Source organism: Neobacillus pocheonensis (assembly GCF_050477905.1).
Taxonomy (GTDB): Bacteria; Bacillota; Bacilli; order Bacillales; family Cytobacillaceae; genus Neobacillus; species Neobacillus pocheonensis_A.
This window is the reverse complement of the sequence record NZ_JBCNAD010000032.1, coordinates 1-57,671: the sequence shown is the minus strand read 5'-3', so window position 1 is coordinate 57,671 and position 57,671 is coordinate 1. Positions and strand designations below refer to the sequence as shown.

The following is a 57,671-nucleotide window of genomic DNA, read 5'->3' as shown; positions in this document are numbered from 1 at the left end:
TATATATTTACACAGAACTAAACTAAAAACAAGTATTATATTAAAAAGTTATGGGAGAAAATAATATGATCTATTTTGATTTTGCTGCCACAACACCCTTAGATTCTGAAGCGGCTGAGGTTTACCTGAAGGTAGCTACGGAATTCTTTGGCAATTCTAGTAGCCTTCATGATATTGGCGGTCAATCCGCTGCTTTACTAGAAAATTGCCGCGAAGAATTAGCGAGCCTTTTAGGTGTTGATAAAAAAGGGCTGTTCTTTACTAGCGGGGGTTCCGAGGGAAATTTTTTAGCGATTGAGGCTTTACTATCTGCTCCAGTAAAAATAGGCAAACATATTATTTCGGGAATGGCGGAGCATTCGTCTATCCATGGTGCTCTCAATAGATTGGAATTGGCGGGCTATGAAATTACGCTTCTTCCCTTAGATGCATCAGGGCGAATGGATGTTGAGGCGCTTATGAATGCAATTAAATCAGAAACCATTTTAGTTGCGATTCAGCATGTGAATTCAGAAATCGGAACGATTCAGCCAATCGAGGCAATTGCGGAAATTTGCAAGGCCAATCAGATTCATTTCCATAGCGATATTGTCCAGTCATTTGGAAAAATAGATTTGAAAAATATTGCACCACTTGTTAGCAGCTTTTCTTTTTCTGGGCATAAAATTTATGGTCCAAAAGGGATTGGTGGTGTTTATATTAATCCGCTGATTAATTGGAATCCATTTTTTCCAGGCGGTTCACATGAAGGCGGATTTCGCCCAGGCACGGTGGACGTTCCAGCCATCGCTGCAATGACAGTTGCTGCACAAAAAATAATCCGGGACATTCCAGAGAATCAGCATAAATTTTCTTTATTGCGACAAGCTTTTTTGGAGACACTCACTCCTATAAAAGATAGAGTAATAGTTTATGAAGGGGAAGAGTCCCATACACAATTACCGAATATTATTGGGCTCAGAATCGCAGGGATCGAGGGACAATGGACAATGCTTGAATGCAATCGCTTAGGATTCGCCATTTCAACCGGAAGCGCCTGCCAAGTTGGTATGCAATCCCCTGCAAAAGTTGCACAAGCGTTGGGATTAAGTAATCAAGAGGCAAAAGAGTTTAACCGCATTTCGTTTGGCACTTCTTCAACGATTGAGGAAGTGGTGAAACTTGGTGAGAGCATTGTGAAAATCGCACAGGAATTTTCTCCCGCATAAACGGGCAGGAAGACCCCCACTGATTGAAGTTTCATTTTATAAAAATAAATAAGTTTATGCTAGAATAAGAAAACAGATGATGCACGGGAGGAATTTTATGGCTGAGCAAAAAAAAATATTAGGAGAGGAAAGGAGGTCTTTGATTCTACAGCTGCTTAAAGACAGCCCTGAACCGCTGACAGGCAGTGAGCTGGCCTCAAGAACGAATGTTAGCAGGCAAGTGATTGTTGGGGATATAACCCTGCTTAAAGCGAAAAATGAACCCATTCTTGCCACTAGCCAAGGCTATGTTTATTTAAAGCAAAATGCTGACACTAGGATTTATGAAAGAACGATTGCTAGCAGGCATTTGCCTAAGGACACAGAAAAAGAACTAAATTTGTTAGTGGACCACGGGGTTTTGGTGAAGGATGTAAAGATTGAGCACGCCGTATACGGTGATTTAACGGCATCAATCATGGTCTCGAACCGACAGGAAGTGAAACAGTTTTTAAACCATCTTAAAACAACTAATGCCGCTTTATTGTCTGAGCTGACAGATGGCATCCATCTTCATACTATTTCTGCTTCAAGTGAAAAAATACTTGATAAAGCGGTTTATGCCCTTAGGACTGAAGGGTTTTTGATGGAATAGAAAAAGACCTGGGCCCCACCCAGGTCTTTTTCTATTTTAGTTCTACTAATGTAGAAGGATAAGTGCCGAGCAGTGTGACTCCGCATCCGAGTGCTTCCAATTCAGCGATTGCTCCTGGAATTAATACTTCATCAAGCTTCATTTCTAAATCGATAATGAAAAAATAATTGCCAATTCCTGTTTTCATTGGTCTTGATTCAATTTTGGAAAGGTTTATTTTTCGCCAAGCAAACGCTGAAAGGACTTGGTGAAGTGCACCGGCACGATCAGACGGCAGGGTGACCATCAGAGTTGTCTTGTAATGGGTTGACCCGCTTATTGCATGAAAATCTAATTCGTTTTCTGATAAAACCACAAAGCGGGTGTGGTTATAGTCAAAATCGTGAATGTTCCTGCGAACAATCGTTAACCCATATTCTTTTGCCGCCAATTCATTGGCAATGGCGGCCGTATTATGTTCAGGCTCATCCATAATCAGCTTCGCCGCTGCTGCTGTGGACGACACATATTCAAATGGCACGTCTTTAAATTGACTATGTAAAAATTTATGACACTGGGCAATGGCATGAGAATGGCTATATATTTTCGAGATACTCTCCCAGTTCTCCGCATTCTTTGGATGGACCATTAAATGCTGTTTTATCGGGAGGGTAATTTCCCCAATGATTGGGATTTGAGCAACCTGTGTTAAATAATCCAAGGTAATATTGACCGAGCCCTCAAGCGCATTTTCAATTGGAGCCACTGCCAGGTCCACTTTTTTATCCAATACGGCATCCATACATTCGGGTATTGTCCGGTAAGGCTCAAGCCCAAAACCCGGGAAAACCTTAGTTACTGCGAGTTCCGTAAAGGTCGCCTTAGGGCCTAAATAACCAACTTTCATTATATTCCACTCCCTTATTTATTAAAAAGAAGGCTGAGAACAGCTCCTCAGCGGACAAACGTCCACTAGGCACCTGTTCCCAGCACTTCTACTTTCTCTACAAATTCGAGTTTTCTAAGTTCAGTTAGTAATTCATCAATTTCATTTGTCATATTTGCCGTGTTTAACGAAAGTGTTACGTTAGCCCTGCCTTGAAGGGGAATCGTCTGATGTATGGTTAGGACATTGCAGCCTGATGCGGCAACAACACTTAATAATTTTGATAGCGTGCCTGAGCGGTCCTCTAAATGAAAAAATAGGGAGACTAAACGTTCCTTCTTAATGGTTGAGAAGGGAAACACGGTATCTCTGTATTTATAAAAGGCACTCCTGCTTAAATCTACCTGCTGAACTGCATCCGCTATTGATTCCGCCTTGCCTCTATCCAGCATGTCCTTAACTTCAATTGTCTTCTTCATTGCTTCTGGCAACACATCTTCACGGATTAAATAAAATTTTCGATCAATATTATCCCTTTTCATTTCAATACCTCTTTACCTGGAACCCTATTCAATAAACTCAAATTCGAAATCCAATAACTTAACGAGATCCCCATCTTTTGCTCCACGCTGTCTTAAAGCTTCATCTACCCCGAGACCACGAAGCTGACGTGAGAAACGGCGGACAGATTCTTCGGTTTGGAAGTTTGTCATCTTAAATAACTTTTCAATTTTTTCTCCTGAAACAACAAATGAGCCATCTGATTCTCTTGAAATGTGAAAAGCATCCGGATCCTTCTCATGCTTGTAAAGGACGCGATGGACGCCAGTATCCTCTTCTTCATGCTCAAGCGGGAATTCAGGCGTTTCCTCAATTTTATCAGCAACGGCATACAATAACTCGCGCAGTCCTTTTCTTGTAACTGCCGAAATAGGAAAAATTAAATAATCGTCTTCGAGCTGCTCTTTAAATTTCTGCAGATTTTCCTCCGCACCAGGCATATCCATTTTATTGGCCACAATAATTTGTGGACGCTCCGTTAAACGCAGGTTATATTCTTTTAATTCTTTATTAATTGTCAAATAATCCTCATATGGGTCTCTACCTTCAGTTGCAGCCATATCGATAACATGGACAATAACCCTCGTCCGTTCAATATGACGCAAAAATTGATGACCCAGCCCAACTCCTGAATGGGCCCCTTCAATCAATCCAGGTAGATCGGCCATAACAAAGCTTCGGCCATCCTCTGTTTCCACCATACCCAGATTTGGAACAATCGTCGTAAAATGGTATTCGGCAATTTTTGGCTTCGCTGAAGAGACAACAGACAATAGCGTGGATTTCCCTACACTTGGGAAGCCAACAAGACCGACATCAGCAAGCAGCTTAAGCTCTAGGATAACATCGCGCTCTTGGCCCGGCTCGCCGTTTTCTGCTAGCTCTGGTGCAGGATTAGCCGGAGTGGCAAAACGGGAATTTCCCCGTCCGCCGCGACCGCCTTTTGCGATCACAGCCCGTTGTCCATGCTCGACTAAATCCGCTATGACCTCTTTCGTTTCAGCATCAGTGACAACCGTTCCGGGCGGAACCTTAACGATCATATCCTTGGAATTGCGGCCGTGCTGATTCTTCGACATACCATGCTCGCCACGCTCTGCCTTAAAATGACGCTGATAACGAAAATCCATTAGTGTTCGCAAGCCCTCTTCGACTTGGAAAATCACATTTGCTCCTTTTCCTCCGTCACCGCCTGCGGGACCACCTTTAGGAACATATTTTTCACGGCGAAACGCGACCATTCCGTTACCGCCGTCTCCACCTTTTACATAAATCTTGACTTGATCGACAAACATTTTATTCCTCCTGTCGCACATTTAAATCAACTGATGATTGCGACGAGAATCGCTGTTTTCATACCTTCTATTGTTTCGGCATAAAAATTTCCAGTGCGAGTTCGCTTTCCGTGAATTCCTTGACCTCGACATCCAACGATTTGGACCGATCTGCAAGGAATTTTTCAATCAGTTCACTTTTTATTATTATCCCGCTAAAATCAAAAAAGAAACGAATTCCCTCTGATTGCGGCTCAATTGTAATCGATAAATGGTTTTCTTGAAATGCCTCGATTGCCTTATTTAAACATAAAAAAAAGGATTTTGTCCAATTTGTCAGGACTGAATCGTTCATTCTCAATGGTTCGGCATCCTCAAGCACCTCATATTCAAGCCTAAAAGAGGGATTCTCCCAATTAGAGGTAAATAAGAGCGAGGCAAATAAAGGCATTTGTAAATTGGACAACTTTGTCTCATGCTGGGCTTCAATCACAATTTCATCAATGACCTCTTTGGCCCGGTCAATGCGATTTAAATCGATGTTTCCCTTAATTAACTGCAGCTTATTCAGCCAGTCATGTCGCGAGTGCCTCAGCACCTCCACGATACCCCATTCTTTCTCCATACCTACACTCCTAAACTAAGTGTCGGAACACACTATTTGTTGATAGTATATCAAAAAAGTAACCATGAGTAAGCTTTTTTATACGAAAGGTTTCCTAAAGAGGAAAAATTAAGAAGCTGACTGCGGGGAAATGCCTTTATAGTGCTATTTATTTGTGCAAAAAGAAAACTCTAACCGGCAAGGTTAGAGTTTCCAATAATGCTTACGCTTCTTGAGCTACTGGATAAACGCTCACTTGTTTACGGTCACGACCTAAACGTTCGAACTTAACAACGCCGTCGATTTTCGCAAAAAGAGTGTCGTCACCACCACGGCCTACGTTTTCACCTGGGTAAATCTTTGTACCGCGTTGACGGTAAAGGATTGAACCACCAGTTACGAATTGACCATCTGCACGCTTAGCACCAAGGCGCTTTGCGATAGAGTCACGTCCGTTCTTTGTAGAACCTACTCCCTTTTTAGATGCAAACAACTGAAGATCTAATTTTAATAACATTTATTCCACCTCCTGCTTTTTGAAGGTAATTTTTATGTGCTCTCCGTACGTTTCTTCAATCGATCTCAATGAAACAATCATTCCTTCAAGTAGAAGTTGAACTTTCTCTTGTGTATCCTCCGGAAGATCTTCAGGAAGCACACAGCGGAGAAGTCCGTCTGCTCGATGTTCCAGATCGGGAGTAACTCCGGTTAGTTCGTGCACTGCGTTAATGGCACCAACTGAAACGGCAGATACGCCTGCACAGACGATATCTTTTCCCCGGTCCGCGAACAAAGCATGACCACTTATTTCAAAGGATTGAATTTTTCCGGACTTAGTACGAGAAATCGTAATTCCAATCATCTATTTGTTCAACACCTTACGCGTTGATTTTTTCGATGACTACTTTAGTGTAAGGTTGACGATGACCTTGCTTCTTACGGTTGTTTTTCTTCGCTTTGTACTTGAAAACGATGATCTTTTTCGCACGGCCTTCTTTTTCAACTTTAGCTGTAACAGTAGCGCCTGCAACAACAGGGCTTCCAACTTTTACAGTTTCACCGCCAACGAAAAGAACCTTGTCAAAAGTAACTGTTTCACCAGCTTCAACACCTAATTTTTCAATGTAGATAGCTTGGCCTTCTTCGACTTTAAGTTGTTTACCGCCAGTTTCGATAATTGCGTACATGAACTGCACCTCCTTATAAACTCAGACTCGCCATCAACAGGCGTCTTGCGAATCTCGCAAAATCTTACTACCTGTTCTGTGCGGTTGTAGCACGGGTGCTACAAACATAACATTAAGATACTAACATAATTTGAGCTATAGTGTCAATAGCAATCGACAGCTTTTTGGGCTATCTCATTCTTAGTCCCGAACTGTTTTAACACATAATAATGTTGAGCGGAGTGTTTGATTGAAAAATAAACGGCGAAATGAAGCGATTCTTCTAATATGGCAAGATGTGGCTGTATTTCATCTTTAACTTCTAGTGTCGTTTCCACTAAAACCGCTTCAAATTCAGTATGGCGATGCTCGATTAACTCGCGTTCAAGCCTAAAAGCAACCGTTTCTGCACTAAGGATTTTTCCTGTCCCCTCGCAAACTGGGCAATTCACTTGTAATGCTTCCGAAATTGTTACTTTGGTTTTCTTCCTTGTTAGTTGAAGGATGCCAAGCGGGGTAAATCCAATTACTTTCGTTCGTTTTTCATCGTTCATTAATTTGGATTCGATAAGGTCGAGAATGGAATGCTTGTCCTTCTCGCGCTTCATATCAATAAAATCAACAAGAATAATACCGCCAATATCGCGGAGTCGCAACTGCCTTGCAATCTCCATTGCAGCAAGCTGATTTGTTTTTAAAACGGTATCCTGATAATCTGCCTTTCCAGAAAATTTACCAGTATTAACATCAATAATGGTAAGAGCTTCGGTTTCATCGAAAATTAGATAAGACCCATTATCGAGCCAAACAATCCGTTTCAGGGCTTTATCGATTTCATGCTCCACTTTATTGACTGAAAAAATATTCTCTTTGCCGTTATAGTAGGTTAAATTTATTTGAACATTTTTGGATTCCAATTGCTTTTTTATAGAAAGGTCGTCCACGATCACTTCGCCAGATGACATTTTAGCCGTTTGTTCCTCAATCATTTCAATAAAGGTATCCTTTTGAAAGATAATCCCTGGCTTTTTGATGGAGACTGCTTTTTGGAGCAACTCTTGATATTGAATTCGTAACTGGCCTAGCTCCTCAAAAATTTCCTCTTCTTTGCTATGGAGGCTAGAAGTTCGAAAGATTATTCCCTCTTCCTCTGTTTTCAAGCGGCTGCCAAGACGGCGTAGATTTGCCTGTTGCCGTTCATCGGCGATTTTTTTAGATACCGCAGTGTAGCGGCCATTTGGCATGTAAATAAGATTACTTCCTTGTATTTCAATGATCCCCGTTACTCTCGGCCCTTTCGTTCCGGTGGCGTCTTTATCCACTTGAACGAGCAGTTTTTCCCCTTGATGAAGCAACGAAGTAATACTTGCTTGTTTTTCGTTTGATAAAACATAGGATGGCAGCACGTCTCGATGCAAATAGGCCTTTTTTTCTTCCCCAATATCAATAAAAGCCGCATTCATTCCAGGCAGCACTTTCGTTACGGTCCCAAAATAAATATTACCGACCAGAGATTGGTGCTCTGGTCGGTCGATGACAATCTTTTCAACTCGTCCGTCTCGCAAAAAAGCAAAGCGCTTTTCACGCGATGAATAATTAACAATTAACGTTTCCAACATTAAGTCCTCACCTTATTCAAGATGTCTCTATTATACCCAATCAATAAGAAAAGAGAAGGTCGCTGATTTTATCAGTTAATCGTTTTTCGGTAAAATAAGCATGCAGGAGTTCATTTTCGTCTAATCTGCCTTTTTCTCTGCCAGCCTCTTCCACAATGATTGGATGCTTGCAGCCGCGCTGAAATTTTTCTAATACGTGGATCAGTAACTCCTGTTCATCAGCCTGGATGGGCTTTAAATTGTGGAGGTCTGATTTTTTTCCGTAATAGCGCTCTAATAAAAACCGCATGAAAATAAAGCGACGCTGCTTCCATTCGTGGTAAAGTGAGAAAAATAGGAAAGCGATAACGATCCAAACATTGAGATGAGTTGGGGCCGTAAACAAGATCAATACCGAAAAAAGAAGTAGGCTGGCGAACGAGAGCAATAGGGTAATCCGATGGGCATTTGGAAATGAGCTTTTTAATGATAGCAGCATGAAAACCAGCTTGCCGCCATCAAGCGGCCAAACTGGGAATAGATTAAACACGAGAATCATTAAATTATAACTTAAAAAGAGATTATAAAAATCTTCAGAAATGAGGTTAAGTGATAATAGTCCATAGGCTAAAGCTACCATCCAAATATGTTGAACTGGACCAGCTATGACAACGATGGCTTCTTCCTTTAATGGCCGGTTACCATGCTCATCCATCTCAGCGACCCCGCCAAATGGCAGCAAGGTAATTTTCTTGATTCTCCATGAAAAAAAAGAAGCTGCAGCAGCATGCCCCATTTCATGAATAAAAATAATTCCAAGCAGTAAGCAGACTTCGAGGAAATGTGCTGTAGCAATCGAGAGTGCAATCACAATCCACAACAATGGATGGATATGAACATGACGAAGTAAATATATCGCTTTATTCAATTCGAATCACCTGTATTGGGTCGATGAAATCATCGCCTTTTTTTATTGCAAAATAATATTTACCTTTTGTTTTGTCTTCTCCTGAAGAAGTGGAAACAGAACCAACCACTGTTCTTTTTTCGATAAAATCATATAAGTTAACCTTTATACTGTCTAAATTTCCGTACCAGGTTTCAGATCCATCAGAATGTTGAATGATGACAGTATTCCCTAAATCTTCTTTGACCCCTGCGAAGACGACATTGCCGTCATTAATTGCTTGGACAGGGGCTCCTTTTTGCGTCTCAATCATGATTCCCTGGCCATTTTTTTTGAAATTTTCAAGAAGTCTCCCGGAAACTTCAACGGCAGAATTTTTATCCACGACCTCTTTTTCTCCCGTTTTATCCTTCTCTGTAAAAGGAAGCAGTGCAAGCGGCTTTCCAAACTTATCTTCATACCATTTTGAAACAGTCGCAAACTTAAAGTCCTTGTCCATTGTTTTGACAATCGCATCCCGCGCCGGATCCAGTGAAGCAGTCTGATTCCGAAACAAAATAGCTACGACCAAAAATAGAAGAATCGAAGACAAAATTTTAAAAAAGAAGATTTCCTTTTTAAATAATGGGTGCCCGCCTTCTCCATCCGATCCCCCAGAGGAACTAAAATAATCTAATCCATATTTCTCATCATCACCAGGCCAATCAATCTGCCGTCCAGGGCTTTTTGACTGAGACCCTTGTTCTTTTTTTCTTTTGGCAATTCGCTGCCGTATTTCATCCGCTGAAGAGCGCGCCATATCCATCAACCCTTTTCCCACAGTTTGTACAAGTTTATGAGGAGAATTTAAAGAGTATGACTTCAAAATAAATAAGCCTGTCCACAATTTTTGTAGACAGGCTTACTTATTTATCGTACACCAAAGAATTTTTTAAGTTTTGTAAATACGCCTTTATTCGCCTCTTCCAGCGGTTGAAGCGGAATTGATTCCCCAAGGATTCTTCTTGCAATGTTTCGGTAGGCAATGGAAGCCTTGCTGTTTGGATTTAGGGCAATCGGTTCGCCATGGTTAGAGGCTTTAATTACTTCTTCGTCATCCGCAACAATCCCTATTAGTTCAATCGATAAATGCTGTGTAATTTCATCAATATCGAGCATGTCGCCGCTTTTCATCATATGATTGCGAATCCGGTTGACGACTAATCTTGGCGATTCCATACTCTTTTCTTTTTCAAGCAAGCCAATAATACGATCGGCGTCGCGAACGGCTGAAACTTCAGGATTCGTGACGACGATCGCTTTATCTGCACCGGCAATTGCGTTTTTATACCCTTGTTCAATTCCTGCAGGACAATCGATAATAATATAATCATATTCCTGCTTTAATTCCGTAATCAGTTCTTTCATTTGCTCCGGCGTAACGGCAGATTTATCGACCGTTTGCGCGGCGGGCAATAAATACAATAAGCCATCAAATCGTTTGTCCTTAACCAATGCTTGATGGATTTTACATCTTTTTTCTACTACATCCACCAAGTCATAGATAATTCGGTTTTCAAGTCCCATTACGACATCTAAGTTTCGAAGACCGATGTCTGTATCCACTAAGCATACTTTTTTTCCTTGAAGGGCCAGTGCTGTACCAATGTTCGCAGTAGTAGTTGTTTTGCCTACGCCGCCCTTACCGGATGTAATTACTATTGCCTCTCCCACCTTAATGTCCCCCTTCTAATCTAGTTAAATTAGGCCTTAAATGGATTAAAGCTTGCAGTCTATCAATTATGATTTCGCGGTTTTCATCTATGTAAGCACATTCCATTTCCCGCTTCTCCAAGTCTTGAACAGATTCTGGAGTTCTTTCTATACAATCGCTAATTCGCAGTTGCGAAGGTTTCATGCTTGACGCCGCAATGACAGCTTGATCATTTCCATGATAGCCGGCATGTGCTACTCCTTTTAGTGTACCCATAATAAAAATATTTCCGCCTGCAATTACCGTTCCACCAGGATTTACATCACCAATTAGCAGTAAATCACCAGGAACCTCTAACACTTGACCGGAACGAATGATGCGGGATACGGTCACGACCTCTGTTTCCGCCTTCATTCGATTGGCCTCATCTTTTGTGATTACATTCGCTTCAATATCATCAACAACTAAATTCTTTTTTTGCCGTATTAAGTCTTTTAACTCTTCCTGTTGGACCTCTGTTAAATATCGATTGCCTACTTCCACTTTAACAGTAATTAAATGCCGCTCATCTTGGGTCCTAGCGTTGGCAGAAAGCTTTTGGTCTAATTCTTTTTTTAGCTCCTCATAGGAACAGCTATCATCAAGATGAAGGACAAGTCCATCCTTCGTACCTTTTATTGTAACATTTTGCCGATTTTTCATGGAGAATTTTTCACCTCATAATAAAAAAACAATTCCGGAGCGGGAAATAATAGACGGTCAAATAAGGAATAATACCTACTCCGAATCACATGTACAAACTATCTTAATAAAAATTCGACACGAACCGTCCATTCTCCTCTTTTTTAAAAAGCTAAGTTTAAAGAACGTTGTTGATTTTCTAAGCTCGTTGATTGGAGCGGAAGGTGCGAAGACTCCTGCGGGAGTACGGGGTAGGGGAGACCCCGCAGGAGCGAAGCCACGAGGAGGCTCCCCAGCACGCCCGCGAACCGCTCGCACCTGGAGCGGAAATCAACAGACTAGTTTAACCAAGCTTTTTAAAAAAATTATTCATCCCTAAGGGCTTCGGCATATTTTTCAAATCGTCTTTTTAAGGGATAGCCAAATATCAAAACAAATATCGCATTTAATAATAAGGTTGGATAAAAACGTAAATTTAGAAAGCCCATAAAATCAAGACTTGTCACATGAATGAGGAAGTTCATTTCATACACACCAATCTCCAATAACGCCACTCCGAAAAGTGAAACGAGAAAGGCAATAATGATATTGGTCTGCATGATATGCATGATTTTCGATACTAGATAACAGATAAACGGAAAAAGAAAAAGATATATCCCGATAATCTCTACATAGACAATATCAAAGATCAGACCAAAAATGGCCGCATAGATTATACCTTGTTTTTTACCTATAAAAATAGTCAAAAAAACAAGTGCTACAAATAAAAAATGGGGAACGATAATCCGGTTCCCTCCGAAAAGATCACCTGGAAAAAATTGAACAAAAAGACTTTCTGCTAGAAAAAGGAACAAAAACAAAAGAGGAAGAAGGAATTTTTTCATAGATCCTTCTCCTTCCCATTTTCCATATCTGATACTGTCGGCTGCGTCATTAGTCGTTTAATGACAATGACATTTTCAATATCATAAAAGTCTGCACCTGGTTTTACTAAAGCCGTTTGATTTAACCCGTACTGATCAGGTTTAACCTCAACCACTTTCCCAACCACTAACCCTTCAGGAAAGACACCGCCCTTACCTGATGTAATCACATTTTGGTCTTTTTCAACTTTTACCCCTGAAGGAATGCTTTTGACTAAAAGTAATTTCTTTTTATCATCAAACCCCTGAACAAATCCGTAAATACTTGTTCCACCTTGGATGGTAACGGAAATCCGGTTCTTTGGATCCATTGCACTCAATAGCTGTACAGTCGAACTGAATTGGTTTACTGTCTTTACCTTACCAATCAACCCATTAGCTGTAACGACAGCCATATTTTTCTTAATTCCGTTGAGATTGCCTTTATCAATTATAATCATTTCATGCCAACGATCAGGATTTCTGCCAATTACAGTAGCAGGCATTGGTTTAAAATCTCTCAAGGTCTTTTTTTCTCCGAGAATGTCACGCAATTCCTTATTGTCTTTTTTCAGCCCTTGGTTTTCTGCTTCAAGGCTGACAAGCTCTTCAATCCGCGATTTAAGTTCTTTATTCTCTTCATATGTATTTTGCAAATCCTGGAGATTTTCAAAAAAGCCTGCAACGAAATTGGCAGGCTTTGAAACCAGGGATTGAACCCAGCCGGTTGTGTCTTTCACAAATTGCTCCGGCCAGGATAATTTATCTCTCTCCCTTAAAGAAAACCCAATCAATGCCACGAGAACAATGATGCTGACAAGCAAAATGATCAGTCGTTTATTCAAAAAGAACTGTGGCATGATTATTCACCTCTATTTTTTGTCTAGCTCCAGCGCCTAGGGGCTCGGGGTCATAAGCCCCTGGGCAAGGCGCTTCCGCTTTTCTTATTATCTAGACTCTTTAGCTTTATTTTTAAACAAGTGGATATGGTCTAATGCTTTTCCGGTTCCAATTGCTACGCAATCGAGTGGATTTTCAGCAATTAGGACAGGCATTTTTGTTTCTTCGCTGATCACTCGGTCCAAATTGCGAAGCAGTGCACCACCGCCTGTTAAGACGATTCCCCGGTCCATAATATCTGCAGCAAGCTCCGGTGGTGTTTTTTCAAGTGTGTTCTTTACCGCTTCTACAATTGCATATACCGTATCATTTAAAGCAACTGATATTTCTTTTGCAGTAATTTCGATTGTTTTTGGCAGACCAGTCAATAAATCACGGCCGCGAATTTCCATATTGTCAATGCCTTCAGGAATACCGGCCGAGCCAATTTCCATTTTGATCGTTTCTGCAGTCCGTTCACCAATCATTAAATTATAATTTTTGCGGATATAAGAAATAATTGAGTCGTCCATCTCATCACCAGCAATTCGGATGGATTGACTAGTTACGATACCACCTAAAGAAATAATCGCGACTTCTGTTGTTCCCCCGCCGATATCGACGACCATGCTGCCGGTTGGCTCCCAAACAGGAAGGTTCGCACCGATGGCGGCAGCAAACGGTTCTTCAATTGTGTATGCATCCTTTGCACCAGCTTGTCTAGTAGCATCGATAACCGCTCTTTCTTCAACTGCGGTGATTCCAGAAGGCACACATACCATGACATATGGCTTACCTGAAAAAACACTTTTACTTTTTTGGGCTTGGCGGATATGATACTTCATCATCGTTGCCGTTGTTTCAAAGTCGGCAATAACGCCATCCTTCATCGGCCTTGTGGCGACGACATTCCCCGGTGTCCGTCCAATCATATTTTTAGCGTCATTTCCAACCGCTACAATACTTTTTGTATCTGTTTGTAAGGCCACTACCGATGGCTCTCTTAACACGATTCCTTTTCCCTTTACATATACGAGGGTATTAGCAGTCCCTAAGTCTATTCCTAAATCTCTTGTTCCAATTCCAAACATAATTATGTAGCTCCCTTTCTGATACGAAATGCAAAATTTCCCTAGGCAGGTAATCACCTTTTATATCATGTCTATTTTCATACTTTTTTTGTATAGCTAGTTCTAAAGCAGTCCTAAAAAATCATAACCAATATTATAGCGTAACGTCAAATAAAAACCTAGTGTTATAAATATCCTTTTTCTTTCAAGCTGACAAACTTATTTTCACCAATGATTAAGTGGTCGAGCACGTCAATGCCAATAATTTTCCCGCACTCCACCAGCCTCTTCGTGACCTCGATATCCTCACGGCTCGGAGTCGGATCGCCACTCGGATGATTATGAAGTGCTATCACGGAGGCTGCCGACCGCTTTAGGGCCTCACGGAAGACTTCCCTTGGATGTACTATGGAGGCATTCAAACTGCCAATAAAAACAGTTTGTTTATGGATGACCTGGTTTTTCGTGTTTAAATAAAGGCAGACAAAATGCTCCTGCGATAAAAAACGCATATCATTCATGACATATTTCGCTCCGTCCTCTGGCGAGCGAATGACATAGCGGTCATTATAAGATAAGTTTGAAATTCTTCGGCCAATTTCAACGGCTGCCAAAATTTGAATTGCCTTGGCCGTACCAATCCCCTTTATTTCGGTTATTTCTTCTAAGGTTGCTGATTTTAAAAGTCTTAAACCTTCAAAATGGGTTAGCAGCCGATTGGATAATTGGAGCACCGATTCATCTTTTGTCCCGGTTCTAAGCATAATCGCAATCAGTTCATGATTCGATAAGCTTTGTGGACCATGATTGATAAAACGCTCTCTCGGTCTTTCATCTTGAGGGAAATCACGAATCATTAATGTATTTGTGGACAATTTTTTTCCTCCCTTATCGTCGGGAGTTAATGAAATATCAATACGGCAACTCGTAGCCTAACCGTTTTAATTCTCGTACCGTTTTTGCAACAGGCAGACCGACAACCGCGAAATAGTCTCCATGTATTTTTTTGACAAGCATACTTCCAAGTTGCTGAATTCCATATGCCCCTGCTTTATCAAGAGGTTCACCACTTTTCACGTATGCACGTATCTCTTCGTCCGTTAACTCCCAAAACCATACTTCTGTTTTTTCATAAAAACGGGTCGAACTTTTAGGAGACATAATCGAAACACCAGTAAACACATCATGCTGCTTTCCTGAAAGAGTCTTTAACATACTAAAGGCTTCTGCTTCATCAGCTGGCTTTCCTAAGATTCGATTATCCGCGACCACAACCGTGTCAGAGCCAATCACAAAAGCATCAGGGTTTTCTTTAAAAATTGCCTGCGCTTTGCGCTCGGCTAACTCCATTACGACTTCCTCTGGAGAAAGATTTGGGTTAAAGCTTTCATCAACTTCACTGCTAGAGATCGCGAATGATAAACGGAGAGTTTCTAGAAGTTCTTTTCGCCGTGGAGAAGAAGAGGCTAAAATGAGGTTTTGCATTCAATCACCTTACCTTTATGCATTTGTATAGGGAGATACAATTCAATCCTATCAGAAATTGTCGGTGCAAACAATTTTTATATGATTAAAGTTTGATGAAATTTGTAAAATTATGCAGGATTTATCTTTTTATGGAAGGGAATAAAAAGAGAAAAAAGCCTGTCTCTGTTGGACAAGCTTACTATAGTTCTTATTTCCCGGAAAATATCGAGCATTGTCGATATAGGCTACATGGAATAGTATTGCGACAGGAAGGTTAATAGATGCTGCTGTGCCTCGGTTAAACTTTTTGTATCCTTTGTCTTTTTAAATGCTTTTACTTTTTCATTCGCAGCAGTTAATTCTTCCTTAAGATTTTTTATCTTTTCGTTTTTTATTCCGCTAATCTTTAAATGCTCATCTACTGCTGCTAATGCTTTCGTTAATTCTTCTGGAATTGCTTTGGTTGTAATAGCGGTGGATGTGGCATTTGAAAGTGTTTGATAAATGGTAGGAATGACCTCAACGAAGGTTTTTTCTTTATCGTTAACATCGGAAACTTTCTTTTCATCAAGTAAAAGCGGTTTAGCAAATACTTCTTCTACTCCATTTTCTTTATACTGGTTTCCTAAAGCTTTGGCCGTTCCGATAGAATCCGCTACTCCAAGAAATAAATAGAACTTACCACTGATTTCAACCGTTTGAGCAGGTACACCCTTCGATTCTATATCTTTTGCAATTTCCTGCGTTCCGTCTTTAGAAGTAAATACTCCCCCTTGCACGATATAGGCTGTTAATTGATTAATTGCTGCGGACGCTGTTTTCCCTTCCGTTGCTTTCGTTTCAGTTTTTGTTTCATTAACAACTGTTGGTTCCGTTGTTACCTTATTATTTTGCTCTGTGATGACAAGTTTCAGCATAAAGAAACCAATCGTGGTACCAATGAGAATGGCGAAAAATGCAGAGACCAAAATAGAACTTACTGATCTTCCATTTATCTTTTTTGAGTTACTAGAAAAAGAAGTTATTTTCTTATGACTAATAGTTTTCGGGTTTGTGTTGTTTGTAAATTTGAATTCATCAATATCATTTTCGGAGGATTCCGGGATAATCCAGTCGAAGCTCTCATCGGCAGATTCCTGAGCTGCGGCTGTTTCCAAAAATCCATCCGGTTCTGTGTGATTGGTATTTATTTTTATTACTTTGGGAGTTGGCTCGATGATGGGTTCTATATCTTTTTTCGGGGGTTCTTCCTGATAGGACTGGCTTTCTCCATTTAATTTAATCGTGATCGTATTGCCTTTTTTAGGCTTGTCCACACTTCGTTCTCCTCTCTCTTCCGACAGATAATTATTTCCATCCTAACATAGAGGAAAAAAAAAATAACAAGACTTTTGTCGTCTTGTTATCGTAGACTTTCGCCAAATTATTTGTTTGTTCGCTAAATTGTTAATTATGGCTGAGTAGTTGCTGTTGCAGGAAATTGGCTTAGTGGAGTATCTTTTCCTGCGGGTGCTGGCGCATCAATTTTAGGCAGCTGCGCTGCTAGGTCAGTTAAAGTTGGCATGTAGAAGGCCGAGACAGTTAGCGTATAAGTTAATGGCTTGCTCTCTTGGTCTAGACTAGTGACCTCTTCTCCGCCTGAATAATTGATTGCTTCAACCGCTACTATTCGTTTTAATGACTCAAGCGTAGCAATAAACTTTTCAAAATCCGTATAGGTTTGTGATTCAACCGACAACTGTACAGTCAGCTTTTTTAAACCCTCAGGGGTTGCAGGAACTGTCTGTTGTTGAGCAGTGGCTTGATTGGCTGTACCCTGATTTGTACCAGTTTGATTTTGTGTACCTTGATTCGCTGTACTTTGATTTTGTGCAGTGCCTTGAGCCGTGCCTGAATTATCTGCAGTATTTTGACTAGCGGCAGGAGTAACATCAGCATCCTTTGAAAAACTCATGGATTTAATTTGACTATTTGCAACTGTTTCAGCCTTTTCTAAATCCAATAGAAATTGTTCTTGAAGTGGTGATACTGGGACTTCCTTTTGCAATTCGCTCGTATCCTCAGGATCTGACTTTTGGGATTCTAAATTTTTCTTACTACTTATTTCTAATAGTTTTTTTTCTGTATTTAGTTCTTGCTGCTTAAGTGCTAAATCTGATTTCAAAGGTGAAAGCGAAATGAACTGGGCATAGACGAAAACTAGAACGACTAATAGCGAACCAGCCCCAACGATGATCTTATCTATTTTTGAAAGGCGAGACTTCATGAGTCAGTCCCCCCTTCCCCACTCTTTTTGCTAAGATCTGTTTTTATAACTTCAGTATTAAACTTGATTTCAAATTGTCCAAGATACCTAGGAAGAATATTTTTATCAGGCTTTGTTGTCGTAGCAGCAGCACCTGTATTATTTGCGGTATTGGTATTTGTTGTTGCATTAGTTGGGCTAGTCTGACCTGCAGCAACTGTACCTTGGGTACTCGTGGTTGCAGTATTTGTACTAGTTGTAGTTTGATTGGCAGCATTTGCCGTTGTACTAGTACTTTGACCATTTGTATTACTCGTAGATGTTTGTGCAGTTGTCGCTGTCGTTTCCTTAGTCTCGACAGCAGTTAGTGATGATAAGCTGACATCTGAAATCCACTTAGACTCTTTTAAGTTCTCCAGGAAATAGGCTGCCTCCCTAGCGCTGTCAAATTGAACACTGATGGTAACAGTTCCCGCCTCTGTATAGGCAAAGGACTGGATAAACCCACGGTCAGGCAGCAGCGAGGTAAGATGTCTCATAACCGGAATGGTTTGAATCGGGTAGTTTTTCACCCATTCCACTGCCGATTTTAATACTCCAGCAGAAGTAGCCACCTCAGTTTGATTGGCGTTTTCTTGTTGTTTAGCAGCAATCTTCTTTGTTACAGTGATTTGACTATCAACAGCCTCTACATCACTTTTTACAGATTTAATTTGCCAAAAGTAAATGCCGCAAATTAAGACCAATGCTGCAACAATCGATGTTAGATAGATAATATTGAATTTTTTGGGCTCTTTTTGAGGAAGCAGGTTAATTTCTACTAGCATCATTGCACCTCTTTTAAAGCAAGGCCTAAAGGCAGTAATAAATTAGTTGGTACACTAACCGGTTTACTCTTTGCTTCCTTTTCGAAAGTAATTAATTCAACAGGAATTTCAAATCTTTCTTTCATTTCATCAAATATGGCCATAAGCATTGGATGGTCGCCATTTAATAAAAACTTTGTGACATCCTGCTTTTCACTATTAAGTGAGTAACGGTAAAAATCTAATAGCTTATTAATTTCTTTAAAAATATCTTCAAACTGTAACACCAATTCTTCCGGTTCCCCAGTATATTTGCATACCATTAGTTCTAAAACATCGCGAGTAATTTCCCATTTATCGAAATCAAACGGTAATGCGAAATGACGCATGACTAACGGCACCGTTTCATCAAAGATGCATAAATTGACGCTGGTCAAATCAAACTGGACTGTGAATAGGACCTCATTCTCGCTTGCTTGATCTAGATGATGATATAAACGATAGAGCGATAGCGGCGAAATATCCGCTGCAACAGGATTTAACTTAAGACTTGTGAGTAAATCGACATACTCCATCACACTCTGCTCCGGTGCTGCAAATAACAGTAAATCCTTTGTCTTGCCGTTATCCGGCAGCGTGTAATAGTCGAATACTGGTTCCTCGAAAGGTAAATGTATACTAGAACCTAGTTCTAAATAAAGATACCCCTTTATCTCATCTTCTTGCACATCTGCAGGAATAGAGACTTTCCGAATAATAACAAGTGGATCTGGAACAATAAAACGAAGCGATCGTCGGCGAATTTTCCATTCATCAACGCATTCTTCGAGAATGCTTGAGAGTGAATCAATATCGACGATTTTTCCATCTGTAATTATTCCAGGAGGCAAAAAGCGCTCATTCCACCTTTGCGGTGTAGGGGGATTCGCTTGTTTCAATTCCAAAAAGCGAATAGCGTGGTCATTTATTACCAGGTTGATTATTCGATTTTTAGTTGAAAAGAGGGAAAATGCCATATGATAACCCCTTTTAAAAATCCTTATGAAAGAATTTGAATGTATAAATTAATCAGATCTGAACCCCAAAAATAAGCTGTCAAAGTGCCAGCTGCAATAAATGGTCCAAATGGAATAGGTTCGCGTTTTTTTACGACTTTAAATAGTTGAGCTAATCCGCCAATCACAGCACCGTAGAGAGTTGAAAGGAAAAATGATAATAGTACCAATTTAAACCCTAATACTAGGCCTAACAGTGCATATAGTTTGACATCGCCAAAGCCCATACCGCCTTTGCTGACGATCATAATGATAAACAGTAGTAAAAACCCAGTGACAGCACCAAGAGCGCTATCCCACCATGGGTCCAAAGGCATGATAATTCGTTCCAATAAAAAAATCCCTGCAAACCAAATTAAAATTTTATCAGGGATGATCATATAATGAATATCGGAAACAATGATAATCATAAACATTGAAATTAACGTTAAGGCAACGAATAATTCTCCAGACCATCCAACCAAGTATGGTGTCGCTGCAAACAAGATTCCTGTCAGCAGTTCAAAAAATGGATAGATAGGCGAAATCCGCGACTGACAGCCGCGGCATTTCCCCTTTTGAAGCATATAAGATAAAACCGGAATAAGTTCTAATGGTGTAAGTTGATGCCCACAGGTTGGACATGCTGATCTTGGTTTTACGATTGATTTCTTTAATGGAACTCTTAGGCCGACTACGTTGAAGAAGGAGCCTAAAGATACTCCATATACAAATAATAAAATGAATATCATTTTTAATTAGCAGCTAGTAAATCTGCCTCAGATTTATAATCTGATGTTTTTGTACCACCTAGTGCAGTCACCGCATTATGTTTACTTATTGAATATGAATACTTTGCTCCTGTTGTTGTGGTTGGCGCTGTATATGTTACTTTAACTATAAAACCATTATCTTTAACACGATCCAGGTAATCTTTCAAAGCAAATGGTTTTGCTTCAGTCCCATCTGCAGCAGCAATTCCATTAAAAGTTAAATATGTTTCCGCTGTTTTAGGTTGGCTGTCTGCAACATACATTTTTGCGGCATCAATAATAAGTATCGCATCTTGTACGTTTGATTTATTGTCAGATTTGTTGATAACATTAGATATTGCAGGAATCGCAATCGCTGCAATAATCCCCAAAATAACAATAACTGCTAGTAATTCAATTAGGGTAAAACCTTTTTGTTCCTTCATTTTTAATTTTAAAGCTTGTACCATTTTGCACTCCTTCTGGTTCTATGAACCTAGTATTATTTCTCTATGAGTATACAATAAATGACAGAATTAGAAAAGATGTTTTTTATCATTTTCTGTCTCAAATTTTTATTTTTTGTAATATTCTGAAAGTACTTATAGCATTTGGTCGAACATTGAAAACATTGGCATCATTATTGAAAGGACAATAACTCCGACGATTCCGGCCAAAAAAACAATCATTATTGGCTCAATTAATGATTTAAGCCTGTCTGTTCCTGCTTCGACTTCTTTTTCATAGAATTCCGCAATTTTTGATAACATTGCGTCTAAAGCACCAGTATTTTCACCAATTGAAATCATTTGCGTGACAAGTGGCGGAAATGCCCAGTGATTAATCATGGGTTCGGTCATTGAACGACCTTTTTCAAGTGAACCACGAGATTCACGAATGACCCTAGAAATCACTTCATTTTCAACGACCTTTTCAACAATCCCCATTGACTGGAGAATGGGAACAGAACTTGAAAATAAAGTGCTGAGCGTTCTCATCATTCGTGCTAATTGGGCTTTTTGCATCATTTTTCCAAATATAGGCATTCTTAATAGAAAATAATCTAAATAGTACTTAGCCTGCTTATTTTTCTTCATAAATATAAAGAATAGGTAAATAGCAATGAATAATAATAAAACTAGCCACCAAAATGATTGCATAAATTTACTGGAAGCAAGGACAAACTTTGTAATTCCAGGAAGTTCTGCTCCTAAATCATTAAACATTGTTACAAATTTAGGTACAACTGCTACTAGCAAAAATATCACCGCTATAACAGCAATTACACCTATCGCAAGCGGATAGGTTAGCGCAGAAACGATTTTTTGCCTTGTGTGATGTTGCTTTTCAAAATCCTCTGCAAGACGCTCGAGAGTCTCATCCATATTACCACTTACTTCTCCAGCCCTAACCATGTTTACAAACATAGAGTTAAATACTTTATTATGCTTTAAAACTGCTTCGGAAAAAGGATTCCCTTCACGCAGTTCTTGCTCAACATCCAGTAATATCCTTTTCAGAGCTTTACTCTCGGTTTGAGATGCAAGAACTGAGGTAGCCTCTACAATCGTTACCCCTGCCTTTAGCAACGTGGAAAATTGCCTAATATAAATAACAAAATCCTGAAGTTTTACCGGATTACCAATTGTAAGTTCCATGGTTATTAGGGTTTCAGGCACTTCCTTCATTTCGACAACCCTTATTCCATCATCTTTAAGCTTAACCATTGCCTCACGTCTCGAAGCGGCGGTAACAGTGCCCTGCTTTTTCCCGCGCTTATCTCGTCCAGAATATTTAAACTTAGGCATCCTGCATCATCTTTTCGTGTAGGTATTTTGTTGCAGCTTCTTGCTGAATCATATTACGGTCAAGTAGGTCGCGAATAGCCATTTCAAGTGTATGCATCCCCTGGGCACGAGAGGTCTGCATCGTACTAGAAATTTGGTGAATTTTTTCGTTTCGTATCAAGTTTGCAATAGCAGGGTTATTAACTAAAATCTCTGTCGCCGCTTTCCTCCCTTTTTTATCCGCTGTGGGGAATAAACGTTGTGAAATAACCCCTACTAAAACCGAGGCAAGCTGCACTCGAATCTGCGGCTGCTGGGCAGGTGGAAATACGTCAATAATCCTGTTTATTGTCGACGGGGCACTGGATGTATGCAGTGTTCCAAGTACAAGGTGTCCTGTTTCCGCAGCAGTTATCGCAATACCTATTGTTTCTAAATCACGCATCTCACCAACAAGAATAACATCAGGATCTTGGCGAAGAGCCCCCTTTAATCCATTTGCATATGATTTCGTATCAAAGCCAACCTCACGCTGGTCGATAATGGAATTACCATGTTTATGAAGATACTCAATTGGATCCTCAAGTGTAATGATATGCTTACGCATCGTCCGGTTCATATAATCAATCATTGATGCTAGTGTAGTTGATTTCCCGCTACCTGTTGGTCCCGTAACAAGGATTAATCCCTGCGGCTTCTCCATTAGCTTTGGAATGATTTCTGGCAAATCTAAATCTTCAATTGTCGGTGTTTTAGACGCAACTACACGTAGTGCGAGAGCAACACTTTTCCGTTGATGATAGGCATTAACACGGAAACGAGACACCCCTGGAATTCCATAAGAGAAGTCGAGTTCACCCTTATCCTTAAATAAGTCATACATGTTTTCAGGAATAATGGCTTTGGCGATTGCTTCTGTATCTGGTGGTAATAACATGTCCTTACCATAACGCTTTATGTCTCCATTAATACGAAAAATCGGAGGGACTCCCACTGTTAAATGGATATCAGAGGCTTTAAATTCAAGTGCTGCCCTGAGAATATTATCGATTTTTTCCTTCATATTTTCATTCTCCTACTCCAGAATGGCTACACGTAACACTTCTTCTGTTGTTGTCAAACCTTGTTTAACTTTTAATAAACCATCATCAATCAAAAAGATGGTTTTACTTTTAATCGCATATTCCTTAAGCTTTTGAAAGGAATTATCATTCATAATAATTCTTCGCATATCGTCATTAAGCACCAACACTTCGTGAAGAGCTACCCTTCCTTTGTAGCCAGTCATATTGCAAGAAGGACATCCCTTACCTCGCATTACCTTTTCTATTTTCAGACCACGTCTTGCAAAAATATCCTTTTCCCTCATTGAAGGCACATGAACTTCTGCACAATCCTTGCAAACTTTACGTACTAAGCGCTGAGCGACAATTCCGCTAAGTGAAGAAGCAAGTAAAAACGGTTCAACTCCCATATCAATTAAGCGGGTTACAGTTCCCAATGAATCATTCGTGTGGAGCGTACTTAATACTAAATGTCCAGTCAAAGAGGCACGAATGGCAACTTCAGCAGTTTCTTTATCACGAATTTCCCCGACCATGATTATATTTGGGTCTTGACGCAAGATCGAACGAAGACCAGCAGCAAATGTCATCCCAACATTGGTGTTAACCTGGATTTGATTAATCCCTTCCAATTGGTATTCGACAGGGTCCTCAATCGTGATGATATTGACTTGTTCACTGTTAAGCTTATTAAGGGCTGCATAAAGAGTCGAGGATTTTCCTGACCCTGTTGGTCCTGTTATCAAGACAATCCCAGTGGGTTGTTCAATCATGTCATTGAACCTTTTAAAATTGAGCGTATTAAAGCCTATTTTATTTAAGTCATTTAAAGCTGCTCCCATATCTAGGAGACGCATAACGATTTTTTCACCGTATACGGTCGGCAGGGTAGAAACACGTAGATCTATGGGATGAAAATCAAGATGTATCTTAATTCGTCCATCTTGTGGAATCCTGTGCTCAGTAATATCAAGGTTCGACATAATCTTTATCCTAGCCGTTAAGACGCTTAGCATATGGCGCGGTAAAACACGTTCCACTCTAAGCACCCCATCAACTCTGTACCGGACAACAATCTTTGTTTCTTGCGGGTCAATGTGAATATCACTGGCTTTTTGGATGACTGCATTTGTGAGGATTTGATTGACCAAACGAACAATCGGGGAGTCCTGGTTTGTGACATCTTCATCCCGTCCTCGCTCACTTGGCGACAGATCATCGAATAGCTCTTCCAAGCCTTCGTCATCATCATAATATTTATTAATCGTTCGTAAAATATCATCTTTTGTTGAAATCGCAGTTTCGATTTGGAATCCGGTAGATAAACGCAAATCATCAATGATGATAAAGTCCATCGGATCAACCATGGCAACATATAACTTGTTGCCTTCTTTTTTTAGCGGAACGATTAAATTCCGTTTTGCCCTATCCTTTGAAATTATCGAAAAGAGATTGGTATCAAAAGGGTATTGAAAAAGATTAACATGTGGAATACCAAGCTGGCGCTCAAGCACCTCAGCCAGCTGTTGATCAGTGATATACCCTCTTTGCAGCAAGGCTTCGCCAATTTTTTGATTTGCCCCTTTTTCATCTAAAGCAGTTTCCAGCTGTTCAACTGTGATGAGACCTTCCTCGATTAGCAAATCTCCAAGACGAGTTCTACCTTGCTTCTTTTTATTTAATTCAACACTATTTTGGTTGTTCATTCGTCTTCCCCCAAAGGTCATCAACATCAGAATCTTGTTGTGTGGTAGCAGATGTTGAAGTAGTTTGACTTCCATCAGGATTAGTTTGAGTTGCAGAATTTAATGGAGCGTTAGTTTGGCTTCCAGTTGTTGTAGATGCAGGACCTTGTTCCGTTCCTGTTAAGGAATGAACCTCTACCCGATAGACAGGTGGATAGTATTCTTTAGAAATTAGTTCACTTTTCAAATACTGCTCACCTTGATAAATATCCCGATATACCTGAACGAAGATTCCATCGGCTCCCTCATTTTTAACCATCGTTTTGCCAGCCTTAAGGAGCGGACTGTATTGCACGATTGTTTTTGGCTTTAATTGCTGTTGGTCTTTTTTAGTAATCTTATAATTATAAAGAAGTTTTTCGCCCTTTAGGCTCACTTTAAGTTGGTTGTTATTTAACTCCAACTGAATGGTATAGTTCGATTTATTTGGATTAATGAATACAAAATCAGTATTTTGTTGAGCGCTTACCCTCGCCTCATACCCTAACACAGCATAATCAGGAAGTGAGCCACTAATATTACGATCAATTATTGAAAAATTTGTCGGTAAAACTGTCTGGTATATACCTGTAGCAATTACACTAAGCGCAGTTGTTTTTTCAAACTTTTGATTCTTAGCAAACTCCAGCATGGAAAAAGTAGCGCCTTCGGCAATTTTTATTTCAGGGCTTTTCTCCACAATCGTTTGAAGATCAGAAGGAATTCCCTTCAAATTAAGCACTGTTTCGCTTACGATAAAATCTTTTTTACCACCAACTGCGTAATCATTAGATAGATTGAATGTAAATGTTCCTGTAGTAAATTTCGTGGCAGTCGCTTCAATATTCGTTTTTAGTTTATTTAGATCTATTTCTTTACTATTAATCTGAGGGAAGAGGATTTTCAACTGATCCTCCACATCCGTTTGGTCGATACTTATATACACTGGGTTTTGCTGACCGTCCTTAATTGAACTAACAGTAGTTTCTGTATCTAGTTTTAAAAGATTTAGGTCAAAAGGCACACTTAACTCACTATATTGAAGTTCAAACTTTGTGTCTTTCAGCCAATCGACATATTTCTGTTCTAGCAAACTAGCCGCTTCACTATCCGTTTTTCCGGAAATATCTAAACTTCCAATGGTCGTTCCATCAGAATATTTCCCATCTACATTGCCTAACTTTTCGAATGCTTTTGCCCCAAAGTGAGAAAAACTAAAAATAAAGGCGGTGCCGAAAAAAAGTACGACAAATAGCTTAATAAACTGTTGGTTTTTTCTCATCCATATTCCTCCTTTCCGTTAAATTACTTTTGCAATTGTACTGGCTTTTTTATAGTGCTTTCTTCTTCCGTCTCTTCATTACTAGCAGCAGCTTCTTTATTCGCAAAAAATAACTCTTCTAAGTCAGTTTCTTCATTATAATCTACTTTTTCTTCTTGAAGCTTAACATCTTTTATTTCAACTATTTCATCAAGTAAGTCATCGTCATCTGAACTTGTCAATTCATCTGTATCTTTAAAGAGTAAACTTTCAATATCAGCTAAATAACCTGCATCTGTTTCAGGCTCTTCATTGATTTCAACAAGGTCCTTTTCAGTTCTGTCCTGCAAAAATGAAATGTCTTCATCAACTATCTGTTCAATTAGTTCATCATTTTCTTTGGACAGCTGTGGTTGTATATCTAAAGAAAGATTATCCTGATTGTCGATTGCTTTTATTGAGGGTTCTGCTATTTCGATTTCTCCTAAATCCAAAAAGTCTAAGTCTGCAGTTTTTTCTGGTTGATTAGCAAAGCCCAATGGCACTGGACTTTCGTCATCATCAGCTTCAATTGAGTCTAATCCTTGTCCATAAATTACCGTTTCAAGACGACTGTTCATCATGTATGCCGTAACCAAGATAAGTAAAAAAATGATTAATGCAGTTTGCCAAAGTGGGAAAAAAGTAACAGCTGCAAGTCCTCCAAGGGCCAGCACAAAACTAGTAACGACAACGAAAGATTTTCCTCTTAGGGTAATCCCAATAGGTAAAAAGGCTATTATTAACATCATTACTAACATAGCTCCAATGGCCCAAATGATTGTTTGCATACAATTACTTCCTCTCTTTTTCTGGAGATTTATATCTATTAAACTACATTTTTTTTCAAAATAACTAAGATTTATTTATTTTATACAAAAAATAGACAAAATTCGCCTACTAAATATTGTATAATATTTTTACCTAGTTTAAAAGAAGATGGACAACTTTTATAGGCAATAACTACTGACTTTTGCAAATTATTTTCACAAAAATTTGATAAAATGTATCTATTAAACTAATGAATAGTCCCAAGAAGGGAATTGATTAACATGGAATTATTGAAAAATGAAAAAGGACTAACCCTATTAGAGGTTCTTATATCAATTGTCATATTATCTATGGTTCTTTTGACAACTATGAGTTTTTTTCCACAAATGGGACTTGTAAATAAGCAAAACGAAGATAAGACTCAAGCAATTAATATAGCCAAAGAAGTTCTAATTAATTGGCAGGAATCTACAGTAGTTAAAACCTTTTTAGTAAGTGATAGCCAAACAGCTGGATTTACTCCTGCTTATGTCGATGAAAAAGTAAATTATACTCTTTTTTCACCTACTAAATACACTGGCTTTTATTATTTTGAATCAACAAAGAATAATTATAACGTTCAGATAAAAATTAAAAAATCGCCCAATAAAAGTTCAAGCATTTCATACGTTCACCAAATAATCGTACAGCTTTTAAATAAAAGAGGAAATGTTATCGCTGAAACTTTCGGATATGTAACTAGATAGGAGAGGATGATTTTGAATCGGGATGAGAGCGGTCTAACATTAGTAGAAGTTTTAGCCACTTTAACCATCTTTGCAATTGTAAGTGTCATTATATGGAGTGTCTTCTTTCAAGGTTATAACTTTTCACAAAAAGCAATTTCAAAAAACCAAATGCAGCAGGAAACAAACCTTTTAATTACCAATTTACTGAAGATTCATCAATCAGCTAAACAGTACAATATCATAAACACTAGCTCAAATTGTGAAATAACGGTTAATATTACGAATAAAGATAATTCAACAAGAACAGAAATATTTAATCATTCTAATATGTGCTTTAAGTTTGAAATTAAAAATGCGATTACCAACCCTGTTGTACCTAATCGAGCTGGGAATGATGTTCAGTTAAAGTTGACTACAAGTGACAAAAAAGATCCCAATAATAAAATAGCAATCGATACATTTCTCTATCGAGTAAAGGGAGTTAAATATCAATGATAAATAATAAAAATGAACAAGGTTATGCTCTTGTAATCGTCCTAGTCATTATAACTGTTTTTATGATTTTATCCCTTTCCTTTATGGGGCAAGCCTTTTCAACTACTAAACAAAATCAAGTAGTTGAAAAACGAACTCGATCAGTTTCGGCTGCAGAAATGGGAGTCTCCTATTATCAGGTGGCAATCCAAGAAATGTACGAATCAAAAAGAAATACTGTTAATAGCCATGTCAGTTCGATCATGAGTCAGCCGAACGCTTCGACGACAAAAGACTTTAAAAGAGAAGCAACAGTAAAAATGGCAAGCGAGCTACAGGCAATGATTCCGACTGGGACTTCACTAGCACCGATTAGTATAGAAGGACATCCTAATGCTTCATTTTATTTGAAAAATTTTGTTGCAACTCCCGATCCAGCAACAAATTCGTATAAAGTAAATATTAGCTTTAATATCGTAGGGAACGAAGATGGAAAAGAAACAACACTCTTTGCAGAAATGTATATGAACTTAGATACCATCATCAATTTGCCTACAACGAATGATCCAAATAGCTATCAACTGCCAAATTACACTAATATTCCAATACCGACTACGGAGTGCGGTACACTCGGAACTTGTAATCCAGTTTATGTTGTGGGCAATAAAGGATTTGATGGAAATAATTTACTTTATGATAATTTAACAATTTACACTACCGGTGATTTAGCCCTTACAGGTAATGGGAATGAAAACAATAATAGTGTTATTAAAATTCACACTGATGGAAATATCCTAGTCGGGAAAAACATGAATAGCCAAACAAATATGTTAATTGAAACCAATGGGAATGCGACTTTTCAACAAAACTTGAAAATTGATACCTTATCAAAATTGTTAGTGAAACAAAATTTATCAGTTGCTCTACAATTTGATATTTCAAATAATTCTTTTGTTTATGTAGGTGGCAACGCAACTGTCCAAAAACTCACTATTTCTTCCTCAAAAATGTGTGTTTACGGCGATTTAAAAATAAATGATAGCAAAACAGTTGATAGTTCAAGTAATTTATTGGTACTGGGAAAGGTATATCAAATGGATAATAGCAACGTTTATAAAGAAGTAGCGTTACAAGGGAATATGAATTTTGATGATTTCAAAAGACAATGTGGAACATATGTCCCTCCAGCATTCCAGATTAATTGGGGCAATAATGTTAGTCCTATTATTAGTAATGTTGACTATTAAATCTTTCATATAAAAAAGGTGTGACCGTAGTTATGAATAACAACTTTCGGCCACACCTTTTTTTTAACGCGATGAATACTCAGCCACACGATTTCTCCCTGCTCGTTTCGCTCCAACATATAAAGCTCAATCTGCGTGCCGAATCAAAGCAAGAGAATCCTCTGAATCCTCAGGTGCAGTTGCAACACCAATTGAGGCAGTAATTTTAACCTGTTGTTGTTTTTGATCTAAGGTCTCCTGTAGGATAAATGGCCAGTTCGCAATCGACTCCCTAATATGCTCGGCAATTTGATAGGCTTCCTCCTTGGAGGCATTAGGCAATAAAACTACAAATTCTTCTCCGCCATATCGGGCAACTGTTCCACTGACTCCAACAAGTTTACTAATTCTACCTGCAAGTTCACGAAGGATTTCATTTCCACTTTGATGCCCATATGTATCGTTTACCTGTTTAAAATGATCGATATCAAGGATGATTAACGATAACGCCTTCCGCTCAAATCGGGATAATTTTTCAAATTCTTCGTTTAATAGGGTCTCAAAATAACGATAATTGTATAATTTCGTTAAGGAGCAGTGTTCACTTTGCATTTTAGTCAATTCATAATGCTTAGCATTTTCCATTGCAATTGCAAAATAAGAGCAAAGGATATCAATAATCATAAGCTGGAATTTTTCATAAGCACGTCTTCGTTTGGATGCCAATAGTAATACCCCAATCACTATTCTATTTCTTACAATTGGGACACACAGGACACTTTCTGCATCACTAGGAATATAGCCGGTTGTAATTCCACGCCATTCAAATCTTGCCGAATAAAGATAGGACTTTTGATTAGCCCAACTCCTGCCGCTGATCCCTTCATTTCTTTTCATAGAAGGCAAATCATTGGACATAACTTTTCCAGCTTCTATTCTACGAATTAATTTAAGTTCATCATTAGTAGCTTCTAATATATAGGCATAGTCGACTGGGAGCATTTCCCCCAGTTTTTGAATAAATATGTTAATGACGTCGTTCACCCGTAGACGTTCAGCCATTTGGTGGCCAATTTCTGCTGCTTTTTGTAAGTATTCATTTATTCTTTCACTTGAATAATATAGATTGAAAATGATTGATAAGCTTACAAAAGGAACACCGACAAATAAAAGCGCAAATAACCCAACCTGGTTATAGAGGATATACAACACAAAACCGATAGGAAAGGTAATGAAAGTAGTTATCGTTTCGACAAAGAAGTCCTTTCCAAAATAGTTTTCTTTGCTCTTATAGATAAAGTATAGATAAAAAGAAATGATTACTTGGTTAATTACATAATTTAAAAGTGCATATAAGATTCCAAGCCATAATGAGCGAGTATCCTCAGCTAAATTGGGGCCAGTTTGTCCGCCTAAAACATAATAAATGGAACCGCTAAAAAATGAAACCATAAAAAACATAATCAAATTGAGAGGCAAACGAAAAAATTGGCCTCTTCGGAGAATTTTGAGCTTTAAAAGTAATACAATAACAGCTACTTGGGCGAAAACCATTTCTACAAATAGGCCATATCTTAAAAATGTAGCCAGTGCCACCCATTGTATTAAAAAAATAAACATCTCATTTATCACAATCGGCATTGTAGCAACGATCGATGTTAATAGTAAAAAGGCTAATAGGTCTACCCAATGACCTGAGATATGAGGAGGATATGATTCATAGGTATACCACATTCCTGCAGGAACTAATAAGAGCCATACAAGCGTGATAACTCTCTTCATTTGTGGGTTTACTTGCATCTCTATCCCCCTCTACAAGCGAAATATTATTAATTCAAGATAAAATAATTTTATCAAATTATAGGAGGAATGTCACAACGAAATCGTCAAATTTTTCAAATTTTTACATAAAAATGGTTTTGCCTCTGAGATAAAATAGAGCGACCCCGTAACAACAATCATGCTATTCGGTTGAAGGGATTGCATTTCTTCTATTAAATAAGATTTCCAGTTATCGACAGCCACTTTGTTTTTTGAATGGCTGAGATTTAGTAATTCTTTCGCTCCAGCTGCACGCGGAAAATCAAAGCTGACAAAAGAGATTTGATTAGCAATCGAATCAAGCTTGGAAATCATTTTATCTAGTTTTTTATCCCTTAATGCAGCAAAAATAATATGGATATGACGATCTGCAAATCGTGATGATAATTCATTTACTAGTGCAGTTATTCCTTCGTCATTATGAGCACCATCAATTATTATAAATGGATTTTCAGAAAGGATTTCAAATCTTCCTGGCCAATAAGCTGACATTAATCCCTTCCTTATTGCTTGTTCGGTAAAGTGGTGGAAGCCCTTTTGACTCAAATATTGAGCAGCACAAACGGCAAGTACTGCGTTTTCTGTTTGATGCTGTCCGATCATGCTGATTTCAAGCTGCTTCATGGTTATTGTATCGGTTTGAAAGGTAAAAACCTCACCTTTATCAAGTGACATATGATTAGCAATTGAAAATTCCTTATTTAGCCGAAAAATTGGCGCCTCTTTACTCTCCGCCTGCTCTTCAATGACTCTTAATGCTCCATGGTGTTTTACTGCCGTGAAAATCGGAGTCCTCACTTTAATGATGCCTGCTTTTTCAAAAGCAATTTCCTCATAAGAATTTCCGAGAATATTGGTGTGGTCGAGGCCAATGTTTGTAATGATTGAAGCCAACGGCTGAATAATATTCGTTGAATCAAATCGTCCTCCTAAGCCTACTTCAAAAAGAACAATATCAACGTTACTCATATTCGCAAAATAATAGAATGACATCGCGGTGATAACTTCAAACTCAGTAGGTCCGCCTAATTCTGTTTCCTCTAATTCATTTGCTAACGGTAGAATAATATTCGTTAACTCTAGGATTTCTTGATCGCTGAGAGGCTTGCCATTCACACTGATCCGTTCATTAAATTGTTCAATATAAGGTGAGGTGAATGTTCCAACTGTATAACCTGCCGCTTCGAGAATGGAACGAAGAAAGGTAACGGTCGAGCCCTTTCCATTTGTTCCGCCAATATGGACTGCCTTAAGTTTATTTTCAGGATGGTCAAGCCTGTCCATCATCCATTCCATGCGTTTTAAGCCTGGTTTAATGCCAAGCCTTAGTCTTGCGTGAATCCAGTCTAGTGCTTCTTGATATGTAGTAAACATTTCATGACACTCCATCTGTTTTGTCTTGTAATGAAGGCGAGACGAACCCAAGATGGATTCGTCTCCTTATTGTTTAACCTTTTAATTCTTTAATACGCGCTTCAACAATGCTTCTCTTTTCAAGATAATCATTTTCCTTTGCACGTTCTTCCGCTACTACGCTTTCTGGTGCTTTTTTCATAAAGCCTTCATTGCTTAATTTTTTCTGAACTCTTTCTACTTCTTTATTGAGTCTTTCGTATTCTTTTTGTAGCCGGGCAATTTCTTCGTCAATGTTTATTAAACCTTTAAGCGGAAGGATGATTTCCACCCCAGTAATTACCGCTGTCATTGCTTTTTCAGGGGATTGGACGTCTGTTCCCATTGTTAATTCTTCGGGATTACAGAATCGTTCAATGTACCCACGGTTCTTCTCAATCGATTTTAAAATCTTTTCATCTTTTGCTTTAACAAGCATTTTGATTTTCTTGCTTAATGGCGTATTTACTTCTGCACGGATATTCCGTACAGAACGAATCATTTCCATTAACAACTTCATTTCTCCTGCCGCTTCTTCGTCAGAAAGGGCTGGATCTACTTCCGGCCACTTCGCTGTCGTAATCGATTCGCCTGAATGAGGAAGGTTTTGCCAAATTTCCTCGGTGATAAACGGCATGAATGGATGTAATAGACGCATCGTATTGTCTAATACGTAGGCAAGAATCGAACGAGTCGTTTTCTTAGCAACTTCATCTTCACCATATAATGGAAGCTTCGCCATTTCAATATACCAATCACAGAAGTCATCCCAGATAAAGTTGTAAAGTGCACGGCCTACTTCACCGAATTCATAGCGTTCTGATAGCCTTGTTACATGGTCAATCGTTTCATTTAAACGAGTTAAAATCCATTTGTCAGCAACTGATTTTTCGCCGCTAAAATCAATTTCTTCATAGGTCATGCCGTCCATGTTCATTAAAGCAAAGCGGGAAGCGTTCCAAATTTTATTGGCAAAGTTCCAGGTTGCTTCTACCTTTTCAGTACTGTAACGTAAATCCTGTCCTGGAGATGTTCCTGTTGATAAGAAGTATCTTAGGGAGTCAGCTCCATATTTATCGATAACATCCATTGGATCAACGCCGTTACCAAGGGATTTACTCATTTTACGACCCTGCTCATCACGTACGAGTCCGTGGATGAGAACATCTTTAAATGGACGCTCGCCGGTGAATTCAATGCTTTGGAAAATCATTCTGGATACCCAGAAGAAAATGATATCATATCCTGTTACAAGGACATCTGTTGGGAAGTAGCGCTTGAAATCAGCGGCTTCTGTATCTGGCCAGCCCATTGTGGAGAAAGGCCATAACGCTGAACTGAACCATGTGTCTAATACGTCTTTGTCCTGCTCCCAATTTTCGCTATCTGCTGGCGCGTCGTGGCCAACATATACCTCACCTGTTTCTTTGTGATACCAAGCAGGAATACGGTGGCCCCACCAAAGTTGTCTTGAAATACACCAATCACGGATATTTTCCATCCAGTGAAGGTAAGTTTTTTCAAAACGGTCTGGAACAAAGTTAACTTTTTTCTCTTTGTTTTGTAGAGCAATCGCTTCATCAGCAAGTGGCTGCATTTTAACGAACCATTGCGTTGATAGATATGGTTCAACAACCGCTCCGCTGCGCTCAGAGTGACCAACGGAATGAAGATGATCTTCTATTTTGAAAAGAACGCCTTGTTCCTGGAGGTCTTTCACAATTTGCTTACGGCATTCGAACCGGTCTAGGCCTTTATATTTACCAGCCTTATCATTCATTGAACCATCTTCATTCATCACAAGAACACGTTCAAGATTATGACGATTACCAAGTTCAAAGTCATTTGGATCATGGGCTGGTGTAATTTTAACTGCCCCAGAACCGAAGTCCATATCGACATAATCATCGCCAACGATCGGAATTTCACGGCCAACGATTGGCAGAATTACGGTTTTGCCGATTAAATGCTTGTAGCGCTCGTCTTCTGGATGAACGGCAACGGCTGTATCACCAAGCATTGTTTCAGGACGGGTTGTCGCTACTTCAATATGTCCAGAGCCATCTGCTAATGGATATTTCATATGATAAAAGGCACCTTGAACATCCTTGTAAATTACCTCAATATCTGATAATGCTGTTTTCGTAGATGGATCCCAGTTAATAATGTATTCACCGCGGTAAATCAAGCCTTTATTATAAAGGGTAACGAATACTTCACGAACAGCAGCAGATAAACCTTCATCAAGGGTAAAGCGCTCACGGCTATAATCGAGACCTAAGCCAAGTTTTGACCACTGCTGGCGGATATGGGAAGCATACTCTTCCTTCCATTTCCATGTTTCTTCAACAAACTTTTCTCTTCCTAAATCATAGCGGCTTTTGCCCTCTGAGCGGAGTTTTTCTTCAACCTTGGCTTGAGTTGCAATCCCGGCGTGATCCATACCTGGTAGCCAAAGAACGTCAAAGCCCTGCATTCTTTTCATCCGAGTCATGATGTCTTGTAAGGTTGTATCCCATGCATGACCTAAATGAAGTTTCCCTGTAACGTTTGGCGGTGGGATAACGATTGTATATGGCTCTTTGCCTTCATCATCTTTTGCTTCAAAAAACTTTCCTTGTAGCCACCAATCATAACGACCTTTTTCAATCAATTGCGGGTCGTATTTGGTTGGCATTGTTAATTCTTTTGTTTCCATTGTTTTGCCTCCTTTATATTCCGTGAAAAAACAAAAAACCCCATTCGTCATAAAAGGACGAATGGAGTTGCTTCGCGGTACCACCTTTTTTCCAATCAAATTCATGATTGGCACTTAACAGGATAACGGATTTGATCCGTCTTCAACTACTAGGGTCATAAGACCTGTTCACAGAAGAAGCTCTTGGGCGACCTTCTGATGTTCCGCTTAGGAAATCTTCCAGCTAATGATTTCCCTCTCTTTAAGCAGGCTTGCATCGTACTCTTCCCTGTCTTTGCTTAAGTTTTTAAATTATATTGTTATACTACCGAAAAAATAGGTTTCACGTCAATCATGATTGCCGATTTTTTTATTTTTTATACGGTATGCGAATTTTTAGGGGAATCTACACCAAGTGCGGAATATACATAAAATAAATGTCATAAAAAGCAAGGGGAGATTTTCCAGGTGAAAGGAAATTTCAACAAAATTAAATACCAACCCTGGTTTAGAACTTGCCGGAGAGTATGCGGACAATTTATTGTTCCATTTGTTATTTTCCAGTTTATTCGAACACTCTTACTACCAACCGTTTTTGATGTAATATTATTAGCGGTTTTTATAGCGATTGCCATATCCATATATTTTGAAGTGGTTTAAGGAGCCCCTTATGCAGGTTTTTCTCTGCTACTGGGCTCCTTCTTTTGCTTGCTGCTGCTGTGCATCGATTTCCGACATTCTCATCACGACATACTCTGAATTTTTCAAATGCCAGTATCGATTCTGCAGCTTACGGACAAATTTCAATTCATTCTTAGGCCGCTGCTTTCGATAATACTTTTCTGCCACTTGGATGATGGGAATCGGATATGCTAGATAGCTATAGAAAAGCAATTTTTCATCCGCTCTAAACGGAAAATATTTATAGTAATGATAAATCCAATCGATGACATCATCACTTCGTTTCGGACTAGTATTTAAAGCGCGGGATAAATACGGCAGAAGATCATGAATCGGCGAGCCATAACGGGCATTTTCAAAATTGATAAAGAAGCCGTACCCTCGGTCATCATAGAGAAAATGCTCGGATGATAATTTCCCGTGTGTAATTACCATACGGGCCTTTTCGTTTTCCTTCTCCCCTTCATACCATTCTTCAAATTTCGTTTTCGAAAATCTTAGTGCCTGGTTAATTTCATTGTAATACAGACAAAACAGCAATTCGAATGGTGACATGTAGGTCTTTCTTTCGCATTCATCAATAAAGCCATCGAGGAATTCCTGATGCTTTTCATACTGTTGAATCGTCGTTTCATAATGCTCAGTTCGTTCTTCTTTGCTTACTGTTATTTCTTTGGCTGACAGCGTGTGGAGTCTCGCTAATTCACGAAAAAGCTGGTGGTTCTTTTGCTGACGATCTTCTCGGTGATCATTCGGCATCCATGGCATTAGATAGTACAGGTTATTTTCGTGCAAGACAGCATACCTGCCATCCATAGTTGGATAAATAGGGACAATGCGATTATAGCCTTTTTGATAAAGAAGATGAACATGGCGAATAAAATCGGTTCCTGTATTGGGGGCAATTTTTTTTAGGGCGAACGTTCCTTTGTTGGAATAAATTTTTTGGACTGCTCCAAAATCCTCAACATAATATGGCTCAACCAGGTAGTTTTTTAGTATCGGTGAAAATTCTTCGATTTGATTCGAGTCACTCATGCGAACTCAACTCTCTTTCATGGAAAAGCGAAATTGCTTTTAAATGAAGCTGAGCAGGTCAGGAAACCCGCTCAACTTTTTTTGAAAAATTATTTTTTGGCAAGTGTTGCCGGGACATATAATACTTGACCTTCATAAACATCTTGATTAAGTTCGAGCTGGTTGACACGAAGCAGATTGTGAACGGAGACGTCATAACGCTCTGCGAGGCTATCAACCGTATCACCTTTTTGGACGATACACATCCTTAATCTCGCTTGTTCTGAACCTTCGTCCTTCCGGGCAAAAAATTCAGTCAGCGTCATGCTTTTCTTTTTAATAGGCAGTTTTTTCTTAACCTTCGTAATGAAATCATCTGAAGAAGATGATGAAGATGAGCTTTCCTCACCGGAAGCTTCTACTTCCTCAACAGCTTCTACTTTTTGAACAGGCGCTTTCTCTACTACAACTTCTTGTTTTACCTCAGCTTTTTGTTTTGGTTCACTACTTCTGGCTTCTTGGAAGTTCCAGGCTGGCTCGTATGTCTCTTCTTCCTCTTCTTGATAGTAATTCTGCGGTTGATAATTGAAGGTTGGAAATTTAGGTAACGCATCAACACTTTCTTCTTCTTCAAGTGGCTTTCTCGCTTCGGTTTCAAACAAGAAGTTGTCTTGATAATTGCTTTGTACCTCTGCCTCCTCGGTAACTACTTCATCTTCTACAGTTTCGGATCGGTGAAGTAATTCAAACTCAGGCTCAGGCTCAGCTACTTCAACCTCCTCTTTCTGCTGCTCGCTTCCGTAGAGACCACTGATGGTGAGCTCGGCTGAAAGCTTCAGGCAGCTTCGTTCAGGGAGGGAGTAATCAAACGATTCGACAAGGACATCGATATCATAAATGCTTTGAATCCGATTGTTAGGAATGGTGATGTCGACTGGGAATCGATGTGAAAATTCACAGACTTCTTCCCCTTCGCGTTCATCCACTCTCTCAACAAATTTTTGTGAGGTAATGCCTTCTTCTTCGCTTACATCGCTTTCTTCGTAACTTTTATATTCGCCTGTGAGTTCGAGCGAACCTCGTATGGTTACGTACTGATCGTTTTCCTGGATGGTGATATCCGGGTCTAGAGAAATGGAAATAAGTTCTTCGACTTCCTGTCCTTTTCTAAACCACAGAGATTCCTCCAAGGAAAATCGTAGGCACGATTGATTCTCCTGGGACAAAGCGACTCCTCCTTTCGTTTCCTTCACGCAAAATCACTATGTCACTTACACTCTATGAGCCATGTGTTTTTTTTATGATAAAAAAGCGTTTTTAGTTGAAAAAGATTCGGGTGATGTGGTTGTATTCCGGGTGGCGAGGCTATGATTTCGCGGATTTGGATGATTATTTCGCGGGATTGAGGATTTATTTCGCGGAATTGGAGCTTTCTTTCGCGAATTTCTGGATTTATTTCGCCGATTTTTCAATTTATTTCGCTAAACCAGTTCTACGATACCTATTCAACATAAAAAAACACCCACCAAACAAGGTGGGTGCTGCAAACAATATTATTTAAGCTTAGAAAATGCAATCTCTGCAGCCTGAATAGTTTTTTCAATATCATCATCCGAATGCTCAGTTGATAGGAACAATCCTTCAAACTGAGAAGGTGGTAAGAAAATACCTTGATCAGCCATTTCACGATAATACGCTGCAAAGAACTCCAAGTTAGAAGTTTTTGCTTTTTCATAGTTGATAACCTCTTCATTTGTAAAGAAGAAGCCAATCATCGAACCAGCACGGTTAAAGGTAATTGGAATATCATATTTTTCAGCCGCAGCCTTAAAGCCTTTCTCCAAAAGATCACCTTTACGGATAAACTCATCATAGTGCTCTGGAGTTAATTGGCTTAAAGTCTCATATCCACCAGTCATCGCAAGCGGGTTACCTGACAACGTTCCTGCTTGATATATTGGGCCAGCAGGGGCAATTCGCTCCATAATCTCTGCACGACCGCCATACGCTCCAACAGGAAGACCTCCGCCGATTACTTTACCAAGACAGGTAATATCAGGCGTTATATTGAAATAGCCTTGTGCACAGTTATATCCGACACGGAATCCGGTCATTACTTCATCAAAAATGAGCAGTGAACCATTTGCAGACGTAATCTCACGAAGACCTTCTAGGAAGCCTGGAAGGGGAGGTACAAGTCCCATATTTCCAGCAACCGGTTCAACGATAATACAAGCGATATCATCACCAAATTGTTCGAAAGCATATCTTACACCTTCAAGGTCATTGTAAGCGACTGTGATGGTGTTAGAAGCAACGCCTTCAGGCACACCAGGGCTATCCGGCAAGCCGAGAGTAGCAACGCCAGAACCTGCTTTAATCAATAATGAATCGCCATGGCCATGGTAGCAGCCTTCGAATTTTAAAATCTTGTTACGGCCAGTGTAGCCGCGAGCTAAACGAAGCGCACTCATGGTTGCTTCTGTTCCAGATGAAACCATCCGCACCACTTCAATCGATGGCACACGCTCAATGACAAGCTTCGCAAGTTCAGTTTCCATCAAAGTTGGAGCACCATAGCTTGTACCCAATTCAGCCACTTTTTTCAGGCCTTCAACCACACGATCGTTCGTGTGGCCTAGGATTAATGGACCCCATGACAAAACATAATCAATATATTCATTGCCATCAATATCATAAATTTTAGAGCCTTTGCCTCGTTCCATGAAAATCGGATCCATGTTCACGGATTTAAAAGCGCGAACTGGGCTGTTTACACCGCCAGGCATTAGTTTTTGGGCTTCTTTAAATGCTTCAATCGATTTTGTATATGAACGCATCCTTTTCCCTCTTTTCAAAATGTTTATTCCTCTTCTTTTAACCAACGAATCGCATCTTTTGCTGCATAGGTAATAATTAAATCTGCTCCGGCGCGCTTCATACCGATGAGCATTTCAAGGACGGTCTTTTTCTCATCAATCCAGCCATTTAAAGCAGCTGCTTTAATCATGGAATATTCACCGCTGACGTTATAGACAACAACAGGTAAATTAAAAGTATTTTTTACATCACGAACGATATCAAGGTATGGCATTCCTGGTTTAATGATTAAAAAGTCAGCGCCTTCAGCAACATCAGATTCTGCTTCTCTAAAGGCTTCCATCCGATTAGCCGGGTCCATTTGATAGGTCTTACGGTCACCAAACTGTGGTGCACCTTCTGCCGCTTCACGGAATGGACCATAGAAGGCAGACGCATATTTTACTGCGTAAGACATGATTGGAATTTCTTGAAAACCTGCTTCATCTAAACCAGCACGGATTGCCGCAACGAAGCCGTCCATCATATTAGATGGTGCAATAATATCTGCTCCTGCTTCAGCCTGAGCAACAGCGGTTTTTACGAGCAATTCAAGTGATTCGTCGTTTAGGACTTTTTCACCTTCAACAACGCCGCAGTGACCGTGGCTAGTGTATTCACATAAGCAGGTATCAGCTACAATAATGATTTCAGGGAAGTGCTTTTTTATGTAACGAGTTGCAACCTGGATAATGCCATGGTCATGGAAGGCTTGCTCTCCACAGGCATCTTTCGTTTTCGGGATACCGAATAATAAAACGGACTTAATTCCGTGGGCAACGATATCTTCCATTTCCGCTTGAAGATTGTCCATGGATACTTGGAATACTCCAGGCATGGATGATACCTCATTACGGATGTTTTCTCCTTCATAAATAAACAGCGGATAAATGAAATCTTCCGCTTTTAAATGATTTTCTCGAACAAGCGCACGCATGCTTGCACTCGAACGCAGGCGGCGATGTCGTTTAAATTGAAGTTCCATTATGATTCCTCCATCTCTAAATAGGCGATAGTACTTTTTATCATTTCATTCACGGTATATTCCTTCGGTGATGCATGCACCGTTAAGCCGTACTCAATTAATTTTTTCTCGGTAACTGGCCCAATGCAGCCGATAATAAGGTTTGACAACTGCTCGTCCAGTCCGTGTTCCTTTACTACCTCCATGAAGTGATCCACTGTCGAAGGACTTGTAAAGGTTAGAATATCTAACTGTCTTTCTGCGATCATTTGAGCTAGCTTTAAACGGTTTTCTACCGGCAGATACGTTTCATAAATAACAACCTCATCAACCTGAGCACCGGCTTCCGTCAGGGCAGTAGCAATATATTCACGGGCAAGATTGCCTTTTGGGATTAACACCTTTGAACCGCTCTCAATAATCGGTAATAACTCCTCCACAAATGCTTCTGCCACATAAGTGGATGGGACAAAATCAGCTTGGACCCCTTTTTCCTTTAATACTTCTTCAGTTCTTTTTCCAATGACAGCAATTTTCGGCAAAACCGAACCTGCATCATTTTTTAAAAAGGAAAAAAAGGTTTCAACCGTTACATTACTTGTAAAAATAAGCCAATCATATGTATCTAGTGCCTGCAAACAGTCTTGAAGGCGCTGATTTTTTTCAATCGGTCGAAAGGCAAGGAGAGGGATTTCGACTGGAATCCCTCCAAACCTTTCAACAAGCTGAGAGAAGGATTTTGCTTGATCTTTTCCTCTTGGAACCAAAACTTTTTTATCAAGCAAAGGCTTTTGCTTTAGCATTGACCCTCGAGCTCCCGTTTAACCCGATCAATTAGGTCCTTCGCTCCCTTTTGAATTAATAAATCGGCAGCTTGGACGCCAAGCTCTTCTGGATTTTGACCTCTTAATTCTTCTTTGAAAATCTCTTGACCTTCAGGTGAACCGACCAAAACATTTAGGACGATTTCATCGTTTTCATCGATACGAGCAAAACCGGCAATTGGCACTTGGCAACCGCCCTCCATTTTTTGAAGGAAGGCACGCTCGGCACGAACCGCTCTTTCCGTTTTCTTGCATGTGAATTTTTCAAACAGTTCTAGAAGCTCTTTGTCATCTTCACGGCACTCGATCGATAAGGCTCCTTGACCAACAGCAGGAATGCAAATATCGGCATCGATAAATTCAGTCACAACATCGCTTGCCCAGCCAAGGCGAGAAAGTCCAGCAGCGGCTAAAATAATAGCATCGTATTCTTCACTTTTTAACTTTTCTAATCTTGTATCCACATTACCACGGATCCATTTAATTTCTAAATCAGGACGCTGTGCTAATAGCTGAGCACTGCGGCGCAGGCTGCTCGTACCAATAATCGCTCCTGGCTTTAAGTCCTTTAGCTTCACATGGTCTCTTGAAATAAGGGCGTCACGGTGGTCCTCACGGAAAGGGACACAGCCAATAGTTAGACCCTCTGGCAGTACAGCAGGCATATCTTTCATACTATGAACGGCCATATCAATCTCTTTATCAAGCATAGCTTGCTCGATTTCCTTTACAAATAGACCTTTTCCGCCTACCTTTGAAAGGGTAACATCTAGTATTTTATCGCCTTTGGTGACGATTTCTTTCACTTCGAATTCAAAGCTGGGGTCTAATTTTTTAAGCTGTTCAATCACCCAGTTTGTTTGTGTTAAAGCCAATTTGCTGCGTCTAGAGCCTACAATAATTTTTCGCATTACATGACTGCCTCCTAGATTATGAGTACCATAAATGAAAAGATGATAATCGACCAAATAAGAAAAAGTTAATTAAAACGATTAAAAAAGATGCTGCATTCCACATCGCTAATTTTTTACCGGAAAGGTTTTTCACGATTCGAAGATATAAATAAAGGCTATATGCTGTTAGTAATAGGAACGAACCAATAATTTTCATATCATACCAAGGCATCCCTGGGACCTTAAGAAAAGCCCATTGCAAGCCCAAAATGAGCGCTAATAGTAGCATAGGAACACCGATAACGGCTAATATGTAGGATAATCTTTCAAGTTGTTCTAAATCTGCAAGCCGAATAAGCCGCGTTCCCCATTTTTTTCTTTTTAAAAGATCGTATTGGAGCAGGTATAACAATGAAAAAACAAACGATAATGAAAAAGCCCCATATGATAGAATCGCCATTGTAATATGAATTAATAAAAGTTCAGAAACTAACTGTTTTGCCATAATGTGTGAATGATATTGCATTGGGGCAAAGGTATGAATCGCCATAACGGTAAAGCCTAGTATATTTGTAAAAAAGACGATAAAATCGACTCGAAGTAAGTGATTTATCCCAATTGACAATGTTACTAATACCCATGAATAAAAATAAAGTCCCTCAAAAATGGTAAGTACAGGGAATCTACCTGTTTTAATCATATAGAAAAATAGAAACACCGTTTGTAAAACCCATACAAATGCAAGTAACCAGAAAGCAGTACGGTTTGCCTTCCGGTTATGGTGAATGAAGTCGAAAAAATATAACAACACACTGAAGGCATACAGAACGACTGTAAATTCGTGAAGCCTAGTCATAAAGACATCAGACATAATTCAGGGGGCCCCCTTATGACTGAAAGGAAGCCTGCGCTTCTGTAACCGATATTTTATTGGTTTCGGCTGCTTTCGATTGTTGTTCTTGAACAAGCTCATCAATATTAAATATTTTCATAAATAAGTCCATTGCCTGTTCGGCATTCGGTCTTGCAGCCAATTCTTTTACTTGTAAAATTGGATCTTTTAATAACTGGTTAATGATACTTTTCGTATGCTTATTTAACACCTTTATATCGCGATCTGATAAATTCGGAAGCTTTCGTTCCAAACTTTCCATCGTTTCAGCCTGGATCGCAAGTGCCTTTTCGCGTAGAGCTGAAATGACAGGAACGACGCCAAGCATTCCTAACCATTGCTTGAAGTCGACGATTTCCTTTTCAATCATAAGCATGATTTTTTCCGCTGCTTTTTTGCGCTCTTGCAGGTTGGCTTCCACAATGCCCTCTAAATCATCGATATCATATAAAAAGACGTTTTCAAGCTCAGAAATGGCTGGATCTAGGTCACGCGGTACCGCAATGTCCACCATAAATAATGGCTTGCCCTTCCGCATTTTTTCTACTTTCGCCATCATTGCTTTTGTAATGACAAAATCCTTCGCTCCCGTTGAGCTGATTAGGATATCCGCCTCAATTAGCGATTTCTGCAATTCATCCATCGTTCTTGCTTCACCGCTAAAACGCCCAGCTAAAAGTTGAGCTTTTTCATACGTACGGTTAATCACCGTTACCTTTTTAACACCGTTGCCGTGTAGGTTTTGTGCCGCTAATTCACCCATTTTTCCTGCTCCGAAAATCAATACATGCTTATTCGCAAGCGAACCAAAGATTTTCTTCGCCAGTTCAACAGCTGCATAGCTGACAGAAACGGCATTTGCCCCAATTTCTGTTTCAGAGTGAGCACGCTTGGCAAGAGTAATCGCTTGTTTAAACAAGTGGTTAAACACGGAACCTGTTATTTCCTCAGCTTGTGCAAGCATAAAGCTTGTTCGCACCTGTCCAAGGATTTGAGTTTCCCCTAAAACCATGGAGTTTAAGCCGCACGTCACATTAAATAAGTGATCCACCGCACCATCGTCTTCATTTATGAAAAGAAAAGGAGAAAATTCTGCTTGTTCCATTCCAAACCATTCAGCGAGAAATTCTTTAATATAATAGCGGCCTGTATGTAGCTGATCGACGACCGCATAAATTTCCGTACGATTACATGTAGACAAGATGATATTTTCCAGGATGCTTTTTTTAGCGTTTAATTTTTTAATGGCATCCACAAGATCGGTCTCACTAAAGGTTAACCGCTCACGGATTTCCACAGGGGCAGTTTTATAATTTAAACCGACAACTAATATATGCATTATTCAAGGACACCCCCATTTATAACATGATTAACTAGATTGATTATATCACGACCATTTTCGACTTTTACTCGAAAAATGTGAACATAAAACGAAAGTATATGTTAATATAAAATCAATTGGCCAATTGCCAAAAGAACTAAAAAGATAATAACAATGTTTTCTTTACATTTTCTTAATAAAATATAATTAGGTCGTTTTTCTTAAAATACTTCCTTATGTACAGTATCAAAAAAATCGACGATATTCAAGTGAACCTTACTGGAAGTGGTGTTTTTCAATGAAAAATCAGCGAATTTTTCCTGGGATTATTATGATTGGATTTGGAGCCTATTTTTTATTGCAGCAAGCAGGGATTACTATTTTTCAACAATTTTTCACCTGGCCTACTTTACTCATTATTGTGGGAATTGCCTTTCTAGGTCAAGGGTTTGGTGCCAATGATCATGAGGCCATTTTACCTGGTGTTATCATGAGTGGGTTTGGTCTTCATTTTCACCTCGTCGGCCACGTATCCTTTTGGCCAACTAACACAATCGGGATGTTAATATTAATTATTTCAATCGGATTCTTCCTTAGATTTCAAAAAACAAACACAGGATTGTTTCAAGCCTTCCTATTTCTCATTTTAGCTGTGTTGCTGCTTTTTTATGATAAAATTGCTGGATATTTTGGATTATTACAAAACGGTATGAGCTTGGTCTGGAAATTTTGGCCTGTTCTCTTAATTGTTGTTGGTATTTATTTTTTACTAAAAAAGAAAAAATAACCGCCTGGCACATTTGCCAAGCGGTTTTTGTTTACATATAACTTTGTAAGATTGACCATGCCTTATCTTTTCCTTCGCCTGTTTCCGAGGAAAAAATAATAAGATGATCATCGGGGTCAAGATCTAATGTCTCACGTGTTACTTTTAAATGCTTTTGCCATTTCCCTCTTGGGATTTTATCCGCTTTAGTTGCAATGACAACACAGGTGATTCCGTAATGCTTTAAAAAATCATACATCAACACATCGTCTTGGGTTGGCGGATGGCGCAAGTCCACAATTAGTACACAGGCCCTTAATTGCTCACGAGTTGTAAAATACGTTTCAATCATTTTCCCCCAGGCTGCCCGCTCCGTTTTGGACACTTTGGCGTATCCATACCCAGGGACGTCGACAAAATGGAGAATTTCATTAATTAGGAAAAAGTTTAATGTTTGGGTTTTTCCAGGCTTAGAAGAAATCCGCGCTAACCCTTTCCGATTCAACATTTTATTGATAAATGAAGATTTGCCGACATTTGACCGGCCTGCTAGTGCAAATTCAGGCAATTCCGTTTCTGGATATTGCTCTGGTCTTACCGCACTGATTACGATATCTGAACTTACTACTTTCATTCTGCTCCGCCTTCCAATAGAGCATGCTTCAAAACTTCATCTACATGTGTAACTGGAACAAACTCTAATTCATTTCTAACACTTTCCGGAATATCATCGATATCCTTTTCATTATCCTTAGGTAGGATGACCTTGGTTAGCCCAGCACGATGGGCGCTGAGTGTTTTCTCCTTTAATCCGCCAATCGGAAGGACTCTTCCACGTAATGTAATTTCACCGGTCATTCCCACTTCACGACGAATTGGTCTGCCTGTTAAGGCTGATACAAGCGCAGTGGCCATTGTGATCCCTGCAGATGGGCCGTCTTTGGGAACAGCTCCTTCAGGCACATGAATATGAATATCATATTTTTCATGGAAGTCTTCATCAATTCCAAGCTCCTTGGCTTTAGAACGAATATAACTAAAAGCAGCCTGAGCCGATTCTTTCATAACATCTCCAAGTTTACCAGTCAGAACAAGCTTTCCTTTACCAGGAGCCAAGGAAACTTCAATCTGCAGCGTGTCACCGCCAACCGTTGTGTAAGCTAAGCCCGTTGCCACGCCTACTTGGTCTTCCGTTTCCGCTTGCCCATAGCGAAATCTTGGTTTTCCTAAAAACTCTTCCACATTTTTATCAGTGATGACGACGCGTTTCTTTTCACCAGATACAATGATTTTCGCCGTTTTCCGGCAAATGGTTGCCATTTGACGCTCAAGGCTTCTGACCCCAGCTTCCCGAGTGTAATATCGGACCACTTTTAAAATCGCATCATCGCGCACCTGAAGAGTGTTTTTTGAAAGACCATTTTCTTTAATTTGCTTTGGCAGCAAATGATCGCGTGTAATATGGACCTTTTCAATCTCCGTATAGCCAGCAATCGTAATGATTTCCATTCGATCTAATAACGGTCCCGGAATGGTGGACAGGTTATTCGCCGTTGCGATGAACATCACTTTGGATAAATCGTAAGTTTCTTCTATATAATGGTCACTGAAATTATGATTTTGTTCTGGGTCTAGAACTTCTAATAGAGCGGCAGATGGGTCGCCACGGAAATCACTCGACATTTTATCGATTTCATCTAATAAAAATACCGGATTAATTGTTCCTGCTTTTTTCATTCCTTGAATGATTCGTCCTGGCATGGCACCGACATACGTTCTTCGATGACCGCGAATTTCTGATTCATCACGAACTCCGCCAAGGGATACACGAACAAAGTTACGATTGAGCGAAGTTGCGATTGAGCGGGCCAGACTCGTTTTACCAACCCCTGGAGGTCCGGCAAGACAGAGAATTGGTCCTTTTAGGGAGTTTGTCAGCTTTTGCACCGCCAAATATTCCAGCACACGTTCTTTCACTTTTTCAAGTCCGTAATGATCTTGATTTAAGATTTTTTCAGCCCGAAGGATATCGATGTCATCCTCAGTCTTTTTTGACCATGGGATGGAAATCAGCCATTCAATATAATTGCGGATTACCGCGCTCTCAGCTGAGCTGGTTGGAACCTTTTCATAGCGGTCTAATTCCTTCATTGCTGCTTGAAGAACATGCTCTGGCATTCCTACTTGCTCTATCTTTTTTGTGAGCTCAGCGATTTCACCTGTTTTTCCTTCTTTATCGCCTAATTCCTTTTGAATCGCCTTCATCTGTTCACGCAAATAATATTCCTTTTGCGTTCTTTCCATTGAACGTTTGACACGCTGACCAATCTTCTTTTCGAGATTGAGGACTTCTTTTTCATTATGAATCGTGTCAATCACTGTGTTCATTCTTTGTTTCACATCAATCGTTTCAAGGATTACTTGTTTATCCTTTAGTTTGATTGGCAAATGGGAAGCGATGATATCGGCCATTCTTCCTGGTTCCTCAATATCGGCAACTGATGCGTATGTTTCGGCTGAGATTTTTTTCGATAATTTTATGTATTGCTCAAAATAATCAAGCATCGTTCGCATCAAGGCCTGATCTTCCACATCTTTTGTTTCCGGGTCATCATATGTGGTGATGGTGACGGAATAGTAATCTTCTTCATCATAAAAAGAAACGATTTCCGCTCTGCTTAAGCCCTCTACCAAAACACGAATCGTACCATTAGGAAGTTTAAGCATTTGCTTTACTTTGGTTAAGGTTCCAAGTTTGTATAAATCCTCTTCAGAAGGGTCATCAATCGAGACATCCTTTTGAGTGGTTAAAAAAATTAAGTGATCATCTACCATTGCTTTTTCGAGTGCCTGGACGGATCTGTCGCGGCCTACATCTAAGTGTAGTACCATAGTCGGATATACCAGCAATCCCCGAAGCGGCAGGAGGGGGACGAGCAATTCATTATTTTTCGCCATAATACAGCACCTCCACATGCATAATTCTTTTTTACTACTTTCATAAAACAGAATAGTCTTTGTTGTACAATTCTATCTCATTTAGTTTTTTGTGTCTATTTTTAGAGATTCTTCAGATTATCTCTTTCTCAATATAATTATTTTCCCCAACATTCTCACAAAAAAACTCCGGTTTGTTTATTAACAAACCGAAGTTTTTGTTAAATCGACTCTTTTTTTGAAAGTTCCACCGATGCAGGGATAGCGGTAGTTTTTCCAAAATTATTTTTCAGAGCAATTTCAAATACCTCATGCAAATGATTAACTGGAACGATACGGATACCATCGATTTCATTTAAAATGGTTTGCATATTTTCTTCCGGGATAATCACCGTTTTGGCACCGGCTTTCTTCGCTGCCTTTACCTTCGGATAAACGCCGCCAATTGGCTTTACATTCCCGTGGATACTGATTTCGCCTGTCATAGCCACCGTATTATCGATTGGAATCTTATAAATAGCCGAATAAATCCCAGTCGCCATCGCGATGCCTGCTGATGGACCATCAATAGGGATACCGCCTGGGAAATTTACATGAATATCATAGTCATTGGCAGGAACCCCCATCGAACGCAGGACGGTTATAACATTTTCAATCGAACCGCGGGCCATACTTTTACGGCGAATGGATTTTCCTTGACCGCCAATACTTTCTTCTTCAACAATTCCAGTAATATTGATCGTTCCTTTTTCTTTTGCCGGAATCACTGTTACCTCAATTTCAAGAAGAGCACCGGAATTCGGACCGTAAACAGCTAGTCCATTGACAAGGCCTACATGGGAAATTTCATTTATTTTTCGTTCCATTCTCGGAGTCATTTGACTGGAATGAATCACCCATTCAATATCCTCATCTTTGATAAAATCGCGGTCTTCTGTAATCGCAAGTCCCGCTGCAATTTGAATCATATTGACCGTTTCACGGCCATTTCTGGCGTAGGTAGAAAGGGTCGTCACACCAGCTTCACTTATTTGCAAATTCACCTTTTCTGCCGCTTTTTTGGCTACAGTCACAATTTCTTCCTGATTTAAATCGCGGAAGAATACCTCCATACATCGTGAACGAATAGCTGGTGGTATTTCACTTGGTGTTCTTGTCGTCGCCCCGATTAAGCGGAAATCGGCTGGAAGGCCATTTTTAAAAATATCATGTATATGGGTTGGAATTTGGTGGTTTTCCTCGTGATAATAAGCACTTTCGAGGAAAACCTTGCGATCCTCTAAAACTTTTAGAAGCTTGTTCATCTGAATCGGATGTAATTCGCCGATTTCATCGATAAAGAGAACTCCACCATGTGCATTTGTTACCGCACCTTGTTTCGGCTGCGGAATCCCAGCCTGTCCCATTGCTCCTGCCCCTTGATAAATGGGATCATGGACAGAGCCAATCAACGGGTCGGCAATCCCCCGCTCATCGAATCGCGCTGTAGTCGCATCTAGTTCAATAAAAACGGATTCGCGTTTAAATGGTGATTTCGCATTCTTTTTTGCTTCCTCCAATACGAGTCGGGCTGCTGCTGTTTTGCCGACACCCGGAGGTCCATAAATAATCACATGCTGCGGATTGGGTCCACATAAGGCGGCTTTTAATGATTTTATTCCATCTTCTTGTCCGACAATATCTTGAAAGCTTGAAGGTCGTACTTTTTCTGATAATGGTTCTGTTAATGATATTGATCTCATTTTTCGCAGCTGTTCCATTTCTTTTCGGGATTCCCGATCGATGGAAACCTTTTGAGTCCGTTGATTTCTGAGCAAATTCCAAAAGTACAGCCCAATGATGATTCCAAAAAACAGCTGTATAAATAAAGCAATCCCCGTCCAACTCATCTTTTTCCCTCCAGCACTTTGTACTCTATAGATATTAATAAGTATTTCCTGTGGAGTGGTGGAATAAACCACAAAATGCAAGAAACTGGTGAGATGGAAATTTGAACTAGGACTGTATTTCAAAGTTTTGACTAATTTTTTGGTGGTTTTGTCTATTTTTCATGGGGAATTGTCTATTTTTTTTGGGCCATTGTCTATTTTTTCGATGATTTTGTCTATATAGACAATTTTTGTAAAATTAAATTACATTAAAAAGGACCTGACAAAAGTCAGGACCTCAAAAACTATGCTGATTTTTCTTCCACAACAACTGTTCCATCTTCTAACACTAGCTTTGGAACGCTGTTGTTGATGACGGTTTCCTTTGTAATGATACACTTTGTAATATCATCGCGGGAAGGAAGGTCAAACATGACATCAAGCATGATTCCTTCTATGATTGAACGTAATCCACGGGCACCCGTTTTTCGTTCAATCGCTTTCTTCGCGATTTCAGTCAATGCGCCTTCTTCAAATTCTAGCTCAACATCATCAATTTCAAGCATTTTTTGATATTGTTTTACAAGCGCATTTTTTGGTTTTGTTAAAATTTCAATTAATGCCGCCTCGTCCAACTGTTCAAGGCTTGCAATAACTGGAAGACGGCCAATAAATTCAGGGATTAAACCGAATCGCAGCAAGTCCTCAGGCAATACTTTTGAAAGAAGCTCTTTTGATGTAATCTCTGCTTGCTTTGGATCAGCACCAAAACCAATTACTTTTTGTCCTAAACGGCGCTTAATAATCGGTTCAATTCCATCAAACGCTCCACCGCAGATAAATAGAATATTGGTTGTATCAATTTGGATGAATTCTTGATGTGGGTGTTTGCGGCCGCCTTGAGGTGGAACGCTTGCCACTGTACCTTCAAGAATTTTTAATAATGCCTGCTGTACGCCTTCACCGGATACATCTCTTGTAATAGAAGGATTTTCCGATTTACGGGCAATTTTATCAATTTCATCAATGTAGATAATGCCTTTTTCTGCTTTTTCTACATCATAATCAGCAGCTTGAATTAATTTTAATAAAATATTTTCTACGTCTTCACCAACATAGCCAGCCTCTGTTAAAGACGTTGCATCAGCAATGGCAAATGGCACATTCAGAATGCGCGCTAATGTTTGTGCTAAAAGCGTTTTCCCGCTTCCTGTTGGCCCAATCATAGCAATATTACTCTTAGAAAGCTCGACGTCATCAATCTTGCTATTGGAATTGATGCGCTTATAGTGGTTGTAAACGGCAACAGACAGCGACTTCTTCGCTTGGTCCTGACCGATGACATACTCATCAAGGATTTCACAGATTTCCTTCGGTTTTGGAACGTCTTTAAATTCTACTTCTTCTTCTGTTCCAAGCTCTTCCTCGACGATTTCTGTGCAAAGCTCAATGCACTCGTCACATATATAAACTCCCGGCCCTGCCACTAGTTTACGGACTTGATCCTGCGTTTTTCCACAGAATGAACATTTTAATTGTCCTTTTTCATCATTAAATTTAAACAACTCTTTCACCCCTCGAAACGTGTTATAACCCTAATTGAAGCTGGTGGATAATCCAAACAAAAGCCGAGTTCAAACTATTTCTAAAATGGTATGTATTTTGCATTGTAACATATTTGGCCAATGGACTGGAACTAAAATGCTTTATGTTTTTATTTGTTTGGAGATGCACCGATTTGAAACTTATGTACTCATTAATCTTTGCCATAATTTTTAAAAATAAATCTAAAAGCTGTATGGAAATTATTATTCGTTATGTATAGCTTGTTTTCCTGCCCATTGTTAAAAAGGTTTCCCTGACATAATTATAATATGTAATTGAAAAAATGTATAAAACAAGGCACGATCAAAATCGTGCCTTGCGTTTATTTAATAATTATTTCTTGTTTTCAACAAGAAAATCGATAGCTTTTTTAAATTTAAGCTCACCTTTAATGCCTTCAACGCCGCCAAGTGCTTGCTTAATTGCATCCACTGACATGTTGTACATACCAGCCATTTTTTCAAGCTCAGCCTCTACATCTTCGTCAGTTGCTTCAAGGTTTTCAGCTTTAGCAATTGCTTCAAGTGTTAAGTTCACTTTTACGCGTGTTGCTGCTTCTTCCTTCATTTGCTCACGAAGGGCATTTTCGTCTTGACCAGAGAATTGGAAGTATAGCTCAAGGTTCATACCTTGCATTTGCAGGCGTTGTTCAAATTCTTGAAGCATACGGTTTACTTCGTTAGAAACCATTACTTCTGGAACTTCAACTTCTGCATTTTCAGCAGCTTTTTCCACTACTGTGTCACGAAGGTGGTGTTCTGCTTCATGCTTTTTGCTGTCTTCTAAACGAGTTTTGATTTTTTCTTTTAATGCATCTAATGTTTCAACTTCTTCGTCAACATCTTTTGCAAACTCGTCATCTAATGCAGGAAGTTCTTTTCCTTTGATTTCATGAACAGTTACTTTGAAAACAGCTGGTTTGCCAGCAAGTTCTGCTGCATGGTACTCTTCAGGGAATGTTACTTCCACGTCTTTAGATTCACCTGTTTTTACTCCAACTAGCTGCTCTTCAAATCCAGGAATGAAAGATCCTGAACCAAGTTCTAGTGTGTGGTTTTCAGCTTTGCCGCCTTCGAAAGCTTCGCCATCAACGAATCCTTCAAAGTCAAGAACAACTGTATCACCATTTTCAGCAGGAACATCTTCTTTAACAACAAGCTCAGCATGACGGTTTTGAAGAGTTTCTAATTCTTTTTGTACATCTTCGTCTGTAACTGTTGCTTCAAGCTCTTCAACTTCTAGGCCTTTGTATTCGCCTAATTTTACTTCAGGCTTAACTTGAACAGTTGCTTTGAAGATCAATTCCTTGCCTTTTTCCATTTGCTCGACGTCAATCTCAGGACGGTCGATTGGCTCGATTCCTGTTTCATCGATTGCATTTCCGTAAGCTTCAGGAAGAATAATATCTAATGCATCTTGGTAAAGTGATTCTACACCGAAACGCTTTTCAAACATTGGTCGAGGCATTTTCCCTTTACGGAAGCCTGGAACGTTTACTTGCTTAACAACTTTTTGGAATGCTGCGTCTAAACCTTTGCTTACTTCTTCAGCACTTACTTCAACTGTAAGGACGCCGCGGTTTCCTTCTAATTTTTCCCATTTTGCTGTCATACCTATTTTCCCTCCAACATCTATTCTCATTTCATTCGTAACGAATTTAGAGTCGGAATATGACTTGTCCATCAAGTCATTTCCATTTTTTTAATGTAAAATATAGTTTTTTACACAATGCAACCCCTACATTATAACACAGGATTGCTGTGTTTCAACACTGTAGCCTATATATTAGGATAAGAAATTTTCTCAATTAGCTCAATTTGGGTTCTTGCCTGCTCGATTTCTTGTTGTGTAACCCTATACTCCTTCGCAGTTTCCTTTATTTCTGGCTCCATTCCCATGTATTCTTGTGCCAGTATGTGGAAGGCCGCAGCCCAAGTTGCTGTATTTTCCGGTTGTATCTCAAAGGGATAGCTCATGAAGAAGATTCGTTCAACTAATCCAATGATATTTTCAAAGAGAACAGGGTCAGTGCTTTCGAGGCGATTTTCTAATAAAGTTTTTATTTCGGACATTCTGGGCTGGAGTCTGACCTCCGGCAGTTGTGTTGGGATGACTGTTTTTTGTTGTGTGAATTTTGTAATTGTTATTTCTCGTTCAATTTCCTGCTCTTTGAGTAGTGTTAACAATATTGTTTTGAGAAATGGATGTCCTGTTTCTGCATTGAGGTATTCTTCTATCTCAGGGACATATGGTCGGATGTTTTTTTCTGCAAGATTCGAAACAAGCAACATTTGCTCGTTAAGATTATTAATCGATAATAGATTTAGCCGTTGCGGAGTCTCCTCCTTCGGCTCTATCTCATTTATGTCTAGATTGCGATTTTCGGCCATTCTACGGCTGAATTGCAGGATGGTTAAAAAATGGTCATGTTTTTCAGGTGGAATTTCTTTTTCTTCTAATAGCGCTTCAATGGTTGAGACGATTTCTTGGTATTCGTGGAGTTGAATTAGGACTGTTAAATAGAGATCAACCATTTGAAAATAGTCGCCAATGCCTTTTAATAGCATTTCATTGGCGAGTTTTTTTGCTTTTTTAAAAGATGCTGCTTCAAAATAGGCAAGAACGAGTCCGATTAAGATCTCATCATTTTCAGGATCGAGTTCTTTTGCTTCTTCTAAAAGGGTAATTGCTTCTTGGAATTTTTTATTATGGAGGCTTTCTAAGCCTTTATCTGTTAATCGCTTTTCGATTCCGGGAAAGAAAATTATATTATCTATCCGTTTCGCTTTTTCCCGCTTTTTCATAAAAATCCGTCCTTCGGCATGTCGTTGGAAAATAGTGTAGCATAATTAGGGTATAAAAAAAACTCACCTGGTTGGGTGAGTTTTTTTACGGAATCTCTCGATAATCTTTTGCAAACTTCACATTTAGCATTTGATTATTTTTGGGCGCATCTATTCTTAGGCTAAATGAACTATTGAAAGACTTAGGATCAAAGTAACAACATTCATCTGTTTGAGGACAGTAAATACAATAAACATCAATTTGATTTTTATCCACATTTTTATTTACTGATCCCTTACTTGTACTGTAGGAAGAACGAAATCTAACTTCTAATATCCCTTTTACATTTGGCCCCTTATATTTTACTTGCACTCTTTTAAAAATTTGATCTTTATAAATCACTAGGTCAAATGAGCATGCTCTGTTTGAGGGTGTAGAATCATATACCCCTTTTCATAAAGATCAACTTGTGCCTTTAAAACACCTAAATCACCTTTATGTTTTGTATGATGTTCCATAAACCCACATCCTTATCGGAACAAAATATTTTTTTATCCCTGAATATGAAAAAAAACTCACTTTCATAAGTGAGTTAATGTCTGGTATGTAGTATGGCGTCCCAGGAGAGATTCGAACTCCCGACCGACGGCTTAGCTTACCACTATGACTTTCGTCACCAACGTACGCTATATCAACGCTTTTGAATCGGGCACTGATACGGTCATTTGCCGAACTTTCGACCGTTTTCATTATAACACGATATATAAATAGAAAGAAACCGTGAAATACCGATTTTACCTCTAAAAAAGAGTGGACGAGATTTACGCCCACTCAACAAAACTAGGAAGACGTAATAGCCCTGCCTTCGTTAAATTACGATATTTGACCCGACACTTAATCGACTCGATAAGCGTGAAATCATTCTCTTCACGAATTACTTGCTTCCCGTAGACATACCTTCGTTCAGACAAAGGAACACCGAGTTCCATTACCCCTGCATATCGACCATCTTCGAATGTTAACAACAATCCGAAGTCCTTTGGCTGCTTCCGGTATCCAACCACAAAAACATCTGAATACTGATAATTAATCACTTTCAACCACGATTGTGACCGCTTACCGATTTCATAACGGGAATCCTTACGTTTTAAGACGATTCCTTCCAGGGATTGCTCTTTGATTGCATCAAAATACGCTGAACCGTGCCCCTCAATGAATTGAGTCTTAGCAATTAGTGAAGTATCATGTGGAACTATATCCTGAAGTATTTCCTTACGTTCAAGTAATGGTAAGTTAGTGATCCGTTCACCTTTGCGCTGTATCACGTCAAAAGCGACGAAAGTTATCTGTGACTTATCTTTAGAACTCATAAACCGACTCATTACAGCTTCAAAGTCAGGCTTGCCGTCTTTGTCACTGACGATTAGCTCACCATCAAGTACCGTGCCTGGCGGAATGTCTAGGTTATAAAGTTCGGGGAATTTTGATGTGATTTCGTTATTGTGCCGTGAATATAAACGGACTTTACCAGCGTCATCAACTGAATATATTAAACGGATGCCGTCGAGTTTCAGTTCAGTAACGTAGTCGTCTGAATCAAACGGTTGATCCGTTTTATTCAATAACATTGGCGATATAAACATAAAACCACCTCACTATCATTTTAACAAATAACAACTGTAAATTTAATGGAAAAGAATGGGGGCTTATTGTTCCTTAATCTTCATGTAAATGAGTCATTCTTTAAGTATCTGTACACAAATTGATGTATAATATGGATCTGTTTAAGATTTCTCTCGTACCCACATAAAGCACAATATACAATAATCACCATGTGCCTCCCCTAAAAAATTGGTCTACACACAATTTTGCAATTTAGAAAAAGGAAAATAAATCCTTTTATAGAATACTAAATTAAAGGAGAGATGCTTATGTCATATCAGACAGCTCAAATTTGTTTAAACGGACACGTAATAAACGGAAACTTCGAGGGTTATCCCATTGATAATCAAAATTATTGCCAAGAGTGCGGATCTAAAACTATCCACGAATGTCCAGATTGCAAATCAAATATTCGAGGAGATTTGGATTATGGGGTAGGGTATGAACACTTACAATTTGCTCCAAAGCATTGTTATAATTGTGGAAGTCCTTATCCGTGGATTAAAGAAAAGTTAAAGGCAGCAAAAGAACTAGCAGATGAAATAGAAGAACTTTCTGAAGAAGAAAGAGAAAAACTAAAGGGTACCATTGATGATCTACTAATAGAGGGACCAAGAACCGAATTAGCTGCAATTAGATTTAAGAAACTATTACCTAAAGCCAAGGTAGAGATTGCAAATGGTTTAAAAAACATTATTGTTGATATTGCAAGTGAATATGCAAAGAAACTTTTAATAGGTTCATAAAAAAAAGCATCCCTCGGGGTGCTATTTTGTTGAATATTATTTGTTGTGAAAGTTGTTTTCCACCTGTACACAATATTGTCGAAAGGTATCAAAGTCCTTTTGTCGAATCCTTCTGTAAGAGGGGAGGTGTACGATGACAAAGTTGATTACTGTAGATAGAGCAAAAGCCGAAATTAAACGATTGCAGCATTATGTCGATTTAGTAGAGTCTTTCGAAGCAGATACGTTAGACAAGGCAATAATTATGGAGTATGCATATACAAACAGTATTATAAAAGTAACAGAAAACTTGAACATCGAAAGAGATTACGCACTTAGCGTTATAAAACGTAAGGGACAAGATGAACTACATAAAATGATGAGATCAATGTATATGTAAAAATCAAAACCTAACAGACAGCGTTAATGAAGCATCCTTCGGGGTGCTTTTTAAATACGATTTTGCCTCTTGTTTTCAATGCAATAAAAAAGACCCCCAGTAGGAAGCCTCATTATAATATGGTGGTATTAAATTCTGTAATGTGTTTATGGCATCATAAAAA

General features: G+C 39.3%; 54 protein-coding genes, 1 pseudogene and 2 other annotated features. Of the genes and pseudogenes, 8 read left to right on the top strand and 47 right to left on the bottom strand.

All coding sequences use genetic code 11. From position 1 onward, the window contains the following. Positions 1–65 precede the first annotated feature (65 nt). Both ABES02_RS17620 and ABES02_RS17615 read left to right on the top strand, forming a co-directional pair. Positions 66–1,208, top strand: a complete 1,143-nt coding sequence (locus ABES02_RS17620) for an IscS subfamily cysteine desulfurase (RefSeq protein WP_430137612.1) — start codon at positions 66–68, stop codon at positions 1,206–1,208. Between the two features lie 97 nt (positions 1,209–1,305). Then, complete coding sequence (locus tag ABES02_RS17615; protein ID WP_430137609.1) at positions 1,306–1,842, top strand: transcription repressor NadR; 537 nt, start codon at positions 1,306–1,308, stop codon at positions 1,840–1,842. Between the two features lie 31 nt (positions 1,843–1,873). Here ABES02_RS17615 and pheA read toward each other — a convergent pair whose 3' ends face one another. From pheA to ABES02_RS17475, 28 genes are all read right to left on the bottom strand, one after another. Further along, a complete protein-coding gene (pheA, locus tag ABES02_RS17610) occupies positions 1,874–2,728 on the bottom strand; it encodes a prephenate dehydratase (RefSeq protein WP_430137606.1) in 855 nt (284 codons plus the stop codon). Between the two features lie 65 nt (positions 2,729–2,793). After that, positions 2,794–3,249, bottom strand: a complete 456-nt coding sequence (locus ABES02_RS17605; protein ID WP_430137603.1) for an ACT domain-containing protein — start codon at positions 3,247–3,249, stop codon at positions 2,794–2,796. 24 nt (positions 3,250–3,273) lie between these two features. Further along, a complete protein-coding gene (gene obgE, locus ABES02_RS17600; RefSeq protein ID WP_430137600.1) occupies positions 3,274–4,563 on the bottom strand; it encodes a GTPase ObgE in 1,290 nt (429 codons plus the stop codon). A 67-nt stretch (positions 4,564–4,630) separates the two neighbouring features. Beyond that, complete coding sequence (locus tag ABES02_RS17595; RefSeq protein ID WP_430137597.1) at positions 4,631–5,167, bottom strand: Spo0B C-terminal domain-containing protein; 537 nt, start codon at positions 5,165–5,167, stop codon at positions 4,631–4,633. A 202-nt stretch (positions 5,168–5,369) separates the two neighbouring features. Continuing rightward, positions 5,370–5,663 carry a 50S ribosomal protein L27 gene (gene rpmA, locus ABES02_RS17590; protein WP_101652028.1) on the bottom strand — a complete coding sequence of 98 codons (294 nt, stop codon included), beginning with the start codon at positions 5,661–5,663 and terminating at the stop codon, positions 5,370–5,372. Further along, positions 5,664–6,008 carry a ribosomal-processing cysteine protease Prp gene (locus ABES02_RS17585; RefSeq protein WP_430137594.1) on the bottom strand — a complete coding sequence of 115 codons (345 nt, stop codon included), beginning with the start codon at positions 6,006–6,008 and terminating at the stop codon, positions 5,664–5,666. Positions 6,009–6,024: 16 nt separating this feature from the next. Then, the gene (gene rplU, locus ABES02_RS17580; protein ID WP_430137591.1) at positions 6,025–6,333 is read right to left on the bottom strand and encodes a 50S ribosomal protein L21; all 309 of its coding nucleotides are present in this window, start codon (positions 6,331–6,333) and stop codon (positions 6,025–6,027) included. A 13-nt stretch (positions 6,334–6,346) separates the two neighbouring features. After that, positions 6,347–6,429: a sequence feature (ribosomal protein L21 leader region), on the bottom strand. A 47-nt stretch (positions 6,430–6,476) separates the two neighbouring features. After that, complete coding sequence (locus ABES02_RS17575) at positions 6,477–7,931, bottom strand: Rne/Rng family ribonuclease (protein ID WP_430137589.1); 1,455 nt, start codon at positions 7,929–7,931, stop codon at positions 6,477–6,479. 40 nt (positions 7,932–7,971) lie between these two features. Further along, entirely contained in the window at positions 7,972–8,838 is an 867-nt protein-coding gene (locus tag ABES02_RS17570; protein ID WP_430137586.1) for a M50 family metallopeptidase, read from the bottom strand. Beyond that, on the bottom strand, positions 8,831–9,622 hold the full coding sequence (locus ABES02_RS17565; RefSeq protein ID WP_430137584.1) for a peptidoglycan DD-metalloendopeptidase family protein: 792 nt from the start codon (positions 9,620–9,622) through the stop codon (positions 8,831–8,833). The genes ABES02_RS17570 and ABES02_RS17565 overlap by 8 nt, the downstream gene beginning before the upstream one ends. Before the next feature lie 104 nt (positions 9,623–9,726). Further along, positions 9,727–10,530 (bottom strand): septum site-determining protein MinD, encoded by an 804-nt coding sequence (gene minD / locus ABES02_RS17560; protein WP_430137582.1) that lies wholly within the window; start codon positions 10,528–10,530, stop codon positions 9,727–9,729. Position 10,531: 1 nt separating this feature from the next. After that, positions 10,532–11,212, bottom strand: coding sequence for a septum site-determining protein MinC (gene minC, locus ABES02_RS17555; RefSeq protein ID WP_430137580.1), 681 nt, complete (start codon positions 11,210–11,212; stop codon positions 10,532–10,534). A gap of 344 nt (positions 11,213–11,556) precedes the next feature. Next, on the bottom strand, positions 11,557–12,075 hold the full coding sequence (gene mreD / locus ABES02_RS17550) for a rod shape-determining protein MreD (protein ID WP_430137578.1): 519 nt from the start codon (positions 12,073–12,075) through the stop codon (positions 11,557–11,559). Next, complete coding sequence (gene mreC / locus ABES02_RS17545; RefSeq protein WP_430137576.1) at positions 12,072–12,953, bottom strand: rod shape-determining protein MreC; 882 nt, start codon at positions 12,951–12,953, stop codon at positions 12,072–12,074. Before mreC ends, mreD begins: the two co-directional genes overlap by 4 nt. Positions 12,954–13,040: 87 nt before the next feature. Beyond that, positions 13,041–14,063, bottom strand: a complete 1,023-nt coding sequence (locus tag ABES02_RS17540; RefSeq protein ID WP_430137573.1) for a rod shape-determining protein — start codon at positions 14,061–14,063, stop codon at positions 13,041–13,043. Between the two features lie 164 nt (positions 14,064–14,227). Continuing rightward, entirely contained in the window at positions 14,228–14,917 is a 690-nt protein-coding gene (gene radC / locus ABES02_RS17535; protein ID WP_430137570.1) for a RadC family protein, read from the bottom strand. A gap of 37 nt (positions 14,918–14,954) precedes the next feature. After that, a complete protein-coding gene (locus tag ABES02_RS17530; protein ID WP_430137568.1) occupies positions 14,955–15,527 on the bottom strand; it encodes a Maf family protein in 573 nt (190 codons plus the stop codon). Between the two features lie 227 nt (positions 15,528–15,754). After that, entirely contained in the window at positions 15,755–16,825 is a 1,071-nt protein-coding gene (locus ABES02_RS17525) for a hypothetical protein (protein ID WP_430137565.1), read from the bottom strand. A gap of 134 nt (positions 16,826–16,959) precedes the next feature. After that, complete coding sequence (locus tag ABES02_RS17520) at positions 16,960–17,775, bottom strand: hypothetical protein (protein ID WP_430137562.1); 816 nt, start codon at positions 17,773–17,775, stop codon at positions 16,960–16,962. Next, positions 17,772–18,581: a PilN domain-containing protein gene (locus tag ABES02_RS17515; RefSeq protein WP_430137560.1), complete on the bottom strand. Its 810-nt coding sequence runs from the start codon at positions 18,579–18,581 to the stop codon at positions 17,772–17,774. The genes ABES02_RS17520 and ABES02_RS17515 overlap by 4 nt, the downstream gene beginning before the upstream one ends. Next, on the bottom strand, positions 18,581–19,576 hold the full coding sequence (gene pilM, locus ABES02_RS17510) for a type IV pilus biogenesis protein PilM (protein WP_430137558.1): 996 nt from the start codon (positions 19,574–19,576) through the stop codon (positions 18,581–18,583). Before pilM ends, ABES02_RS17515 begins: the two co-directional genes overlap by 1 nt. 23 nt (positions 19,577–19,599) lie before the next feature. Continuing rightward, positions 19,600–20,346 (bottom strand): prepilin peptidase, encoded by a 747-nt coding sequence (locus tag ABES02_RS17505; RefSeq protein ID WP_430137556.1) that lies wholly within the window; start codon positions 20,344–20,346, stop codon positions 19,600–19,602. Positions 20,347–20,348: 2 nt separating this feature from the next. Continuing rightward, positions 20,349–20,816 (bottom strand): prepilin-type N-terminal cleavage/methylation domain-containing protein, encoded by a 468-nt coding sequence (locus tag ABES02_RS17500; protein ID WP_430137553.1) that lies wholly within the window; start codon positions 20,814–20,816, stop codon positions 20,349–20,351. 132 nt (positions 20,817–20,948) lie between these two features. Then, the gene (locus ABES02_RS17495) at positions 20,949–22,154 is read right to left on the bottom strand and encodes a type II secretion system F family protein (RefSeq protein WP_430137551.1); all 1,206 of its coding nucleotides are present in this window, start codon (positions 22,152–22,154) and stop codon (positions 20,949–20,951) included. Then, positions 22,147–23,196: a type IV pilus twitching motility protein PilT gene (locus ABES02_RS17490; RefSeq protein WP_430137549.1), complete on the bottom strand. Its 1,050-nt coding sequence runs from the start codon at positions 23,194–23,196 to the stop codon at positions 22,147–22,149. Before ABES02_RS17490 ends, ABES02_RS17495 begins: the two co-directional genes overlap by 8 nt. Positions 23,197–23,208: 12 nt before the next feature. After that, on the bottom strand, positions 23,209–24,903 hold the full coding sequence (locus ABES02_RS17485; RefSeq protein ID WP_430137547.1) for a GspE/PulE family protein: 1,695 nt from the start codon (positions 24,901–24,903) through the stop codon (positions 23,209–23,211). Next, positions 24,887–26,203, bottom strand: coding sequence for a G5 domain-containing protein (locus tag ABES02_RS17480; protein ID WP_430137544.1), 1,317 nt, complete (start codon positions 26,201–26,203; stop codon positions 24,887–24,889). The genes ABES02_RS17485 and ABES02_RS17480 overlap by 17 nt, the downstream gene beginning before the upstream one ends. A 23-nt stretch (positions 26,204–26,226) precedes the next feature. Further along, positions 26,227–27,012 carry a hypothetical protein gene (locus tag ABES02_RS17475; RefSeq protein WP_430137541.1) on the bottom strand — a complete coding sequence of 262 codons (786 nt, stop codon included), beginning with the start codon at positions 27,010–27,012 and terminating at the stop codon, positions 26,227–26,229. 261 nt (positions 27,013–27,273) lie between these two features. On the opposite strand from ABES02_RS17475, the gene ABES02_RS17470 reads away from it, so the two are divergent. From ABES02_RS17470 to ABES02_RS17460, 3 genes are read left to right on the top strand one after another with little or no spacing between them, the layout of a single operon-like run. After that, on the top strand, positions 27,274–27,738 hold the full coding sequence (locus ABES02_RS17470; protein WP_430137538.1) for a type IV pilus modification PilV family protein: 465 nt from the start codon (positions 27,274–27,276) through the stop codon (positions 27,736–27,738). 12 nt (positions 27,739–27,750) lie between these two features. Beyond that, positions 27,751–28,215, top strand: a complete 465-nt coding sequence (locus ABES02_RS17465) for a PulJ/GspJ family protein (RefSeq protein WP_430137535.1) — start codon at positions 27,751–27,753, stop codon at positions 28,213–28,215. Beyond that, entirely contained in the window at positions 28,212–29,441 is a 1,230-nt protein-coding gene (locus ABES02_RS17460) for a hypothetical protein (protein ID WP_430137533.1), read from the top strand. The genes ABES02_RS17465 and ABES02_RS17460 overlap by 4 nt, the downstream gene beginning before the upstream one ends. 126 nt (positions 29,442–29,567) lie before the next feature. Here the strand turns inward: ABES02_RS17460 and ABES02_RS17455 are convergent, their stop codons facing one another. The 11 genes from ABES02_RS17455 to hemA all read right to left on the bottom strand — a co-directional run bounded on the left by ABES02_RS17455 (position 29,568) and on the right by hemA (position 44,779). Next, positions 29,568–31,220: a diguanylate cyclase gene (locus tag ABES02_RS17455; RefSeq protein WP_430137531.1), complete on the bottom strand. Its 1,653-nt coding sequence runs from the start codon at positions 31,218–31,220 to the stop codon at positions 29,568–29,570. Between the two features lie 72 nt (positions 31,221–31,292). Next, on the bottom strand, positions 31,293–32,615 hold the full coding sequence (locus ABES02_RS17450; protein WP_430137528.1) for a bifunctional folylpolyglutamate synthase/dihydrofolate synthase: 1,323 nt from the start codon (positions 32,613–32,615) through the stop codon (positions 31,293–31,295). Between the two features lie 73 nt (positions 32,616–32,688). Beyond that, a complete protein-coding gene (locus tag ABES02_RS17445; protein WP_430137526.1) occupies positions 32,689–35,331 on the bottom strand; it encodes a valine--tRNA ligase in 2,643 nt (880 codons plus the stop codon). A gap of 50 nt (positions 35,332–35,381) precedes the next feature. Further along, positions 35,382–35,615 (bottom strand) — a binding site (T-box leader). Positions 35,616–35,997: 382 nt separating this feature from the next. Beyond that, a complete protein-coding gene (gene ysxE / locus ABES02_RS17440; RefSeq protein WP_430137523.1) occupies positions 35,998–37,029 on the bottom strand; it encodes a spore coat protein YsxE in 1,032 nt (343 codons plus the stop codon). A gap of 89 nt (positions 37,030–37,118) precedes the next feature. Continuing rightward, positions 37,119–38,234, bottom strand: coding sequence for a stage VI sporulation protein D (gene spoVID / locus ABES02_RS17435; RefSeq protein ID WP_430137520.1), 1,116 nt, complete (start codon positions 38,232–38,234; stop codon positions 37,119–37,121). A 327-nt stretch (positions 38,235–38,561) separates the two neighbouring features. Continuing rightward, positions 38,562–39,848: a glutamate-1-semialdehyde 2,1-aminomutase gene (gene hemL, locus ABES02_RS17430; RefSeq protein ID WP_430137518.1), complete on the bottom strand. Its 1,287-nt coding sequence runs from the start codon at positions 39,846–39,848 to the stop codon at positions 38,562–38,564. 23 nt (positions 39,849–39,871) lie between these two features. After that, positions 39,872–40,852, bottom strand: a complete 981-nt coding sequence (hemB, locus tag ABES02_RS17425; protein WP_430137515.1) for a porphobilinogen synthase — start codon at positions 40,850–40,852, stop codon at positions 39,872–39,874. Then, entirely contained in the window at positions 40,852–41,634 is a 783-nt protein-coding gene (locus tag ABES02_RS17420; RefSeq protein WP_430137512.1) for a uroporphyrinogen-III synthase, read from the bottom strand. Before ABES02_RS17420 ends, hemB begins: the two co-directional genes overlap by 1 nt. Continuing rightward, positions 41,628–42,566, bottom strand: coding sequence for a hydroxymethylbilane synthase (gene hemC, locus ABES02_RS17415; protein WP_430137509.1), 939 nt, complete (start codon positions 42,564–42,566; stop codon positions 41,628–41,630). Before hemC ends, ABES02_RS17420 begins: the two co-directional genes overlap by 7 nt. Before the next feature lie 19 nt (positions 42,567–42,585). Continuing rightward, positions 42,586–43,419, bottom strand: a complete 834-nt coding sequence (gene ccsA, locus ABES02_RS17410; protein ID WP_430137506.1) for a cytochrome c biogenesis protein CcsA — start codon at positions 43,417–43,419, stop codon at positions 42,586–42,588. 16 nt (positions 43,420–43,435) lie between these two features. After that, complete coding sequence (hemA, locus tag ABES02_RS17405; RefSeq protein ID WP_430137503.1) at positions 43,436–44,779, bottom strand: glutamyl-tRNA reductase; 1,344 nt, start codon at positions 44,777–44,779, stop codon at positions 43,436–43,438. 280 nt (positions 44,780–45,059) lie between these two features. On the opposite strand from hemA, the gene ABES02_RS17400 reads away from it, so the two are divergent. Next, a complete protein-coding gene (locus tag ABES02_RS17400) occupies positions 45,060–45,548 on the top strand; it encodes a LiaF transmembrane domain-containing protein (RefSeq protein WP_430137500.1) in 489 nt (162 codons plus the stop codon). Positions 45,549–45,579: 31 nt separating this feature from the next. Here ABES02_RS17400 and yihA read toward each other — a convergent pair whose 3' ends face one another. The 8 genes and pseudogenes from yihA to ABES02_RS17360 form a co-directional block, all read right to left on the bottom strand. Beyond that, positions 45,580–46,161, bottom strand: a complete 582-nt coding sequence (gene yihA / locus ABES02_RS17395; protein ID WP_430137497.1) for a ribosome biogenesis GTP-binding protein YihA/YsxC — start codon at positions 46,159–46,161, stop codon at positions 45,580–45,582. Continuing rightward, on the bottom strand, positions 46,158–48,485 hold the full coding sequence (gene lon / locus ABES02_RS17390; RefSeq protein WP_430137495.1) for an endopeptidase La: 2,328 nt from the start codon (positions 48,483–48,485) through the stop codon (positions 46,158–46,160). The genes yihA and lon overlap by 4 nt, the downstream gene beginning before the upstream one ends. A gap of 200 nt (positions 48,486–48,685) precedes the next feature. Continuing rightward, the gene (gene lonB / locus ABES02_RS17385; RefSeq protein ID WP_430137493.1) at positions 48,686–50,353 is read right to left on the bottom strand and encodes an ATP-dependent protease LonB; all 1,668 of its coding nucleotides are present in this window, start codon (positions 50,351–50,353) and stop codon (positions 48,686–48,688) included. Between the two features lie 284 nt (positions 50,354–50,637). Then, a complete protein-coding gene (gene clpX, locus ABES02_RS17380) occupies positions 50,638–51,897 on the bottom strand; it encodes an ATP-dependent protease ATP-binding subunit ClpX (protein ID WP_223591105.1) in 1,260 nt (419 codons plus the stop codon). A gap of 373 nt (positions 51,898–52,270) precedes the next feature. Continuing rightward, the gene (tig, locus tag ABES02_RS17375; RefSeq protein WP_430137490.1) at positions 52,271–53,548 is read right to left on the bottom strand and encodes a trigger factor; all 1,278 of its coding nucleotides are present in this window, start codon (positions 53,546–53,548) and stop codon (positions 52,271–52,273) included. Positions 53,549–53,715: 167 nt separating this feature from the next. Beyond that, positions 53,716–54,741: a tetratricopeptide repeat protein gene (locus ABES02_RS17370; protein ID WP_430137487.1), complete on the bottom strand. Its 1,026-nt coding sequence runs from the start codon at positions 54,739–54,741 to the stop codon at positions 53,716–53,718. Positions 54,742–54,826: 85 nt separating this feature from the next. Beyond that, positions 54,827–55,239: pseudogene (locus ABES02_RS17365) on the bottom strand (group I intron-associated PD-(D/E)XK endonuclease). Positions 55,240–55,542: 303 nt separating this feature from the next. Next, entirely contained in the window at positions 55,543–56,364 is an 822-nt protein-coding gene (locus ABES02_RS17360) for an RNA ligase family protein (RefSeq protein ID WP_430137484.1), read from the bottom strand. 288 nt (positions 56,365–56,652) lie between these two features. On the opposite strand from ABES02_RS17360, the gene ABES02_RS17355 reads away from it, so the two are divergent. Both ABES02_RS17355 and ABES02_RS17350 read left to right on the top strand, forming a co-directional pair. Next, complete coding sequence (locus ABES02_RS17355; protein ID WP_430137482.1) at positions 56,653–57,129, top strand: DUF2321 domain-containing protein; 477 nt, start codon at positions 56,653–56,655, stop codon at positions 57,127–57,129. 133 nt (positions 57,130–57,262) lie between these two features. Then, positions 57,263–57,508, top strand: a complete 246-nt coding sequence (locus ABES02_RS17350; protein WP_430137479.1) for a hypothetical protein — start codon at positions 57,263–57,265, stop codon at positions 57,506–57,508. Positions 57,509–57,671: the final 163 nt, after the last annotated feature.

Excerpts from the sequence above, each read along its gene's own strand:
- ABES02_RS17575 (WP_430137589.1), bottom strand. The coding sequence starts at position 7,931 with ATGTTGGAAACGTTAATTGTTAATTATTCATCGCGTGAAAAGCGCTTT.
- ABES02_RS17475 (WP_430137541.1), bottom strand. The coding sequence starts at position 27,012 with ATGCAAACAATCATTTGGGCCATTGGAGCTATGTTAGTAATGATGTTA.
- ABES02_RS17530 (WP_430137568.1), bottom strand. The coding sequence starts at position 15,527 with ATGCAAAACCTCATTTTAGCCTCTTCTTCTCCACGGCGAAAAGAACTT.
- ABES02_RS17400 (WP_430137500.1), top strand. The coding sequence starts at position 45,060 with ATGAAAAATCAGCGAATTTTTCCTGGGATTATTATGATTGGATTTGGA.
- ABES02_RS17515 (WP_430137560.1), bottom strand. The coding sequence starts at position 18,581 with ATGCTAGTAGAAATTAACCTGCTTCCTCAAAAAGAGCCCAAAAAATTC.
- pheA (WP_430137606.1), bottom strand. The coding sequence starts at position 2,728 with ATGAAAGTTGGTTATTTAGGCCCTAAGGCGACCTTTACGGAACTCGCA.
- ABES02_RS17370 (WP_430137487.1), bottom strand. The coding sequence starts at position 54,741 with ATGAAAAAGCGGGAAAAAGCGAAACGGATAGATAATATAATTTTCTTT.
- hemA (WP_430137503.1), bottom strand. The coding sequence starts at position 44,779 with ATGCATATATTAGTTGTCGGTTTAAATTATAAAACTGCCCCTGTGGAA.
- minC (WP_430137580.1), bottom strand. The coding sequence starts at position 11,212 with ATGAAAAATCGGCAAAATGTTACAATAAAAGGTACGAAGGATGGACTT.
- ABES02_RS17620 (WP_430137612.1), top strand. The coding sequence starts at position 66 with ATGATCTATTTTGATTTTGCTGCCACAACACCCTTAGATTCTGAAGCG.
- ABES02_RS17520 (WP_430137562.1), bottom strand. The coding sequence starts at position 17,775 with ATGAAGTCTCGCCTTTCAAAAATAGATAAGATCATCGTTGGGGCTGGT.
- ABES02_RS17605 (WP_430137603.1), bottom strand. The coding sequence starts at position 3,249 with ATGAAAAGGGATAATATTGATCGAAAATTTTATTTAATCCGTGAAGAT.
- ysxE (WP_430137523.1), bottom strand. The coding sequence starts at position 37,029 with ATGAGTGACTCGAATCAAATCGAAGAATTTTCACCGATACTAAAAAAC.
- lonB (WP_430137493.1), bottom strand. The coding sequence starts at position 50,353 with ATGAGTTGGACGGGGATTGCTTTATTTATACAGCTGTTTTTTGGAATC.
- ABES02_RS17540 (WP_430137573.1), bottom strand. The coding sequence starts at position 14,063 with ATGTTTGGAATTGGAACAAGAGATTTAGGAATAGACTTAGGGACTGCT.
- ABES02_RS17500 (WP_430137553.1), bottom strand. The coding sequence starts at position 20,816 with ATGGTACAAGCTTTAAAATTAAAAATGAAGGAACAAAAAGGTTTTACC.
- rplU (WP_430137591.1), bottom strand. The coding sequence starts at position 6,333 with ATGTACGCAATTATCGAAACTGGCGGTAAACAACTTAAAGTCGAAGAA.
- ABES02_RS17615 (WP_430137609.1), top strand. The coding sequence starts at position 1,306 with ATGGCTGAGCAAAAAAAAATATTAGGAGAGGAAAGGAGGTCTTTGATT.
- ABES02_RS17445 (WP_430137526.1), bottom strand. The coding sequence starts at position 35,331 with ATGGAAACAAAAGAATTAACAATGCCAACCAAATACGACCCGCAATTG.
- ABES02_RS17585 (WP_430137594.1), bottom strand. The coding sequence starts at position 6,008 with ATGATTGGAATTACGATTTCTCGTACTAAGTCCGGAAAAATTCAATCC.
- ABES02_RS17485 (WP_430137547.1), bottom strand. The coding sequence starts at position 24,903 with ATGAACAACCAAAATAGTGTTGAATTAAATAAAAAGAAGCAAGGTAGA.
- yihA (WP_430137497.1), bottom strand. The coding sequence starts at position 46,161 with ATGAAAGTAGTAAGTTCAGATATCGTAATCAGTGCGGTAAGACCAGAG.
- ABES02_RS17490 (WP_430137549.1), bottom strand. The coding sequence starts at position 23,196 with ATGAAGGAAAAAATCGATAATATTCTCAGGGCAGCACTTGAATTTAAA.
- ABES02_RS17360 (WP_430137484.1), bottom strand. The coding sequence starts at position 56,364 with ATGTTTATATCGCCAATGTTATTGAATAAAACGGATCAACCGTTTGAT.
- ccsA (WP_430137506.1), bottom strand. The coding sequence starts at position 43,419 with ATGTCTGATGTCTTTATGACTAGGCTTCACGAATTTACAGTCGTTCTG.
- ABES02_RS17495 (WP_430137551.1), bottom strand. The coding sequence starts at position 22,154 with ATGCCTAAGTTTAAATATTCTGGACGAGATAAGCGCGGGAAAAAGCAG.
- lon (WP_430137495.1), bottom strand. The coding sequence starts at position 48,485 with ATGGCGAAAAATAATGAATTGCTCGTCCCCCTCCTGCCGCTTCGGGGA.
- ABES02_RS17470 (WP_430137538.1), top strand. The coding sequence starts at position 27,274 with ATGGAATTATTGAAAAATGAAAAAGGACTAACCCTATTAGAGGTTCTT.
- hemL (WP_430137518.1), bottom strand. The coding sequence starts at position 39,848 with ATGCGTTCATATACAAAATCGATTGAAGCATTTAAAGAAGCCCAAAAA.
- pilM (WP_430137558.1), bottom strand. The coding sequence starts at position 19,576 with ATGGCATTTTCCCTCTTTTCAACTAAAAATCGAATAATCAACCTGGTA.
- mreD (WP_430137578.1), bottom strand. The coding sequence starts at position 12,075 with ATGAAAAAATTCCTTCTTCCTCTTTTGTTTTTGTTCCTTTTTCTAGCA.
- ABES02_RS17505 (WP_430137556.1), bottom strand. The coding sequence starts at position 20,346 with ATGATATTCATTTTATTATTTGTATATGGAGTATCTTTAGGCTCCTTC.
- ABES02_RS17565 (WP_430137584.1), bottom strand. The coding sequence starts at position 9,622 with ATGGATATGGCGCGCTCTTCAGCGGATGAAATACGGCAGCGAATTGCC.
- ABES02_RS17355 (WP_430137482.1), top strand. The coding sequence starts at position 56,653 with ATGTCATATCAGACAGCTCAAATTTGTTTAAACGGACACGTAATAAAC.
- mreC (WP_430137576.1), bottom strand. The coding sequence starts at position 12,953 with ATGCCACAGTTCTTTTTGAATAAACGACTGATCATTTTGCTTGTCAGC.
- tig (WP_430137490.1), bottom strand. The coding sequence starts at position 53,548 with ATGACAGCAAAATGGGAAAAATTAGAAGGAAACCGCGGCGTCCTTACA.
- ABES02_RS17450 (WP_430137528.1), bottom strand. The coding sequence starts at position 32,615 with ATGTTTACTACATATCAAGAAGCACTAGACTGGATTCACGCAAGACTA.
- ABES02_RS17350 (WP_430137479.1), top strand. The coding sequence starts at position 57,263 with ATGACAAAGTTGATTACTGTAGATAGAGCAAAAGCCGAAATTAAACGA.
- ABES02_RS17480 (WP_430137544.1), bottom strand. The coding sequence starts at position 26,203 with ATGAGAAAAAACCAACAGTTTATTAAGCTATTTGTCGTACTTTTTTTC.
- ABES02_RS17595 (WP_430137597.1), bottom strand. The coding sequence starts at position 5,167 with ATGGAGAAAGAATGGGGTATCGTGGAGGTGCTGAGGCACTCGCGACAT.
- ABES02_RS17420 (WP_430137512.1), bottom strand. The coding sequence starts at position 41,634 with ATGCTAAAGCAAAAGCCTTTGCTTGATAAAAAAGTTTTGGTTCCAAGA.
- ABES02_RS17460 (WP_430137533.1), top strand. The coding sequence starts at position 28,212 with ATGATAAATAATAAAAATGAACAAGGTTATGCTCTTGTAATCGTCCTA.
- obgE (WP_430137600.1), bottom strand. The coding sequence starts at position 4,563 with ATGTTTGTCGATCAAGTCAAGATTTATGTAAAAGGTGGAGACGGCGGT.
- hemB (WP_430137515.1), bottom strand. The coding sequence starts at position 40,852 with ATGGAACTTCAATTTAAACGACATCGCCGCCTGCGTTCGAGTGCAAGC.
- hemC (WP_430137509.1), bottom strand. The coding sequence starts at position 42,566 with ATGCGAAAAATTATTGTAGGCTCTAGACGCAGCAAATTGGCTTTAACA.
- rpmA (WP_101652028.1), bottom strand. The coding sequence starts at position 5,663 with ATGTTATTAAAATTAGATCTTCAGTTGTTTGCATCTAAAAAGGGAGTA.
- ABES02_RS17455 (WP_430137531.1), bottom strand. The coding sequence starts at position 31,220 with ATGCAAGTAAACCCACAAATGAAGAGAGTTATCACGCTTGTATGGCTC.